52 protein-coding genes and 2 riboswitches (1 of these 54 running past the window's edge) are annotated in these 57,671 nt (G+C 46.5%); of the genes, 49 read left to right on the top strand and 3 right to left on the bottom strand.

Translation table 11 applies throughout. The annotated features are described in order from the left end of the window. The 29 genes from hypF to EAI83_RS02685 form a co-directional block, all read left to right on the top strand. Positions 1-564: the 3' end of a carbamoyltransferase HypF gene (hypF, locus tag EAI83_RS02825; RefSeq protein WP_129974582.1), read on the top strand. The gene continues 1,809 nt to the left of window position 1, outside the view; only the last 564 of its 2,373 coding nucleotides appear in the window; its start codon lies off the left edge, out of view; its stop codon occupies positions 562-564. Between the two features lie 90 nt (positions 565-654). Beyond that, positions 655-864 carry a HypC/HybG/HupF family hydrogenase formation chaperone gene (locus EAI83_RS02820; RefSeq protein ID WP_022426401.1) on the top strand — a complete coding sequence of 70 codons (210 nt, stop codon included), beginning with the start codon at positions 655-657 and terminating at the stop codon, positions 862-864. Further along, on the top strand, positions 864-1,907 hold the full coding sequence (gene hypD / locus EAI83_RS02815; protein WP_015525988.1) for a hydrogenase formation protein HypD: 1,044 nt from the start codon (positions 864-866) through the stop codon (positions 1,905-1,907). Before EAI83_RS02820 ends, hypD begins: the two co-directional genes overlap by 1 nt. A 130-nt stretch (positions 1,908-2,037) precedes the next feature. Beyond that, complete coding sequence (hypE, locus tag EAI83_RS02810) at positions 2,038-3,045, top strand: hydrogenase expression/formation protein HypE (protein ID WP_021651575.1); 1,008 nt, start codon at positions 2,038-2,040, stop codon at positions 3,043-3,045. A 27-nt stretch (positions 3,046-3,072) separates the two neighbouring features. After that, positions 3,073-3,342: a TM1266 family iron-only hydrogenase system putative regulator gene (locus EAI83_RS02805; protein ID WP_015525986.1), complete on the top strand. Its 270-nt coding sequence runs from the start codon at positions 3,073-3,075 to the stop codon at positions 3,340-3,342. After that, the gene (locus EAI83_RS02800; protein WP_059086799.1) at positions 3,339-4,106 is read left to right on the top strand and encodes a nitrogenase iron protein NifH; all 768 of its coding nucleotides are present in this window, start codon (positions 3,339-3,341) and stop codon (positions 4,104-4,106) included. The genes EAI83_RS02805 and EAI83_RS02800 overlap by 4 nt, the downstream gene beginning before the upstream one ends. Continuing rightward, positions 4,100-5,443, top strand: a complete 1,344-nt coding sequence (locus EAI83_RS02795; RefSeq protein ID WP_129974581.1) for a nitrogenase component 1 — start codon at positions 4,100-4,102, stop codon at positions 5,441-5,443. Before EAI83_RS02800 ends, EAI83_RS02795 begins: the two co-directional genes overlap by 7 nt. After that, the gene (locus tag EAI83_RS02790) at positions 5,440-6,756 is read left to right on the top strand and encodes a nitrogenase component 1 (protein WP_129974580.1); all 1,317 of its coding nucleotides are present in this window, start codon (positions 5,440-5,442) and stop codon (positions 6,754-6,756) included. Before EAI83_RS02795 ends, EAI83_RS02790 begins: the two co-directional genes overlap by 4 nt. Positions 6,757-6,936: 180 nt before the next feature. Beyond that, positions 6,937-7,368: a DMT family transporter gene (locus EAI83_RS02785; protein WP_129974579.1), complete on the top strand. Its 432-nt coding sequence runs from the start codon at positions 6,937-6,939 to the stop codon at positions 7,366-7,368. 110 nt (positions 7,369-7,478) lie between these two features. Further along, the gene (locus tag EAI83_RS02780) at positions 7,479-8,306 is read left to right on the top strand and encodes a ComEA family DNA-binding protein (protein ID WP_129974578.1); all 828 of its coding nucleotides are present in this window, start codon (positions 7,479-7,481) and stop codon (positions 8,304-8,306) included. 10 nt (positions 8,307-8,316) lie between these two features. After that, entirely contained in the window at positions 8,317-9,006 is a 690-nt protein-coding gene (locus EAI83_RS02775; RefSeq protein WP_015525979.1) for a response regulator transcription factor, read from the top strand. Between the two features lie 3 nt (positions 9,007-9,009). Continuing rightward, positions 9,010-10,440, top strand: coding sequence for a sensor histidine kinase (locus EAI83_RS02770; RefSeq protein ID WP_129974577.1), 1,431 nt, complete (start codon positions 9,010-9,012; stop codon positions 10,438-10,440). Between the two features lie 10 nt (positions 10,441-10,450). Continuing rightward, on the top strand, positions 10,451-11,398 hold the full coding sequence (locus EAI83_RS02765) for a GerMN domain-containing protein (RefSeq protein ID WP_129974576.1): 948 nt from the start codon (positions 10,451-10,453) through the stop codon (positions 11,396-11,398). 44 nt (positions 11,399-11,442) lie between these two features. After that, complete coding sequence (locus EAI83_RS02760) at positions 11,443-13,722, top strand: DNA internalization-related competence protein ComEC/Rec2 (RefSeq protein ID WP_129974575.1); 2,280 nt, start codon at positions 11,443-11,445, stop codon at positions 13,720-13,722. A 122-nt stretch (positions 13,723-13,844) separates the two neighbouring features. Beyond that, the gene (locus EAI83_RS02755; RefSeq protein WP_015525975.1) at positions 13,845-15,224 is read left to right on the top strand and encodes an NAD(P)/FAD-dependent oxidoreductase; all 1,380 of its coding nucleotides are present in this window, start codon (positions 13,845-13,847) and stop codon (positions 15,222-15,224) included. 388 nt (positions 15,225-15,612) lie between these two features. After that, a riboswitch (cobalamin riboswitch) is annotated at positions 15,613-15,787 on the top strand. Positions 15,788-15,949: 162 nt separating this feature from the next. Then, complete coding sequence (locus tag EAI83_RS02750; RefSeq protein WP_015525974.1) at positions 15,950-17,242, top strand: sirohydrochlorin cobaltochelatase; 1,293 nt, start codon at positions 15,950-15,952, stop codon at positions 17,240-17,242. A 121-nt stretch (positions 17,243-17,363) separates the two neighbouring features. Next, positions 17,364-18,263, top strand: coding sequence for a hypothetical protein (locus EAI83_RS02745; RefSeq protein ID WP_092070160.1), 900 nt, complete (start codon positions 17,364-17,366; stop codon positions 18,261-18,263). After that, complete coding sequence (locus EAI83_RS02740; RefSeq protein ID WP_129974574.1) at positions 18,260-19,405, top strand: ABC transporter substrate-binding protein; 1,146 nt, start codon at positions 18,260-18,262, stop codon at positions 19,403-19,405. Before EAI83_RS02745 ends, EAI83_RS02740 begins: the two co-directional genes overlap by 4 nt. 97 nt (positions 19,406-19,502) lie before the next feature. Next, positions 19,503-20,522 carry a FecCD family ABC transporter permease gene (locus EAI83_RS02735; protein WP_129974573.1) on the top strand — a complete coding sequence of 340 codons (1,020 nt, stop codon included), beginning with the start codon at positions 19,503-19,505 and terminating at the stop codon, positions 20,520-20,522. A gap of 3 nt (positions 20,523-20,525) precedes the next feature. Next, a complete protein-coding gene (locus EAI83_RS02730) occupies positions 20,526-21,629 on the top strand; it encodes an ABC transporter ATP-binding protein (RefSeq protein ID WP_021651559.1) in 1,104 nt (367 codons plus the stop codon). A 398-nt stretch (positions 21,630-22,027) separates the two neighbouring features. Next, positions 22,028-23,731 (top strand): DUF1002 domain-containing protein, encoded by a 1,704-nt coding sequence (locus EAI83_RS02725; RefSeq protein ID WP_129974572.1) that lies wholly within the window; start codon positions 22,028-22,030, stop codon positions 23,729-23,731. A gap of 232 nt (positions 23,732-23,963) precedes the next feature. After that, positions 23,964-25,166: a class I SAM-dependent rRNA methyltransferase gene (locus tag EAI83_RS02720; protein ID WP_059086808.1), complete on the top strand. Its 1,203-nt coding sequence runs from the start codon at positions 23,964-23,966 to the stop codon at positions 25,164-25,166. A 74-nt stretch (positions 25,167-25,240) separates the two neighbouring features. Further along, entirely contained in the window at positions 25,241-25,654 is a 414-nt protein-coding gene (locus tag EAI83_RS02715) for a hypothetical protein (protein ID WP_015525969.1), read from the top strand. A 1-nt stretch (position 25,655) separates the two neighbouring features. Beyond that, positions 25,656-26,504: a DUF5685 family protein gene (locus EAI83_RS02710; RefSeq protein WP_015525968.1), complete on the top strand. Its 849-nt coding sequence runs from the start codon at positions 25,656-25,658 to the stop codon at positions 26,502-26,504. After that, positions 26,498-27,145, top strand: coding sequence for a J domain-containing protein (locus EAI83_RS02705; protein WP_129974571.1), 648 nt, complete (start codon positions 26,498-26,500; stop codon positions 27,143-27,145). Before EAI83_RS02710 ends, EAI83_RS02705 begins: the two co-directional genes overlap by 7 nt. A 193-nt stretch (positions 27,146-27,338) precedes the next feature. Beyond that, positions 27,339-28,325 (top strand): diaminopimelate dehydrogenase, encoded by a 987-nt coding sequence (locus tag EAI83_RS02700; RefSeq protein WP_015525965.1) that lies wholly within the window; start codon positions 27,339-27,341, stop codon positions 28,323-28,325. A 284-nt stretch (positions 28,326-28,609) separates the two neighbouring features. Beyond that, complete coding sequence (locus EAI83_RS02695; RefSeq protein ID WP_243113436.1) at positions 28,610-30,100, top strand: N-acetylmuramoyl-L-alanine amidase family protein; 1,491 nt, start codon at positions 28,610-28,612, stop codon at positions 30,098-30,100. Positions 30,101-30,383: 283 nt separating this feature from the next. Further along, on the top strand, positions 30,384-31,844 hold the full coding sequence (locus EAI83_RS02690) for a C40 family peptidase (RefSeq protein WP_110104064.1): 1,461 nt from the start codon (positions 30,384-30,386) through the stop codon (positions 31,842-31,844). A gap of 231 nt (positions 31,845-32,075) precedes the next feature. After that, a riboswitch (cobalamin riboswitch) is annotated at positions 32,076-32,245 on the top strand. A 267-nt stretch (positions 32,246-32,512) separates the two neighbouring features. Next, on the top strand, positions 32,513-32,800 hold the full coding sequence (locus EAI83_RS02685; RefSeq protein ID WP_173723397.1) for a cysteine-rich small domain-containing protein: 288 nt from the start codon (positions 32,513-32,515) through the stop codon (positions 32,798-32,800). 107 nt (positions 32,801-32,907) lie between these two features. On the opposite strand, the gene EAI83_RS02680 is transcribed toward EAI83_RS02685, so the two are convergent. Continuing rightward, the gene (locus EAI83_RS02680) at positions 32,908-33,624 is read right to left on the bottom strand and encodes a phosphatase (RefSeq protein WP_118368609.1); all 717 of its coding nucleotides are present in this window, start codon (positions 33,622-33,624) and stop codon (positions 32,908-32,910) included. Positions 33,625-33,977: 353 nt separating this feature from the next. Here EAI83_RS02680 and EAI83_RS02675 point away from each other — a divergent pair, with 353 nt between their 5' ends. The 16 genes from EAI83_RS02675 (at position 33,978) to EAI83_RS02600 (ending at position 49,289) form a co-directional block, all read left to right on the top strand. Continuing rightward, positions 33,978-36,503 (top strand): glycyl radical protein, encoded by a 2,526-nt coding sequence (locus EAI83_RS02675; protein WP_092070145.1) that lies wholly within the window; start codon positions 33,978-33,980, stop codon positions 36,501-36,503. An 11-nt stretch (positions 36,504-36,514) separates the two neighbouring features. Continuing rightward, positions 36,515-37,306 (top strand): glycyl-radical enzyme activating protein, encoded by a 792-nt coding sequence (locus tag EAI83_RS02670; protein ID WP_021651548.1) that lies wholly within the window; start codon positions 36,515-36,517, stop codon positions 37,304-37,306. A gap of 186 nt (positions 37,307-37,492) precedes the next feature. After that, entirely contained in the window at positions 37,493-38,374 is an 882-nt protein-coding gene (locus EAI83_RS02665) for a class II aldolase/adducin family protein (protein WP_015525956.1), read from the top strand. Positions 38,375-38,406: 32 nt separating this feature from the next. Beyond that, complete coding sequence (locus EAI83_RS02660; protein WP_118070747.1) at positions 38,407-39,795, top strand: aldehyde dehydrogenase family protein; 1,389 nt, start codon at positions 38,407-38,409, stop codon at positions 39,793-39,795. Between the two features lie 18 nt (positions 39,796-39,813). Then, positions 39,814-41,046 (top strand): zinc-binding dehydrogenase, encoded by a 1,233-nt coding sequence (locus EAI83_RS02655; RefSeq protein ID WP_059086814.1) that lies wholly within the window; start codon positions 39,814-39,816, stop codon positions 41,044-41,046. A gap of 24 nt (positions 41,047-41,070) precedes the next feature. After that, complete coding sequence (locus EAI83_RS02650; protein WP_015525953.1) at positions 41,071-41,385, top strand: BMC domain-containing protein; 315 nt, start codon at positions 41,071-41,073, stop codon at positions 41,383-41,385. Between the two features lie 84 nt (positions 41,386-41,469). Beyond that, complete coding sequence (gene pduA / locus EAI83_RS02645) at positions 41,470-41,745, top strand: propanediol utilization microcompartment protein PduA (protein WP_015525952.1); 276 nt, start codon at positions 41,470-41,472, stop codon at positions 41,743-41,745. Positions 41,746-41,789: 44 nt separating this feature from the next. After that, the gene (locus EAI83_RS02640; protein ID WP_129974570.1) at positions 41,790-42,131 is read left to right on the top strand and encodes a BMC domain-containing protein; all 342 of its coding nucleotides are present in this window, start codon (positions 41,790-41,792) and stop codon (positions 42,129-42,131) included. A gap of 72 nt (positions 42,132-42,203) precedes the next feature. Continuing rightward, the gene (locus tag EAI83_RS02635) at positions 42,204-42,482 is read left to right on the top strand and encodes a BMC domain-containing protein (protein WP_005427721.1); all 279 of its coding nucleotides are present in this window, start codon (positions 42,204-42,206) and stop codon (positions 42,480-42,482) included. Between the two features lie 141 nt (positions 42,483-42,623). Then, positions 42,624-43,235 carry a phosphate propanoyltransferase gene (locus tag EAI83_RS02630; RefSeq protein ID WP_370816971.1) on the top strand — a complete coding sequence of 204 codons (612 nt, stop codon included), beginning with the start codon at positions 42,624-42,626 and terminating at the stop codon, positions 43,233-43,235. 69 nt (positions 43,236-43,304) lie between these two features. Then, entirely contained in the window at positions 43,305-43,571 is a 267-nt protein-coding gene (locus tag EAI83_RS02625; RefSeq protein WP_015525950.1) for a EutN/CcmL family microcompartment protein, read from the top strand. Between the two features lie 4 nt (positions 43,572-43,575). Continuing rightward, on the top strand, positions 43,576-44,904 hold the full coding sequence (locus EAI83_RS02620; protein WP_021977480.1) for a 4Fe-4S dicluster domain-containing protein: 1,329 nt from the start codon (positions 43,576-43,578) through the stop codon (positions 44,902-44,904). 16 nt (positions 44,905-44,920) lie between these two features. Further along, positions 44,921-45,469, top strand: a complete 549-nt coding sequence (locus EAI83_RS02615) for a BMC domain-containing protein (protein ID WP_015525948.1) — start codon at positions 44,921-44,923, stop codon at positions 45,467-45,469. A gap of 72 nt (positions 45,470-45,541) precedes the next feature. Then, a complete protein-coding gene (locus EAI83_RS02610) occupies positions 45,542-46,306 on the top strand; it encodes a DeoR/GlpR family DNA-binding transcription regulator (protein WP_129974569.1) in 765 nt (254 codons plus the stop codon). Between the two features lie 136 nt (positions 46,307-46,442). Further along, entirely contained in the window at positions 46,443-47,594 is a 1,152-nt protein-coding gene (locus tag EAI83_RS02605; protein ID WP_129974568.1) for a 1-propanol dehydrogenase PduQ, read from the top strand. Between the two features lie 468 nt (positions 47,595-48,062). After that, a complete protein-coding gene (locus EAI83_RS02600) occupies positions 48,063-49,289 on the top strand; it encodes a cob(I)yrinic acid a,c-diamide adenosyltransferase (RefSeq protein ID WP_114002788.1) in 1,227 nt (408 codons plus the stop codon). A 103-nt stretch (positions 49,290-49,392) separates the two neighbouring features. Here the strand turns inward: EAI83_RS02600 and EAI83_RS02595 are convergent, their stop codons facing one another. Beyond that, complete coding sequence (locus tag EAI83_RS02595; protein WP_129974567.1) at positions 49,393-50,703, bottom strand: hypothetical protein; 1,311 nt, start codon at positions 50,701-50,703, stop codon at positions 49,393-49,395. Between the two features lie 287 nt (positions 50,704-50,990). Here EAI83_RS02595 and recQ point away from each other — a divergent pair, with 287 nt between their 5' ends. After that, positions 50,991-52,820: a DNA helicase RecQ gene (gene recQ, locus EAI83_RS02590; RefSeq protein WP_129974566.1), complete on the top strand. Its 1,830-nt coding sequence runs from the start codon at positions 50,991-50,993 to the stop codon at positions 52,818-52,820. Between the two features lie 615 nt (positions 52,821-53,435). Here the strand turns inward: recQ and EAI83_RS02585 are convergent. Continuing rightward, positions 53,436-54,284: an AraC family transcriptional regulator gene (locus tag EAI83_RS02585; RefSeq protein WP_118368604.1), complete on the bottom strand. Its 849-nt coding sequence runs from the start codon at positions 54,282-54,284 to the stop codon at positions 53,436-53,438. A 206-nt stretch (positions 54,285-54,490) separates the two neighbouring features. Between EAI83_RS02585 and EAI83_RS02580 the strand changes: the two genes are divergently transcribed. The 3 genes from EAI83_RS02580 to EAI83_RS02570 all read left to right on the top strand — a co-directional run. After that, positions 54,491-56,287 carry an L-fucose isomerase gene (locus EAI83_RS02580; RefSeq protein WP_015525941.1) on the top strand — a complete coding sequence of 599 codons (1,797 nt, stop codon included), beginning with the start codon at positions 54,491-54,493 and terminating at the stop codon, positions 56,285-56,287. A gap of 161 nt (positions 56,288-56,448) precedes the next feature. Continuing rightward, the gene (locus tag EAI83_RS02575; RefSeq protein ID WP_129974565.1) at positions 56,449-57,483 is read left to right on the top strand and encodes an aldo/keto reductase; all 1,035 of its coding nucleotides are present in this window, start codon (positions 56,449-56,451) and stop codon (positions 57,481-57,483) included. Between the two features lie 81 nt (positions 57,484-57,564). Then, positions 57,565-57,671 (top strand): MerR family DNA-binding transcriptional regulator (locus EAI83_RS02570; RefSeq protein WP_129974604.1); only part of this gene is annotated, 107 nt, incomplete at its 3' end.

The following is a 57,671-nucleotide window of genomic DNA, read 5'->3' as shown; positions in this document are numbered from 1 at the left end:
TCCACCAGTGCAGGAAGACTTTTTGACGGAGTCAGTGCGATCCTGGGGATCCGGAGAGCGTCTACCTTTGAGGGAGAAGCGTCCACAGCACTGGAATTTGCTGCGGAGGCCTGGAGAAAGCAGCGGGAGATGCAGAAGAAAAATCCGGAAGAAAACCTGAAGATACGGATGTCAGAAAAGGAAGACATTCCGGAAAGCACAGGCATTTCAGAAGCGTCTGAAGATGAACGAAAATTTATTTTAAATACAGGTGAGATCGTTGCATATCTGGTCCGGGCAAGGCTTGCAGGAGAGGATCCCGGGAAGCTGGCTTATGGATTTCACCGGGCACTGGCAGATAAGATCCTTGCAGCCTGTGAGGAAGCAGAGCGGCAGACCGGAATCCGGAAAGTGGCATTAAGTGGCGGTGTCTTTCAGAACCGGCTGCTTCTGGAGCTGGTAGATGACGGTCTTACGGAAATGGGGTTTAAAGTTCTGAAGCACAGCCTGATCCCACCGAATGACGGAGGGATCGCACTGGGACAGGCGGTGTATGGGATGGCTTATGTGCAGCGATACAGATAAATATAGATGAGATCATGCAGATACGGATCAAAAATGTTTTATGATAATGCATGGAGCATACAGCAGAAATGCAGGATGGGAGGCACAGATATGTGTGTAGGATTATCAGCAAAAGTAGTAAAGATCAGTGACGGAACAGCAGTGGTGGATGCAGGCGGCGCAAAGAGAGAGGTTTCCGCCCAGCTCCTGGGAGACCTGGAGCCGGGGGATTATGTGATGGTGCATGCAGGTGTTGCCATTGCAAAGATCACCGATGATGACGAGGAAGAGACAGACCAGCTGATGGAGGAACTGCTGTGATGGAAGAGAGGAAAAAAACAGCAAGAGAGATCATAGAAGGATATCAGGGGCCGCCGGTGCGGATCATGGAGGTCTGCGGAACACATACCCACGAGATCTTCCGTCTGGGGATCCGCAAGCTTCTGCCGCCGCAGGTGGAGCTGATCTCAGGACCGGGATGTCCGGTCTGTGTAACACCGGTAGGGTTTATTGACGAGGCCGTTTATCTTGCTCTGGAAAAACAGGTGACGATCTGCACATTCGGTGATCTTGTCCGCGTACCGGGAACAAAGAAAAGCCTTGCAGATGCCAGGGCAGAAGGCGCCAGGATACGGATCGTCTATTCACCGGCAGATGCAGAAAAATATGCGAAAGAGCATCCAAAAGAGCAGGTGGTATTTCTTTCCGTTGGCTTTGAGACCACCACGCCTGCCGGCTGTCTTTCCGTGAAAAAGGCCGGAGAGGACGGACTTTCCAATTATTCGCTCCTTGTGGCAAACAAGACCATGCCCCAGGCTTATCAGGCATTAAAGGGCAGTGCGGATGTGTTCCTTTATCCGGGACATGTCAATGCGATCACAGGAACTGCGCTCTGTGAGCAGCTGGCAGAGGAAGGTATCAGTGGTGTGGTGGCAGGCTTTACAGCGAAGGAGCTGCTTACGGCACTGGCTGTTGCACTGGTACGTTTTCAGGAAGGAAAACCGTTCTTTGTGAACTGCTATCCCCGTGTGGTAAAAAGTGAGGGAAGCCCGGAGGCACAGAAGCTGATCGAAGAACTGATGGAGCCCTGTGATTCCGAATGGCGCGGTCTGGGTGTGATCCCGGGGTCCGGCCTGGTGCTCCGGAAGGAGTGGGAAGCCTTTGATGCCAGAAAAAAATATGCAGTGCCGCCGATCCAGGGCAGGCCAAATCCGGCCTGTCGCTGTGGGGATGTGCTTCAGGGAAAATGCAGGCCATCAGATTGTAAGGTATTCGGAAAGGTCTGTACCCCGCAGCATCCGGTAGGTGCCTGTATGGTATCCAATGAAGGAGCATGTTCCGCATATTTTATGTACGGAAACTGATGTCCGCTTTAATGGACTGCGAAATATGATACATTACATATAGTACAAACGAAGGATCGTATCCGGAAGATCTGACAGGATGAAACCGATATGAAATTCCTTTGACCCAGCATAGAAAGAAGATAATATTATGGAAAATAAAACAGTGACCATGGCACACGGTGCCGGAGGCCGTCAGACCTCAGAACTGATCGATGAAGTATTCAAAGCGCATTTTGCAAACCCGGATCTCACAGCCGATGATGCGGCCGTGCTGGTTCCGCCTGCAGGAAAAATGGCAGTATCCACCGATGGATTTATTGTTTCTCCGGCATTTTTTCCGGGGGGAAATATCGGCAAGCTTTCCATCTGCGGAACCGTTAATGACCTTGCCTGTATGGGAGCAAAACCGATGTATCTTACCTGCGCTTTTGTCATTGAGGAGGGTTTTCCCATGGAGAAGCTGGAGGAGATCGCCGCAGCTATGGAAAAAACAGCAAAAGAAGCCGGAGTGCGTATCGTTTCCGGAGATACTAAGGTGGCAGGAAAAGGTCAGGTTGACGGTGTGTTTATCACAACAACCGGAATGGGTGAGATCCAGGAGGGCGTTCAGGTAGGCGGTGAGCTGGCAAAACCGGGAGATGCCATTATTGTAACCGGTGATGTGGGAAGACATGGATGCACCATTCTTCTGGCAAGAGAGGATTTCGGCATTGACGCAGATGTGACAAGTGACTGCGCACCGCTGTGGGGAGCTGTAAAAGATGTACTGGATGCCACCCATAACATTCATGTGATCCGTGATGCCACAAGAGGTGGTGTCGGAACGGTTCTTTACGAGATCGCAGGACAGAGTAACGTAGGGATCCGCCTGGATGCAGCAGCTGTTCCGGTAGCTCCGGAGGTAAAGGGTGTCTGCGGCATGCTTGGCCTGGAGCCTCTTTATCTGGCATGTGAGGGACGAATGGTGATCATGGCACCAAAGGAAGAGGCAGGAAGGATCGTGGAAGCACTGCGTAAATGTCCTTATTCCAGGGACGCAGCCATTATCGGTGAAGTTACGGAAGACCAGCCAGGAAAGGTTGTCATGACTACGGAGATCGGAACGCAGGCACTTCTTCCGCAGCCGGGAGGAGAGCTTCTGCCGAGGATCTGCTGATAATATCGGAAAGGAGAGTCAGATCTTATGGAGACAAGAGTGGCATTGATCTCGATCATTGTGGAAAACAATGACGTGATCGATGATATCAACCGTTTTCTTCATGAAGCGGGAAAATATATTATCGGGAGAATGGGGATCCCTTACCGGGAAAAAGGCATCAATATCATCAGTATTGCCATTGATGCACCACAGGATGTGATCAGCTCCTTATCCGGAAAGATCGGACGCCTCAGTGGAGTTTCCGCCAAAACGGCATATTCCAATGTGATCACAAAAGCGGAGGACAGAAAATGATAAAAGTTGCGGTATACGGAAAGGGCGGCATCGGAAAATCTACTACGGTTTCCAATGTGGCAGTAGCCCTTGCGGAAAAAGGAATGAAAGTGATGCAGATCGGCTGTGATCCCAAGGCAGATTCCACGATCCTTCTCAGGCATGGAAAAAAAGTTCCCACTGTACTGGAGCTGTATAACGAAAAACGCCAGGAGCTGAAGCTTACGGATATGGTGCAGATCGGATATGGGGGTGTAGTCTGTGTGGAAGCCGGCGGTCCTGCACCGGGGCTTGGATGTGCGGGAAGAGGTATCATTACTGCTCTCGAGAAGCTTAAGGAAAACGGAGCCTATGAGACCTATAAACCGGACATTGTTTTTTATGACGTACTGGGAGATGTTGTCTGCGGTGGATTTTCCATGCCCATGCGAAAGGGGTATGCAGATAAGGTATTTATCATCACCTCCGGAGAAAACATGGCCATCCATGCAGGGGCAAATATTGCCATGGCAGTGGATAATTTCAGAAACAGAGGATATGCATCCCTTGGCGGCGTGATCCTGAACCGGCGGAACGTGCCGGGAGAGGAAGAAAAAGTCCGGGAGCTGGCAGAGGATTTTCATACGCGGGTAGTGGGAACGCTTTCCAGAAGTGAACTGGTCCTGGAAGCAGAGAATCGAGGAAAAACTCTTCTGGAAGCCTATCCGGATTGTGAGATGGCAGAGGAGTACCGGACACTGGCCGAGCAGATCCTGAGTGCATGCAGGGAGGAAGGCTCATGTTAAAAAGAGTTGGTAACAGAGAGCTTTTGGGAAAAACAGAAATATTTATAAAGGAAGCCTCTTTTCCGGTTCCCTTTCAGCCGGGACTGGAATTTAATTCACCGGTCCATGGAAACTGGAATATCGTACATACGGGAATGCTGGTTCCGGAAGCAAGGCAGATCTACGTCTGTGCGGATAACTGCATGCGTGGCGTTGTGCTGACTGCCGCAGAGATGAATGCGGCAGACCGTTTTTCCTTTGTGATCGTGGAGGAAAAGGATCTTCTGGGCGGAAATCTGGAGGATGTGACCATTGAAGGAGTGACGGACATTCTGAACCGGCTGGATGAGAAGCCAAAGGCAGTATTGCTTTTTACTGTGTGTCTTCATCATTTTCTGGGAAGTGATCTGGAACGCATCTACGGAGAACTGGAAGAAAGATTTCCGGAGATCTTTTTTATGCGGTGCTTTATGGATCCTATCATGCAGAAAACAGGCCCGACTCCGGATCAGAAGCTGCGCCGTGCCATGTATGATGCAGTACCGGAGAGGAAAGCTGATCCGGAATGTGTCACAGTCCTGGGCAGTGATTTTGTGTTGGATGAGAGTGCAGATATCTGCCGGATCCTGAAAAAGAACGGAATCCGTCTCCGTGAAGCACCGGCCTGTAAGAACTGGGAGGATTATCGGAGCCTGGGAGAGGGAAGCCTGATCCTTAACTGTTATCCGGCAGGAAAATTCGGAGTACAGCAGCAGGCGGAGAGACTTGGAAGGCCGTTTTTATACCTGCCCGGAAGCTTTGACTATGAGGAGATAGAGACGCAGGAAAAGTATTTGCTGGAGCTGCTGGATCAGCACAGCTGCGGTAAAAATGGCCTGGATATCAAAACGGAGATCCGAAAATGCGAGGAGGCTCTTTCCCATGCACACCAGATCATCGGTGACACTCCCATAGCTGTGGATTATCTTTTTCATCCAAGACCTCTGGGACTTGCAAAGCTTCTCCTTACGCATGGATTTCAGGTACAGTCCGTTTTTCTGGACAGTATCAGCCCGGAAGAAAAAGAAGTATTTTTCTGGCTGAAGGAGAATTACCCGGAACTCATGTTGATTTCGACTGTCCGTCCGGAGATGAGAGTGCGGCCACGGCAGCATTCCGGAAAAATCCTTGCCGTCGGACAAAAAGCAGCCTGGTTTACCGGAAGCCGGAATTTTGTCAATATGGTACAGGGTGGCGGGCTTTGGGGCTTTGACGGGATCAGACGTACTGCACAGTTGATGCTGGAGGCATTTAATGAGGAAAAAGCTCCGGAGGATCTGATCGTTCGAAAGGGATGGGGGTGCGAAAGCTGCATATGAGACAGGCATATCGGATCATACCAATCTACACGGCAGACGTGTCCGGCGTCTGCTCCGCGTTGTATGAGCTTGGAGGAATGACAGTGATGCATGATCCCTCCGGCTGTAATTCTACCTATAATACCCATGATGAGATTCGGTGGTACGACCAGGACAGTCTGATCTTTATCTCAGGTCTTACGGATATCGATGCCATTATGGGAAATGATGAGAAATTTCTTCAAGATATCGAAGAGGCGGCAAAGGAGCTGAAACCGAAATTTATTGCACTTGCAAGTTCACCGATTCCCTTTATGAACGGAACAGATTTTCAGGGACTGGCCTGTGCACTTACGGCAAGAACCGGAATCCCGGCATTTTCGGTTCCGACCAGCGGCATGCATGACTATGTATACGGAGCAGGGCTGGCGCTGGCAGAGATCGCAGGACATTTCACAGGAGCAGCAGAGAAAACAGGAAGGTGTTCAGAAGTACCGACGGGATCTGCGGAAAGATCTACAGAGAAGAGAAGCAGGAAATTAAATCTTCTTGGAGCAACACCCCTTGATCTTGGCCCGCAGTCTGCAGTAGATGCCATGAAAAAACGTCTGGAAAACTATGGCTGGGAGATACTTTCCACCTGGGCTATGGGGGATACGCTGGAAGCTTTGTCCTGTGCCGGTGAAGCAGCGGTAAACCTTGTGGTATCCTCTGTGGGGATCCCGGCGGCCAATGTGCTGAAAGAAAAATTCGGTACGCCATTTCTCGTGGGGACTCCTGTGGAAGGCTATGAGGGACAGATTTCAGATGCACTTGAGCGGATCGCGGATAGATCCTGTGGAGAGTGGGTAAATAAGAAGGATGACTCCGCAGAGGAAAGCGGAGGGCAGATCTTAGGGAAACAGGAGGAACTGTGGAAAGTAACTCCGGAGCAGGTAATCTATTTTCAGGGAAGAAACAGTCTGTCAGCAGTATCTGACCCTTCAGGAGAAAGCAGGGAAATGCCCGACAAAGAAGAGGTATTTTTTTCTGTACCGGACATTACCATCATCGGAGAACCGGTTACCATGGGCTCCCTGGCAGCAGTCATAGAGCAGAAATACGGAAAAAATGTTCAGCTGCTTTGTCCGCTGGAGATCACAGAGGGACTTTTGCGCAAGGGAGATGAAGCCATCTGTGGCGAGGAAGCCATGGAAGAAAAGCTGAAAACAGCCAGGATCATTGTGGCAGACCCACTCTATCGTCCGATCTGTCCGAAAACAGCCATTTTTTATGAGATGCCGCATATTGCGTTTTCCGGAAGGATATATCTCAGAAAATATTTTCCGGAATAAAGAGCGTTTCGTGATCATGTATATAAATATTATGCGGATGAGAAAACAGGGCAGCAGTGTGTATAATTGCAGGAAAATCACATAAACTAAATTATAAGAAACCGTAAAGGCGTTGCAGAAATATGCAGCGCCTTTTTCCGGCAGTAATATCGGAAATGGAGCATATATGGAGGGATTTTTATGTGGGGATTTTTGTCAGCACTGATCTCAGGTGCACTGATGAGTATTCAAGGGGTATTTAACACAAATGTAACAAAACAGACCAGTCTGTGGGTTTCAACCGGCTGGGTACAGTTTTCTGCATTTCTGATCTGTGTGGTAGCATGGTTTTTTACAGGCAGAGAAAGTATCGGCATGCTGTGGCAGGTAGAGGATAAATATAATTTACTCGGAGGAGTGATCGGTGCATTTATCACTATCACAGTGATCCGGAGTATGGGAAGTCTGGGGCCTGCGCGGGCGGTTATGCTTATTGTCATTTCTCAGCTTGCGGTGGCTTATCTTATAGAATTGTTGGGGATTTTCGGTGTGGAAAGAGCAGATTTTCAGTGGAGAAAGCTGTTGGGAATGCTGATCTGTATTGCAGGTGTGGTTATTTTCAAATGGAAATAGAAATAAAAGTATTGTAATATTTGTAATACTTCGTTAAAATAAGGTATGGTTTTGCATGAGTAACGGGGCACCTGCCGCCACATCGGCGGAAAGGAGTGAACCGCCTACCTATGAAAATAAGATCACATATCAGAAGTGTTCGGTTTGTTTTTTCCATATTTTTGTTACAGATCCTGGCAGGGCTGACAGGCTGTAAGGATGACGGAACAGAATTTCTGGAGAAAGAACTGGTGCAGGAAGAAAGTACGGAAGCATCCGAAATGGATGCAGAGCAGGAAGAACCGAAGGATACGGAAAGTGAAGTATCCGGGAAGGCATCCGCAGGGGCTGCGGCAGATATATCACAGAAGAAACAGAATGAGTCTGCGGAGGAACCGGCTTCGGAGGTTGAAAAACAGCTGCCGGAGATCTCAGACACCCCTCAGACCATTTATGTAGATATATGTGGAGCAGTGACCAGCCCGGGAGTCTATGAGCTTCCATATGGCAGCCGTGTTTTTCAGGCTATCGAGCAGGCCGGAGGATATCTTCCGGAAGCTGCGGCAAGCTATCTCAACCGTGCTAAGGGACTTTCCGATGGACAGCAGGTTTATGTGCCTACCCAGGCGGAGGTGGACAGCCAGCGGATCGCAGCTACCCAAGATGGATCGGAAGTCACAGCAGAAAACAGTACCGAAACGGCGAGCGGACAGAAATCCGCCGGAGAGGATTCCGGTGAAGCTGAGACTGCATCTTCCACAGAGCAGAAGATCGATCTGAACACCGCTGATGTATCCCAGCTTACTACTCTCACAGGTGTAGGGGAGTCCAAGGCCCTGGCGATCATCGCTTACAGGGAAGAGAACGGTCCCTTTACTTCAGCAGAGGATATCATGAATGTACCAGGCATCAAAGAAGGAACCTATGAGAAGATAAAGGATAAAATAGCAATAAAGTAAGGAGCGCTAAATGAGCAGGAAAGTATTGGTAGTAGATGATGAGAAACTGATTGTCAAGGGACTTCGCTTCAGTCTGGAGCAGGACGGAATGGAAGTGGACTGTGCCTATGACGGAGAGGAAGCACTGGAAAAAGCAAAAGCAGGAGAGTACGATATCATCCTTCTTGACCTGATGCTTCCAAAAATGGACGGTCTTGAGGTATGCCAGCAGATCCGTGAATTTTCCAATGTTCCGATCATCATGCTTACAGCAAAAGGAGAAGATATGGATAAGATCCTGGGTCTGGAATACGGAGCTGATGATTATGTCACCAAGCCTTTCAACATCCTGGAAGTCAAAGCCCGCATCAAGGCGATCATCCGCCGTGCAGGCAGCAAACAGGACAAGCAGGAGAAGGCCAAGACTGTGGAAGTCGGAGAACTGAAGCTGGACTGCGAAGGACGCCGCGTATTTATCTCCGGAAAAGAGATCAACCTCACAGCCAAGGAATTTGATGTGCTGGAACTGCTGGTATTCAATCCGAACAAGGTATACAGCAGAGAAAATCTTCTGAATATCGTATGGGGCTATGAATATCCGGGAGATGTCCGTACCGTAGATGTACATATCCGCCGCCTGAGAGAAAAGATCGAGGCCAATCCCAGTGAGCCGAAATATGTACACACCAAATGGGGTGTGGGCTACTATTTCCAGGCATAACCTGTGAAGTTCAAAAAGAACGGCAAATTTTTCAAAAGTCTCCGCTTTCGTATTCTGATCATCCTGATCATACTGGGAATCGTACCGAGTGTCATCGTAACGGAAATGGTTATTGCCAACTATGAAGATCGTGCCATTGCCAACCGTGTGCAGAGCATGGAGAACATCTGTGACATCATGTGCGACCTGTTGATCAAGGAGAATTATCTGAATGACACCAGCTCTCAGACGGTGAACAGCAAGCTGGAATTACTGTCCAACAGCTATGGTGGCAGGATTCTCATTGTAGACAGGGATTTCAGGATCATCAAGGATACCTATGGCGTGGATGAGGGCAGGACTCTGGTTTCCCAGAAAGTATTGAACTGTTTTAAAGGAGAAGATGCCTACCAATATGATTCTGACAGCCAGAAGCTGATCCTGGCAGTTCCGGTAAAAAGTCCGGATGTAAAACAGGTGCAGGGTGCCATGATGATCATGGCATCTTCCAGTGAGGTGACAGCAACCATCCATGAACTGGAGCAGAAAGGGATTCTGATCATCGGTATCATTGTAGTGCTGGCCATTTTTCTGGGTTATATTCTTTCCACGATCCTGGTGAAGCCATTTGCCAGGGTAACGAAAGCAATCGAGGACCTTACAGACGGATATCAGAATGAGGAGATCTCGGTACCGGATTATACAGAGACAGCTTTGATCACAGATGCATTTAACAAGATGCTTTCCAGAATGAAGACGTTGGATGAATCCAGACAGGAGTTTGTATCCAATGTGTCTCATGAGCTGAAGACACCTATGACTTCAATGAAGGTTCTGGCGGATTCGCTGGTAGGACAGCAGGGGGTTCCGGAGGAACTGTATCAGGAATTTCTTTCTGATATCACAGAAGAGATTGACAGAGAGAACAAGATCATCACCGATCTGCTCTCCCTGGTAAAAATGGACAAAAAAGCAGCAGATATGAATATCAGCAATATGAATATCAATGAGCTGCTGGAGAATATTCTGAAGCGTCTCCGTCCTATTGCAGATCAGAGAAGGATTGACCTGATCCTGGATTCGTTCCGACCGGTAACCGCAGATGTGGATGAGGTGAAATTTACCCTTGCCATCAGTAACCTGGTCGAAAATGGTATCAAATACAATGTAGATGAGGGATGGGTCCGCGTAACACTGGATGCGGATCATAAGGATTTCTATGTGACGGTTGCAGATTCCGGCCTGGGAATACCGGAAGATTCCATTGAACGGATCTTTGAGCGTTTTTATCGTGTGGATAAATCCCATTCCAGAGAGATCGGCGGAACCGGCCTTGGACTTGCTATTACAAGAAGTTCTATAGCCATGCATCATGGGGTCATCAAGGTATCCAGCAAAGAGGGCGAGGGAACCACATTTACCGTGAAGATCCCGCTGTCCTATATTCCGTCCTAGGAGGTACAGCATGAAAAAAACGATTTTGATCATCTGTGTGGCCGCTGCCTGCATCCTTCTTGGTCTGGTTGCTTTCATAGGTTTGTCGGGAAGAAATAAAAACGAAGAACAGCAGTATAGATTTTATTATATCAACAGCGATGAAACGAGACTGAAAGAAGAAAAATATACTCCGGAGAAGGAAACAACAGAAGTGATGCTGCGCAATTTTTCCGAGAGTCTGAATAACCGTGAGACCCGGGAAGACGGAATCTCACTTTTTCCGGATGGAGTAAAGATTTCTTCTTATTCCATACAGGATGGAGTCCTGAATGTAGAATTCAATGAGGCCTATGATAAAATGTCACGTACCAGAGAACTTCTGGTGCGAGCAGGTATAGTGAAGATTTTTTTACAGGTTCCAGGAGTGGATTCTGTGGAGATCTATGTGGGTAAAAAGCCGCTGACAGATACCAGGGGTGAAGAAGTGGGAGCCATGAACAACGACACCTTTGTGGAGTTTTCCGGGTCCGATGGGGATGTGTACAGCTATGACACCTTTACTTTGTATTTCACAAATAAAAACGGAGATAAACTGGTAGCGGAACAGAGAAGTGTCCGCTACAGACGAAATCTTCCGAAGGCTACGGTGGTTCTGGAGCAGCTTGCAAGAGGTCCGCTGGAAAAAGGACATTATCCTACAATACCGGAGAATTCAGAGGTACTTTCCCTGACGAGAGCAAACGGAATCTGCTATGTGGATTATAATTCCGTATTTCAGGATTATGCTCTGGATGTTTCGGAACAGATTGCCGTGTATTCGGTGGTAAATACGCTGATCGCGGCAACGGATGTGGACAAAGTTGAGATTTCCATCGAAGGAAACAAGGAAGTGACCTTTGGCCAGAATATGCAGCTTTATAAGTTCTATGAATGGAACGACAGCCTGCTGGCACACACAAAGGCTAAAAAAGAATAGAAAAAATAAAACATTTCAAAATATCAGAAAACGGGAGAACATTTATGGCGAAAAGGCCGATGTGTCTTTTGTGTTTTCTTATGGTGCTGAGTCTTGGCGCACTGGAGCTTATGGGGATTCCTCTGATCAGGGGGAATCCCCTTCCGTTAAATGTGCAGGAGCAGATCGAAGCGCACCCTGGTTCCATAATCTGCGGGGAGGTGGAACAGTATGAAAACACAGAATTTTCCCAGTCTGTTTATCTGAAAAAAACATATCTTATCCATCAGTCAAAAAAATTTCCAATTGAAAATGTAAGAATATTTCTCAAAAAAGAAGAAGATCTGAAACCGGGAATGCGGATCCTGGTCAAGGGAACGCTGAAAAGAGTGGAAGGTCCTGCGAATCCGGGGGGCTTTGACAGCCAACAGTATTACGCCTGTCGTCATATTTATTATTTTATGAAGAACGCTGTGCTCCAAAAGAAAACAGCAGTGTATTCCGGCTACAGGCAGCTCCTTTTGGAGATAAAAGAAAGCTGCAGACAGATCCTGAAGGAAGCTGCAGGAAAAGATGCACCTGTTTTTTGTGCCATGACGCTTGGAGACAAACAGGAACTGGATCCGGAAACACAGATGCGCTATCAGCTGGCCGGAATCATACATATCCTTGCCATCAGCGGACTTCATATCAGTATTCTGGGAATGGGGCTTTACAACCTTCTAAAGAAGATGGGACTGGGGATCTGGCCTGCCGGGATTTTTTCTCTGGGAGTGATGCTGCAGTATGGGATCATGACCGGAGGGAGTGTTTCCACCATGCGTGCAGTAACTATGTTTTTGATCGCCATGGGAGCCAGGATCACCGGACGGATCTATGATATGATGAGTGCTCTTTCCGTAACTGCCATGATGATCCTTGTGGAATCTCCGGCCTATCTCCTGGACAGTGGATTTCTTCTGTCCTTTGGCTGTGTTCTGGGAATGGGGCTCGCTGCGGAAAAGATCTGTGCCCTTGCAGAAGCGGAGGAGAAAAAATGGACAAAGGCACTGGTAAGTCCTATAGCTCTTCAGCTTGTGACTCTGCCGGTGATGCTGAAGTTTTTCGGAGAAGTCTCTATTGCCGGATTTATCCTGAATCTGTTGGTGCTTCCAAGTGTGGGGGTAGTGCTGACTGGAGGAATGGTGGCGCTGCTGCTGGGAATTCTCAGTATTCCTGCGGCAAAACTGGTAATCCTGCCGGCAAGGGTACTGCTGCTTTTTTATGAATATCTCTGCAGTCTGGCAGGAAGATCAGGATGGAGTACTTGGATCGGAGGGGAGCCGGAAATATGGCAGATTGTGGTATATTATGGCTTTTTGATAATAGTCCTGTTTATGGGACAGTATATAAAAGAACAGCTCCGGAAGAAAAAAGCAGTCAGTGAGGAAACGGAGTTATCAGAGGAGCGGGCGGAAGCAGGTTGTTGGAAGCTATATGCTATCCGGATAACAGCCGGTATTTTTCTGGCAGTCGGAATCCTGATACTGGGATATCATCCAGCAGGAAGTCTGAAGGTGATCTGCCTGGATGTAGGACAAGGTGACGGTATTCTTGTGGAGACCCCGGAGGATCACCATTTTCTGATTGACGGAGGAAGCAGCAGCCAGTCGGATCTTGGAAGATACTGCCTTTTGCCGGCATTGAAAAGTCAGGGGATTTCCTGGCTGGATGGGATTTTTATTTCCCATACAGATCAGGATCATATCAACGGTGTGAAGGAGCTTCTGGAATATATGGGAAAAGGTCTTACAACCATCCGGGCCGGATATCTGATCCTGCCTGCCTGGGCGGAAAGACCAGATGCGTGGAGGGAGCTTGCAGAGGCAGCAAAAACAGCCGGAGTTAAGGTCGTGACAGCAGTAAAAGGGGATGAATTGCCTTGCGGCAAAGTATCTTTTTCTGTTCTGTGGCCGGAGAAAAATGCCACAGGAAAAGATGTGAATGAGGAAGCTATGGTGATGGAGTTGTCTTTTGGAGATTTTCAGATGCTTTTTACCGGAGATATCGGTGCAGATACGGAGAAAAAGCTTCTGGCAGCCGGGGGGCTTGAGGATGTTGACTGTCTGAAGGTGGGACATCACGGTTCCCGTTATTCTACCACAGAAGCATTTCTTGAGAAAATAAAGCCGGAAGTGGCGATCATTTCCTGTTCGCTCACCAACACCTACGGACATCCGTCACCGGAAACCGTAGAGCGGCTTAAAGAGGCCGGAAGTCAGGTGGAATACACCATGAAAAACGGTGCTATTACCGTGGAAACAGATGGAAGAAAGCTTAAGATCGGAAGGTTCCGGAAGGATTGAGGATTTTTTTCCAAAACCGAAAAAAAACGGTGACTTTTGAACACGTTTATTGTAGAATAGACAGGGTTTGTGCAAAAACAAAGCACTGAAAATGTGCAATACAAGATAAGGAGTTTTTATTTATGAAATATGATGTACTGATCGTAGGAGCAGGTCCCGGTGGAATCTTTGCGGCCTATGAACTGATGAATAATGATCCGGAGAAAAAGATCGCGGTTTTTGAAGCTGGTCATCCTCTGGAAAAAAGAAAATGTCCCATCGACGGAAAGAAAGTAAAATCCTGTATCCACTGCAAAACCTGTGCGATCATGAAGGGATTTGGCGGTGCAGGCGCTTTCTCCGACGGAAAATACAATATCACCAATCAGTTTGGCGGAACTCTGTACCAGCATATCGGCAAGGATACAGCTACAGAGCTGATGGAATATGTAGATAAACTGAACCTGATGCATGGCGGTGAGGGAACCAAACTTTATTCTACCACAAACAGCGAGATCCGTAAGCTCTGCCTTCAGAACGGCCTGCATCTTCTGGATGCATCAGTCCGCCATCTGGGAACAGATATCAACTATGTGGTACTTCAGAACCTCTATGAAAAAATGAAAGACCATGTGGACTTCTATTTTGACGCATCTGTTGACAAAGTAGAAAAAACTGAAGACGGTTATGCAGTTTTTGTAGGAGATGAGCGTTACGAGGGAACTTACTGTATCATCTCCGCAGGACGAAGCGGAAGTAAATGGATGGAGACGGTATGTACAGAGCTTAAGATCCCGACTCTTTCCAACCGTGTGGACATCGGAGTCCGTGTGGAGCTTCCGGCAGAGGTTTTCAGCCGTCTGACAGATGAGCTTTATGAGAGCAAGATCGTTTACAGAACTGAGAAGTTTGAGGATATGGTCCGTACCTTCTGCATGAACCCGCGAGGTGTTGTCGTGAATGAAAATACCAACGGTATCATCACAGTAAACGGTCACAGCTACGAAGATCCGGCAAAGCATACCAACAATACAAACTTTGCCCTTCTGGTATCCAAGCATTTCTCAGAGCCGTTCCATGACAGCAACGGATACGGTGAGAGCATTGCAAGACTTTCCAATATGCTTGGCGGTGGTGTTATGGTACAGCGGTTTGGAGATCTGATCCGCGGAAGACGAAGCACAAAAGCCCGTATTGAGGAAAGTTTCGTAACACCTACACTTTCTGCGACACCGGGAGATTTAAGCCTTGTTATGCCGAAACGTATCCTAGATGGCATCATCGAGATGATCTATGCTCTGGATAAGATCGCACCGGGAACCGCAGATGATGATACTTTGCTTTATGGCGTTGAGGTTAAATTCTACAACATGGAGGTCGAGATCGACGAAAATCTGGAAACCTGCCACAAGGGTCTCTTTGTTATCGGAGACTGTAGCGGCGTGACCCATTCTCTGTCCCATGCATCTGCCAGCGGAGTCTACGTAGCCAGATACCTGGAGCAGGAGTATTTTAACAGATAAACTGCAGAGCAGTTTATCTGTTATGAGCAAGTAGCAAAGCGGATTGCGAATATCCGCTTGACTAGATAAACTGCAGAGCAGTTTATCTGTTATGAGCAAGTAGCGAAGCGGATTGCGAATATCCAGTGTAAGACAGTCCATTTCTGATATCAGGGTGATGACAGAAAGGGGCTGTTTTTTATGCAGGATATGCATGAATATTGGAGAAAGTATTCTGATAATAACTGACAGATACAGGGAGAAAACCGGTTACTGTTCACTGGTAATAATTCGCGAGGTATTTTTTGTGAGTGAAGATCACAGAAAATCGTGAATCGTCTGACATCAATCTTGACAAATTTATGAGTTTGTGGTAAAAGTTAGATAACCAGGTAAAAGAAAATATGTGCAAATGTTATAATGATAAGGTTGCATCCAGTCGGATGTGCAAAAGAGAATCCGGTGAGAATCCGGAACGATACCGTCACTGTGAAAGGGGAGCTGCTTTTATAACCACTGGGAGACCGGGAAGGGAAAGCAGCGTGGAACCAAGTCAGGAGAACTGCCTTATTGTGAGATTCAGGGATTCGCGGTTTACGAATCGGTATTCTCCATAACAATACAGAACTTCTTTTTATGTATTTGTATTGCGCAGAGAATCATGTGTGAGCAGGCGGCCGCAGAGAGCTGCTGCTTTTTTGTACATATCAGTATTCTGGAAATACATGAAAAGAGGACAATGAGAAATGAAAAGAAAAACAATGTTAGCTCTGATGCTCGCAGTTTCCATGACATGCTCTATGGGTGCGGCTACAACAGCAATGGCAGCAGAGGATTCTGCTACAGAAGAGAACGCTGAGGCAGCTGATACCACAGAGGCTTCTGATGCAGATCAGGAAGCAGCAGATAATGTAGCAGCTCTGATCGACAAGATCTATGTACAGGAAAGAAACGACACAACAGATGAGGACTGCAAGGCAGCCAAAGAAGCATGGGATGCTCTGACAGATGCTCAGAAAGAACTGGTAGAGGGTGAGAATGCAGATCCGGATTATTTCGGACGTGACACAGGAGATGCTTCCAAGGACGATCCGCGTAACCAGGATGAGATCGGTGAGAATGAACTTCTTGTTGTAAGCTTTGGTACTTCCTTCAATGACAGCCGTGCAGAGGATGTCAAGGGAATCGAGGATGCTCTTGCAGAAGCTTATCCGGACTGGTCTGTAAGAAGAGCATTTACAGCACAGATCATCATCAACCATGTAGAGGCAAGAGATGATGAAGTGATCGATAACATGCAGCAGGCTCTTGACCGTGCAGTAGAGAATGGTGTTAAGAATCTGGTTGTACAGCCTACCCATCTGATGCATGGTGCTGAGTACGATGAGATGACAGAAGCGATCAATGGCTATAAAGATAAATTCGAGTCTGTAGCTATCGCAGAGCCAATGCTCGGTGAGGTTGGAGACGATGCAACTGTGATCAATGATGACAAGAAAGCCGTTGCTCAGGCAATCACAGATACGGCTTGCAAAGAGGCCGGATTTGACAGCATGGATGCAGCAGCTGAGGCTGGCACAGCATTCGTATTCATGGGACATGGAACATCTCATACAGCTAACGTTACATACGATCAGATGCAGACACAGATGGAAAACCTTGGATTGAAGAACGCATTCATCGGTACTGTAGAGGGTAAGCCGGAAGATACAGCCTGCGACAAGGTTATCGAGAAGGTAAAAGAAGCAGGATACAAGAACGTTGTTCTTCGTCCGCTGATGGTTGTTGCCGGAGACCATGCAAATAACGATATGGCCGGTGATGAGGAGGATTCCTGGAAGAGCCAGTTTGTAGCATCCGGAAACTTCGATAAGGTTGACTGCCAGATCGAGGGTCTTGGAAGAATCGAAGCAGTTGAGAAGCTTTATGTAGAGCATACAAAGGCAGCCATCGATTCTCTGGGAAGCACTGAGGAGTCCGCAGATTCTGATGCAGCAGCAGATACAGAGGCTGATTCTGCTGAGGAGTCCGCAGAATAATAAATATAAAAATATCTGAGTGAGTTCAGATACCTATAAGAAATCAATGTAACTGCCCGGAAAGATCAGGAAGACTGTTTTCCGGGCAGATTGCTGTATCTATGGAAGGGAGAAGATTATCATGAAAAAACGCTATGTAAACTTAATTCTTGCAATGGCAAGTGCATCAGTCCTGGTGCTGGGCTCTGTGCCTGCGATGGCAAAAACAGATGAAACAAAAACAGAGTCCGGTGAGGAAGCAGAAGCTTCCGAAGAAAAGGATACAGATGCAGCCAAAGCAGATACCCTGGAAGATGGCGTTTATACAGCAGAGTTTGGTACAGACAGCAGCATGTTTCATGTAAATGAGGCCAATGACAAAAAAGGAGAGCTCACGGTCAAAGATGGTAAAATGACCATCCACGTAAGTCTGGTTTCCAAGAAGATCGTTAACCTGTTTGCGGGAACTGCCGAGGATGCCCAGAAGGACGGAGCAGAGATCATTGAGCCGACCACAGATACAGTGAAGTACAGCGATGGTTATACAGAGGAGGTTTACGGATTTGATATCCCGGTACCGGCCATTGGTGAGGAATTTAACGTGGCGATCCTGGGAGAAAAAGGCAAATGGTACGACCATAAAGTCAGCGTAAAGAATCCTGTAAAAACCTCTGACGACAAAAAATCCGAAGGGAAAAAACCGGAAGAGCTGAAGCTGGAGGACGGAACCTATGAGACGGATGTAACCCTTACAGGCGGAACAGGAAGAGCATCTGTAGAATCTCCAGCTAAAGTAGAGATCAAGGACAAAGAAGCTACGGCAACCATCATCTGGAGCAGTCCGAATTATGATTACATGATCGTGGACGGCGAAAAATATGAGCCGGTGAACAAAGACGGAAACTCCACATTTGAGATCCCGGTCACAGTCTTTGACGCAGAAATGGAAGTGACTGCAGATACTGTAGCCATGAGTACTCCTCACGAGATTGAGTATACCCTGAATTTTGATTCTTCGAGCATGAAAAAGGAAGAAAAATGAAAAAAATAATTTCATACATATTTCTGACGCTGACCCTGATCCTGGGGTGTGCTTTTGCAGTGCAGGCAGCAGAGACAGAACATAAGCCTGCGGATATTCCAGGCCTTACCTTTGATCACAGTATGGAGCTTTCCTACGCAAAGGAATTTAATGTGGATTACTACAACGATGGCTATGCGCTGCTCACCATTGATCAGGAAGGACAGTTTCTTGTAGTTCCCGAAGGCAAGAAAGCACCGGAGGGGCTGGATCCTGACATTGCGGTTCTGCAGCAGCCCATAAACAATATCTATCTGGTAGCAACCTCGGCCATGGATCTTTTCCGCGCTATCGACGGGATTGACAGCATCAAGCTTTCCGGAACCAAGGAAGACGGATGGTATATCCAGGAAGCAAAGGACGCTATGGAACAGAAAAAGATGATCTATGCCGGCAAGTACAGTGCTCCGGATTACGAGCTGATCCTGAACGAGGGCTGTGACCTTGCCATTGAATCCACCATGATCCATCACAATCCGGAGGTACAGGAGAAGCTGGAGCAGTTCGGGATCCCTGTAATGGTAGAGCGTTCCAGCTATGAGAGTCACCCTCTTGGAAGGACCGAATGGATGAAGCTTTACGCAGTTCTTCTGGGAAAAGAAGATGTGGCAGAAAAGGTTTTCAAAGAGCAGACGGACAAGCTGGATAAGGTTCTCACAGCAGATAAAACAGATAAGACCGTGGCGTTCTTTTATATCAACTCCGTAGGTGCGGTAAATATAAGAAAAAGCGGCGACTATGTTTCAGAAATGATCTCTCTCGCAGGAGGAAATTATGTTCCGGAGGATACGGGAGTAAATGACAATGCTCTTTCCACCATGAATATGCAGATGGAAGAGTTTTATGCCAAGGCGAAGGATGCAGACTATATCATCTATAACAGTACGATTGACGGGGAACTTAAGACCATTGATGAGCTTCTTTCCAAAAGTAAGCTTCTTGCAGATTTCAAGGCAGTGAAGAACGGAAATGTCTGGTGCACAGGCAAAAATCTCTTCCAGGAAACTACCGGACTTGGAACCATGATCGAGGATATCCACACCATGCTGACTACAGACGATGATTCTCTGGATGAGCTGACCTATATGCATAAACTGAAATAAATTCCAGTGTTCGCTTTAACTCCTTTGCCAGTTTCCACTTGTGAGCAGGAAACGAAAGGACAGGATAACAAAACAGAAGAGGAGTGTACCAGAAAAAATGAATGACAGAAAACGCGCAGTCCGATACGGGATCTCTTTTGTGATCCTTGCGGTACTTTTGATCTTTTTATTTATATGGAATGTAAATTCCGGAAGTATCCACCTCTCTGTGAAGGAGATCCTGAATATCATATTCCGGCATCAGGGAGATGAAACTTCTTATAATATCGTCTGGGAGATCCGTCTTCCCAGGATACTGGCAGTGATCATCCTTGGCGGAGCACTTTCTGTTTCCGGATTTTTGCTGCAGACCTTTTTTAACAATCCTATCGCGGGACCCTTTGTACTGGGAATCTCTTCCGGTGCCAAGCTGATCGTGGCGCTTCTGATGATCTTTTTTTTTAGCAGATCGGTGTCCATCGGTTCCGGTGCCATGATCCTGGCTGCTTTTGCAGGCTCAATGATTTCCATGGGCTTTGTGCTCCTTGTGGCAAAAAAAGTCCACAACATGTCCATGCTGGTCATCAGTGGTGTTATGATCGGCTATATCTGTTCGGCCATCACAGACTTTGTGGTGACCTTTGCAGATGATTCCAACATAGTCAATCTTCACAACTGGTCACTGGGAAGCTTTTCCGGTATGACCTGGGGGAATGTGCAGACTATGGCTGCTGTGGTACTTCTTACCATGGTGATCGTATTTTTTATGTCAAAACCGATCAGCGCCTATCAGCTGGGGGAGACTTACGCGCAGAATATGGGAGTTAATATCAAGGCTTTCCGGATACTTCTGATCCTGCTTTCCAGTATTCTTTCTGCCTGTGTGACCGCTTTTGCAGGGCCGATCTCCTTCGTGGGGATCGCTGTGCCTCATATTGCAAAAAGTCTCCTGAAGACTGCCAAACCGCTGCTTGTGATCCCGGCCTGTTTTCTGGGCGGTGCAGTGTTCTGCCTGTTCTGTGACCTGATCGCAAGAACTGTATTTGCACCGACGGAGCTGAGCATCAGTTCTGTGACAGCAGTTTTCGGAGCACCGGTAGTTATCTATATCATGATTCACAGACAGCAGAGGATATAAACGATGAAATCATATTTTTTTTATACAGATCAGCTGACCGTAGGCTATGATGGAAAACCGCTGATCAAAGAAATCAATATTCAGCTGAATAAAGGAGAAATCCTGACACTGATCGGTCCCAACGGTGCCGGAAAATCTACTATTTTGAAGAGTATCACAAGACAGCTTTCCCTGATCAGCGGAACGGTATATCTGGAACAGGAACAGATGAGCCGGATGACCAACAGGGAAGTGTCAAAAAAACTGGCTGTAGTACTTACCGAGCGCATGCGACCGGAGCTTATGACCTGTGAGGATGTGGTATCCACCGGACGATATCCCTATACCGGAACTCTCGGGATCCTTTCCGCAGAGGACAAGGAAAAAGTTAAAAGTGCCATGGAGATGGTTCACGCCTGGGATCTGAAGGATCGGGATTTTACAGCCATCAGTGACGGACAGAGACAGCGTATCCTTCTGGCACGCGCCATCTGCCAGGAACCGGAGATCATTATCCTGGATGAACCGACCTCCTTCCTGGATATCCGGCATAAGCTGGAGCTTCTTGCCATTTTGAAGAAGATGGTATTGGAAAAACAGATGACGGTGATCATGTCCCTTCATGAGCTGGATCTTGCCCAGAAGATTTCTGACCAGGTGATCTGTGTTCATGGAGATCACATTGAGAAATATGGTGCACCGGAGGAAATCTTTACTTCCGATTATATTCGGAAGCTTTATGGCATCACCCGTGGAAGCTATAATGCAGAATTCGGCTGCGTGGAAATGGAACCTCCGGCCGGAAAACCGGAGGTGTTTGTGATCGGAGGAAATGGAAGCGGGATTCCGGTATATCGGAAGCTGCAGCGACAGGGGATTCCTTTTGTGACCGGAGTTCTCCATACCAATGATGCAGATTATCAGGTGGCAAAAGAACTGGCTGCAAAAGTGATCACGGAGAAGCCTTTTGAATGCATTTCGGAGTCTGCCTTTGAAGAAGCACTGGAGTTCCTGGGAAAATGTGAAAAAGTGTACTGTCCGCTGAAGGATTTTGGTATCATGAATGAAAAAAACCGGGAATTGTTGAAAAAAGCAAAAGAAACCGGAAAATTAAACCAGATCAGATAAGTTCTCTGGGAAAATGAGAAAAACAATAAAATGCTGTCAGAAATGAGTGATATAATGTTACTGTTCACTGGTAATATTCCGCGAGGTGTTTTTTGTGAGCGAAGGTCACAGAAAACCCGAGACATACCGCGCGGATTTATGCGATTAGCATAAATCCTGTGCATCGCGAAGCGTGTTGCTGAGAACGGAGTGAACAGTAACGATATAATTTCCGGCAGCGTTTTTTATATAATATAAATTACAAATATTTCAGCAGCTGTGTTATAATATGACAAGAACGACAGATCGTGAAGCGCTCGCATTCGTGGAGATGTAAGTAACGAAGAGGAATGTCCGCTTTACACCGCAAAAGTTAAGCAGATACAATCGATCCGAAAAAATATATGGAGGGAAGATCAATGAAAAAAAGAAACATGATCGCAGCTCTGCTCTGTAGTGCATGCCTTGTGGCAGGAAGTGTAAATCCCGTATTTGCAGATGCATCGAAGGTAGTAACACTTGGAGCAGATCTTACGGATGCCCAGAAGCAGACAATGATGAAATATTTTAATGTAAGTTCCGATCAGGTGCAGGTGATGACCATTACAAATGAGGATGAGCATAAACACCTGGATAATATCGCACCACAGTCCCAGATCGGTTCCAGAACTTTGAGCTGTGCCTATGTGAAGCCTACACAGTCCGGCGGGATCAAGGTCCGCACAGCAAATCTGAACTGGGTGACAGGTAATATGATCGCAACGACACTTTCCACATCCGGTGTGAAGAACTGTGAAGTAGTTGCTGCCTGCCCGATGGAAGTATCCGGAACAGGTGCACTTACCGGTATCCAGATGGCATATGAGAAGGCCAGCGGAGAGAAGCTGGATGAGACCAAGACGAAGCTTGCCAACCAGGAGATCGTAACCACTGGTGAGCTTGCAGATAAGGTTGGTAAAAATGAGGCGACAACAGTTGTAAACCAGTCCAAGATGGATGTGATCCAGAACGGAGTACAGAATGCAGATGAGATTCAGAATATTGTAATCAATGTGGCTGAGCAGAACAATATTTCCGTAAGCCAGGACGATATTGACAGGATCGTGTCTCTTCTGAAGCAGATCTCACAGCAGGATTACAATTATGATGATGTGAAGGAAACACTGGAGCAGGTAGATGCCAATACCACAGGCCAGACCTCTTCCTCTGATGATACGCTGGATGGCGAGAGCAGTGATGAAACCGTAGATGTGGATGCAGATTCTTCTGATGATATCGTCAACAATGTAAATGACAGCATTCTTGGTGACGATGTGATCCAGAGCTCCACAGAGGATCCGGGTCTTGAGGAAGAAACAGGAGCAGATTCTCAGGATACAAGCAATGAGACCGGAATCCCGGATGCTACCGACGACGGAACCTATAGCAATGAGGAAAGCTCGGACGAAAGCAGTACAGATGAAAGTGCATCCGACGAGAGCAGTACAGACGAAAGTGCATCTGACGAGAACAGCACAGAGGATAGTGCATCTGACGAGAGCAGCACAGATGAAAGCACTTCTGACGAGGCTGCATCCGATGAGACCGGAATCCCGGAGGCAACAGAAGATACAGAATCTTCAGAAAGTACAGAGGGCTCAGACCAGGCAGACAGTGCAGAAAACGATACTTCCGTGCTCAGCGAAGAAGCAAAGAACAATTATGACAAATTTGTCCTCTTTGTAAAAGGCGAGTATGAGGGAGATGCAGATTCCCTTCTCGCTGCAACGGAGGATACAGAGGCAGTGGCAACGGTAACACTGGATGAGCAGACAGCGAAGAGTGTGGCAGAAACTGTTGAGAAGGATTATTATGATATCCTGAAGGATGGTACAGAATCCTATGAGGCAGATGGTACAGAAAAATATCAGAGTACAGAGCTGAATATGATGGATCAGAAGCTGAAGAAGCTGTTCAGTATTGACAGTTCCCAGGAGGACACAGAGGCCACAGACGTGACAGCAGCTATTCTTGCAGATGTTCCCCAGGAAGATAAGCAGACACTTTATAAAGAAACCATGAAATATCTGGCAGGTCTTTACGGCGAGAACACGGACTCTTCTGAGGAATCCGCAGCAGAATAAAAGATTTACAGAAAAAGAGATAAAAAATACCGCAGCAGAGAAAACAACCTCTGCTGCGGTATTTTTTGTCGTGCCGGAAAGATATCATGAAAATTTTGTGATTTACGACAAGGATTTGTGTAAGCACTGGAAAAATGGATTTTTCTGTGATAAAATTGACCGTAAATCGGTTTTGTGGACTCATACATCGCAAACCGTGATAGGGAAACGAGAAAGGGAAAAGGTAGAATTTATGAGCCTGGCAGTAGTAACATTAAAAAAAGGCGAAGGCAGATTCCTGAAATCAGGAGGCCTCTGGGTATATGACAATGAGATCGCAAGCATCATGGGAAGCTTTGTGAACGGAGATATCGTTCTGGTCCGGGACTTTGACGGATATCCAATGGGAAGAGGATTTATCAACACCAATTCCAAGATCACAGTCCGTATGCTTACCAGAGATGAGCGTACAGAGATCAGTCCGGAATTTTTGAAACAACGTGTCCGCGACGCATGGGAGTATCGTAAGAAGGTAGTAGATACCGGAAGCTGCCGTGTGATCTTCGGAGAAGCAGACTTTCTTCCGGGTCTTGTTGTGGATAAGTTTTCAGATGTGCTTGTTGTACAGTCTCTTGCACTGGGAATCGACCGTCTTAAAGAAACGATCCTAGATGCACTGAAGGAAGTCCTTGCTGAGGATGGGATCCGGATCCGTGGAGTCTATGAGCGAAGTGATGCAAAGGTACGCCGCCAGGAAGGAATGGAACTTACCAAGGGATTTATCGGAGAAGAATTTCCGACACTTGTTCAGATTGAAGAGAACGGTGTGAAATATGAAGTAGATATCAGGGACGGGCAGAAGACCGGATTTTTCCTGGATCAGAAATATAACCGTCTTGCTATCCAGAAGCTCTGCAAGGGGGCGAAGGTTCTGGACTGCTTTACACATACCGGCTCTTTTGCCCTGAATGCGGGAATTGCAGGGGCACAGAGTGTTCTTGGTGTGGATGCGTCGGAAACTGCAGTCCTGCAGGCAAGAAGAAACGCCAGTCTGAACGGCCTGGACGGAACAGTGAAATTCCTCTGTGAGGATGTTTTTGAACTTCTTCCCGAGCTTGAGGAGAAGGGAGAGAAATTTGATGTTGTGGTACTGGATCCTCCGGCATTTACGAAATCCAGAAGCTCTGTAAAAAATGCCATCAAGGGATACCGTGAGATCAATCTCCGTGCAATGCGTCTTGTAAAGGACGGCGGATTTCTCGCAACCTGTTCCTGCTCTCATTTTATGACGTATGAGCTGTTTACACAGACCATCGGTCAGGCAGCGAAGAATGTCCATAAGAGACTGCGCCAGGTAGAGTACCGTACACAGGCACCGGATCATCCGATCCTCTGGTCAGCAGATGAGTCCTATTATCTGAAATTCTACATTTTCCAGGTATGCAATGACCGTTAGGAACTGCCATCCGGATTTTTTTACGGAAATTTTTGGGCAGTGCCGTATGGCAGTGAAAAGGAGATGCAGATTATATGAGAGACAAATTTAATAAATTTATGCAGGGACGTTATGGAGTGGATGATCTTTCCAGGTTCACCATGGGAGTCGCACTGGTTCTGATCATTCTGGCAATGTTTGCCAATATATTCAGCAGAACTGTCGGCAGCACCCTTGACATTCTCGGGGTCGCAGCGATCGTATATGCATATATACGTATTTTTTCCAGAAATATCCAGCAGCGTTATGCCGAAAATCAGAAATTCCTTCAGATGACGTCAAAGTTCCGTTTTCGCTTTAATAAAGAAAAGGATCTGATGAAGCAGAGAAAGACCCATCACATCTACAGCTGTCCGGGCTGCGGACAGAAGATACGTATTCCAAAGGGAAAGGGCAAGATCGAGATCGAATGTCCGAAATGCCACACAAAATTCGTAAAAAGGAGCTGACATGTTCGGATATGTGACCGTTAATAAACCGGAAATAAAATTCAAGGATTTTGATGTGTACCGTTCTTTTTACTGCGGTCTTTGCAGAGAATTGCGGGAGAGATACGGGATACCGGGACAGATCTCACTGACTTATGATATGACATTTGTGGTCCTTCTTTTAAGCGCTCTTTATGAACCGCCAACGAAGAAGGGAACCTCCAGGTGTGTGGTCCATCCGCTGAAGCCCCAGCCGGTGCGCAAAAATACAGTAACTGAGTACTGTGCGGATATGAATGTGATCCTTACCTATTACAAATGTATGGATGACTGGCAGGATGAACACAAACCACTGCGCTATGCATATGCAGGAATTCTGAAGAATTGCGGAAATATGCATATGTCCGCTTATCCGGAGAAGATCCAAAGGATCCGAAACGCACTAGAGGAGCTTTCTTCCCTGGAAAAACAGGGGGAAACCGATGTGGACCGTGTAGCCGGATGTTCCGGACGTATCATGGAAGAGATTCTGGCCTTCCGTAAGGATGTCTGGGAATCGTCCCTGCGCCGTCTGGGATTTTATCTCGGAAAATTTATCTACATCCTGGATGCTTATGACGATGTGGAAAAAGATGCAGAAAACGGAAATTACAATCCTTTCCTTGAAAAATATAAGATAGAAGGGTTCGAGGAAGAGGTACGTCGGCTTCTTATGATGATGCTTGCAGAATGCTGCAGAGAATTTGAAAAGCTGCCGATCCTCCGATACGGAGATATCCTTCGAAATATTTTATATTCCGGCGTCTGGTGCCGCTTTGCGGCGATCGGACAGAAGCGCAGGGAAGAACGGGAGAAAGAGAAAAAATGTTAGATCCATACAGCGTGCTGGGAGTTCCCAGAAACGCATCTGATGATGAAATAAAAAAGGCATACCGGAAGCTGAGCCGAAAGTATCACCCGGATGCCAATATCAATAATCCGAATAAGGATCAGGCCGAAGAAAAATTCAAAGAAGTGCAGCAGGCTTACGAGCAGATCATGAAAGAGCGTGAGTACGGAAGTAGTTCCCAGAATGGCTATGGCGGCTACGGAAATTACGGTGGTTTTGGAAATTACGGAAATGCCGGTTCCAGTGCCTATCAGGATGAGGAAAGTATGCGCAGAAGGGCGGCCTCCAATTATGTGCAGAGCGGTCATTTTCAGGAAGCTATGAATGTACTGGATTCTCTTGGTCAGAAAAATGGGGAATGGTATTACCTGGCTGCTATGGCAAATATGGGAATGGGAAATAATGTAACAGCTCTGGATCAGATCCGTGAAGCAGTCCGTCAGGAACCGGATAATATGCAGTACCGTATGCTGCTCCAGAGAATGGAAGGCGGTGGCGGCTGGTATCAGCAGCGGCAGGATCCCTTTGGGGGAATGCCGACTGCAGAAGGGGATATGTGTGATGCCTGCTGCAGGACCATGGCCTGTTTCATGTGCTGGCCGGGCGGCTTTTTCTGCTGCTGATGCAGGAACAAAGCGGTCATCGATATCCCGGAATTGAGAATCGGAATATCCTGAGGCAGAATATCCATATGTTTGTAAGGCGGATCCTGCAGATCCGTTTTGCGATATAGATCGCAGAGGGATTTTTCTGACAGAAATTCACAATGCTGTCCGGAAAATGTCATACTGCAGAGAAAAAGAGGAGGAAATCGTTATGAGTATAAGAATTGGTATTTTAGGTTACGGAAACCTGGGACGCGGCGTGGAGTGCGCCATCAAGCATAATCCGGATACAGAGCTGGTTGCAGTATTTACCAGACGTGATCCAGAGACTGTAAAGATCCTTACAGAGACCGCAAAGGTTTATTCTGTAAAAGATGCGGAGAAGCTGAAGGATGAGATCGATGTCCTGATCATCTGTGGAGGAAGTGCTACAGATCTTCCTGTTCAGACACCGGAGTATGTAAAATATTTCAATGTTGTGGACAGCTTTGATACACATAAGAAAATCCCGGAGCATTTTGCAAATGTTGACAAGGCAGCAGCAGAGAGTGGACATGTAGGAATCATTTCCGTAGGCTGGGATCCAGGAATGTTTTCTCTGAACCGTATGTATGCAAATGCGATCCTTACAAATGGAAACGACTACACATTTTGGGGCAAGGGTGTCAGCCAGGGACATTCTGATGCAGTCCGCCGCATCAAAGGCGTAAAGGATGCAAAGCAGTACACCATTCCGGTAGAAGCTGCACTTGAGGCAGTAAGAAACGGAGAAAATCCGGAGCTTACCACACGCCAGAAACATACAAGAGAGTGCTTCGTAGTTGCTGAGGAAGGTGCTGATCTTGCACGCATCGAGGAAGAGATCAAGACCATGCCGAACTACTTTGACGAGTATGATACAACGGTACATTTCATTTCCCAGGAAGAGCTGGACCGTGACCACAGCGGTATCCCGCACGGCGGTTTTGTGATCCGCAGCGGAAAAACAGGCTGGAACAATGAGAACAGCCATGTGATCGAGTACAGCCTGAAGTTGGATTCCAATCCTGAGTTTACATCTTCTGTGATCGTTGCCTATGCAAGAGCTGCATACCGCATGAACCAGGAAGGACAGAAGGGCTGCAAGACTGTATTTGATGTTGCACCTGCATATTTAAGTGCCCTTGACGGAGCAGAGCTTCGCAAAAAATTCCTGTAAGGATCTGTAACAGATCTGTAACAGACAGGAGCAAAACTGCATAAAAGATCATATCCCCGGAGCATCAGTGAATATTTCTGATGTTTCGGGGCTTTTTTCTGCATAAAATCAACATTGGTAATACCTGGATGATGATTTTTCTGAAAGAAAAGGAAAGAGTTGACGGACCGTAAAGAATGTTATATAATATGGACGTAAAATTGTAACAAAATTGTAACGTTTACGATCAGTCGGACTTAAGAAATAGTAAATATCAATGATCTATCTATCAAAGGAAGGTATGTATGCGAAAATTAAGCAGAAAATGGAAACTCTGGGGACTTTTTTTTGTTCTGATGTTCTTTGCAGCCGGAGCAACTGTACATACAACGGCAACAGATGTACAGGCTGCGACCAAAAACGGCTTTAAAACAGAAAAAGGAAAGTCCTATTATTATCAGAATGGACAGAAGGTAAAAGGCTGGCTTACACTGAACGGGAAGAAATATTTTTTTAATAAATCCACAGGCGTGCAGATGAAGCGTTGGGCTAAGGATTCCAAGGGCAAACGATATTTTTATAATGTCAACGGTGCCAAGGGCTATATGGCAACAGGCTGGCTTACAGACAGTAAGAACAATACCCGCTATTTTAATCCCACCAGCGGATATATGACAACGAAATGGGCCACGATCAGCAATAAGAAATATTATTTCTACAGCGGCAGTGGTGCTGCAGCCAGAAGCGTATTCCTTACAGACAAGCAGAATGTGACCAGATATTTTACCAGCAAATGCTTTATGGCAAAGGGCTGGGCAACGAATAAGAAACAGCAGAAGCGTTATTTTGATCCAAACACGGGAGCTATGTATAAGGGCTTCAAGAAGATCGGCAGCGATACCTATTATTTTTACAGCAAGAGCGGCGTGATGGCTACCGGTTGGGTCACAAATTCCAAAAAAGGATATAAATATTATTTCGATCCGTCAACCGGTGTCATGGCTACGGGAACGAAGACGATCGATGGCAAGAAGTATACATTTGGCAGCAATGGTGTCCTGGATACCAACCCAAGCACTACTACAGCTACAAGCTCCAGGACCATCAAGAATTTCCTTGCTAATGCACTGCTTCCGGTAGGAAAGACTCTTTACGTATGGGGCGGCGGCCACAACTGGTCAGATGCGACCAGAAAGGGCATCAGTCCAAAATGGAAACAGTGGTATGACAGCAATTCCAGCTCCTATAATTACAGATATTATATGGATCTCAGTGAAGCTACAGAACAGAAGGGCCTTGACTGCTCCGGCTTTGTAGGATGGTCTGTATATCAGATCATGCAGAGCAGATCCGGTGGACCTATGTACACGGATGTTTCCGGAAATCTTGGATCTTTGTATTCCGGCAAGGGAATGGGTACCGTTGTTTCCCAGTCTCAGCTGGCAAGCTCAAACTGGAAGCTTTATCCGGGAGATATCGGATACAACAGCGGACATACTTGGATCGTTCTCGGACAGTGTTCCGATAAGAGTGTTGTGATCCTCCACTGTACACCGAATGCCGGCGTACAGATTTCCGGAACACCGACACCAAGCGGAACTTACGGAAGCCAGGCGATCAAACTGGCAGAAACTTATATGTCTAGGTATCCTGGAGCCAGCAAATATGACTATCATGAATCCAGTGGTAACTATATCCGAAACGGTGCTTACTTCAGATGGAACAGAAGCACTCTTTCCGATCCCAACGGATATCTGAATAAGACAGCCAATCAGATCCTTGCAGATCTGTTCTGATCAGGATGTGCTGAAAGAAATTTGTATGTAACAAATAGAAATAAGAAACGTGAGAGGAGAACCTGAGATAACCCGGGTTCTCCTTTTTTAATGTCAAAATCATTAATAAATGTTACAAAGTTTTAAACTAATTAATAGAAAATCCTTGCAATCCAAATAACACTGTGTTAATATATAAAAAGATTGAAACAAGATATTGCAAAAGTATTACAAAGAAAACCAACGAAGCGGATGGTCAGATCCGCTGTATTAAATTAGAATCAGATTGCGAGGGTGAACAGTCATGAAGAAAAGGATATTATGTCTGACACTGGCGCTCATCATCAGCGGAGCACAGGTAGTCAGCGTAAGCGCAACAAGAGAAGATGAGGCAGCACTTCAGCAGGAGATGGATGCGACCAACGAACAGCTGAATGCGACTTATTCCAGATTGGATGAGCTTTCCTCACAGAAGTCACAGATTGAAGGCGAGATTTCAACTCTTGATGCCAATCTTGTAAACGTGATGGTTTCGATCCAGACACTGGAGGGAGATATCTCCAATAAGGAAGCCGACATTGCATCTACACAGACCAACCTTGAGAAGGCCAAAAATGCCAAGCAGAAACAGTATGAGGCAATGAAGAAACGTATCCAGTATCTCTATGAGAAGGGTGGAGACGATGCATGGTTCCAGATGATGCTGAATGCAGAGAACCTGTCTGACCTTCTTACAAGAGCAGAGTACACACAGAAGACTTATGAGCAGGACCGTAAGAGTCTTGAAAAATATTCCAATACGATCCAGCAGGTGGCAAACCTGGAGGCACAGTACACACAGGAGAAGGCAGAGCTGGAGGGAATGAAGCAGGAATATGAGGCAGAGTCCCAGAACCTGCAGGCACAGCTGGATGAGAAGCGTGCCACATCCGCAGATTATGATAATGAGATCGCCTACGCACAGCAGCAGGCTACAGATTATGCCAACCTTCTTGCAGAGCAGACTGCAGAGCTTCAGAGATTAGAGGCTGAGCGTATTGCAGCAGAGGAAGAGGCAAGACGTCAGGCCGAGGCTGAAGCAGCAGCGAGAGCACAGGCTGAGGCAGAAGAGGAAGCAAGACGCCAGGCAGAGCAGGAAGCACAGCAGGATGAGGCGGACGAGAGCGAAGACGGACAGTACGATGAGGACGGCGACGTGATCGAGAATGCAGATGAGGATACTGCAGAAGATGACACCGAGGATGTGGATGAAGATGCAGACAATGGTGAGAATGATGATGCGTCCGAGGATACTGAGAATACAGAGGATAATGCAGACGCAGATTACGATAACAGCACAGACGCATCTGAAGAAAGTGCAGAGGACACATCTAATGCAGAGGATACATCTTCAGACAGTGACAGTTCTTCTTACAGCAGTGGTTCCGGATCTTCTGTTGTGAATTATGCTACACAGTTTGTGGGAAATCCTTACGTATGGGGCGGAACAAGCCTTACCAATGGTGCAGACTGCTCCGGATTTGTACAGAGTGTCTATGCGAACTTCGGAGTCAGCCTTCCGAGAACCTCCTATGAGCAGCAGAATGCAGGTACAGAAGTATCCTACGCAGATGCACAGCCGGGAGATCTGATCTGCTATGGCGGACACGTGGCTATTTACATGGGTAATGGCCAGATCGTTCATGCATCGAACTCTCAGGATGGGATCAAGATCAGCAATGATGCTACATACAGAACAATTGTATCTGTAAGACGTCTTGTATAATAAGAACGTACAATAGAAAATAAAAATACAGCAGCCCGACAGCAGTTTGTCGGGCTGTTTTTGACGTCGGAAAAAATATTGAAAACCCATGGAACGGAGTGAACAGCAATAAAATATGCTCAAAAATGTATAAATATTGAAAACAGTATTGACATATAATTAACAGGATGTTATTATAATGTCAGTATAATTCCATATTGAACATAGCAAGTGCTGAGGATAGCTGACAGTTATATATTGATTATCAGAAGTCCACAGAAAAGGGAATCAGGTGTGAAACCTGAGCGATCCGGTCACTGTAACGGAGGAGCGAATCTCATAGTCCATTGTACGTATGTATGAGAAGGAGAGAGGAGCCATGATCCCGGAGCCAGGAAACCTGCTTGTTATGGCGAGGTTAAACTTCCGTGTAAAGTGTAACAACCATTTCAGGGACTCCGCACCCCTGGGACGTTGTCTACTTTTTTACGAGAGTAGGCATTTTTTTATGGAATGCGCCTGTTCATATGAATTATACATGATTAAATGGCAGGCGATACTACTCCGGATACATTCGTTCCCTCCGCGCACTCATGAACGGATTATATTTCTACCCCGGGGTGGCATCGCTACCTCTTTTTTATAGGAAAAAGTTATGTGTGGTTATGTCAGGAGAGGAGAAAAGAGCCATGGAGAAACCATACTGGGAAGGCAAAGAATACTCTTACTTCAGCCACAAAAATTGTGAGTATTTTCCGTGCCATAAAGGAGCAGATCCGGAGAACTTCAATTGTCTGTTCTGCTATTGTCCTTTATATGCACTGGGAGATAAATGTGGTGGTAATTTCCGCTTTACGGAAAGCGGGATTAAAGACTGCACCGAGTGCAAGCTTCCTCACAGAAGAGAAAATTTTGGATATGTTACAGGTAAATATAGCGAGCTTGCGGAAATTGTACGGAAGCAGCGGGAAAAATAAAAAACAGGCCAGTTCAGATACAGGAAAATGTATATTCCTGTGTTTGAACTGGCCTGTTTTGTTTGGAGTGGACAATATCTGTTATCTGTCGGAAAAGATACAGAAGATCATTCTCTGGTTTGGAGAAAAACCCTGAGTCTGGGAATCTGGTTGTTGAGGATCAGCTGTTCCGGAAACATGGCCTGATGAACAAACTCAGCAGCACAGGTAAAATCTCCGATATGCTCCGGGCCATGGCTGTCACTGGAAAGAAGCAGCGGCAGATCATATTTGCGGCAGCATCGAAGGATCTCGAAACAGTTTTCTCTTGTGTCGCCACGATAGCCATAAGGTGCAAGAGAAGCTTCGTTGATCTCAAAGATCGTGCCGGTTTCTCTGGCAGCCCTTGCAAGCGCATCATAATTAACCGGGTAATGAGTGTTATCACTATGTCCGAGGATCTTTACACAGGGGTTTTTCATTACATTGATAAAAGCTTCTGTGTTTTCGGCTCTGGTACCGCAGCGGTAATTCCAGGCATGCATGCTGGCAATGGCGTAATCAAGTTTACATAATAATTCCTGATCTAAATCTACCGTTCCGTTGCGGTCAAGGATATTCAGTTCAATTCCGTAGAGTAATTCTACACCGAAATGTTTTTTGGGAGAATAGGTAAGGCTGCGGAAATAGGAGGAAGTTCCGGCTGCCAGAGTGCCGGGACCGTGATCAGTGATCCCGAGAAGCCGGAGACCTTTCTCGGCAGCTGCGCGTGCCATGTTTGTGATGGTACATTCCGTGCCGTGACCACTGGCGATGGAGTGGGTATGCATATCAGAAAGATACATAAAAATACACCTCTTTTACTGTTTGAGAACATGTGACAGAGCGGAATACGAATGTCCGCTTTGCATAAATTTTTCTGAAAAACAAAGGAATTCCTATATAAATTCAAGTATGGCAGAGCAGAAAAACAAAGTCAATAGAGAAAAACATAAAAATACAAAAAACAAATAAAATCAACAGGGCACAACCGATAAAACCCACAAAAACAGCTAGAAACACATGTTGGATTTCGTTGACATCGCAGTAGGGGTAAGGTATAATAAAACTACATGAGCACATAGCCGGACAGGAGCGGTTCTGGAAGCGTAGAGGCAGACAGATCACCAGAAACAACCGGTTATGAGAAAGGAGAATCATGGAGAAATTTCATATAGCAGATGTTCCGAAAACAGACAGGATCACACATCTTGTAGATAATCTTTATGCAAAGATGCCGGTGATCGAATCTGCCAGAGCAAAACTGATCACAGAGTCTTACAAAGCAACAGAAGACGAGCCGATCATCACCCGCAGAGCCAAGGCATTTGCCCACATCCTGCACAACATTCCGATCATCATCCGTGATGAGGAGCTGATCGTCGGAAGCAGCACTTTGGCGCCGAGAGGATGTCAGACGTTTCCGGAGTATTCTTTCCAGTGGCTGGAAGATGAGCTGGATACAGTGGCTACCAGAACAGCCGATCCATTTTATATTGCGGAGGAAACCAAGGCGGAGCTCCGTGAGGTACATAAATACTGGAAAGGCAAGACTACCAGTGAGCTTGCAACCTCCTATATGGCACCGGAAGCGATTCTTGCCATTGACCACAATATTTTTACACCCGGAAACTATTTCTACAATGGTGTAGGACACGTAACCGTTAAATATGAAGAAGTTCTGGCGATCGGCTATGAAGGGATCATTGCCAAAGCTCAGAAGGAACTGGATGAGTGTAATGTAGGAGATGGTGATTACGCAAAGAAATCCCGTTTCCTGGAAGCAGTTATCATGAGCTGTCAGGCAGTTATCGACTATGCACATCGCTATGCCGAGCTCGCAGAGCAGATGGCATATCAGTGTCAGGATCCGACCAGAAAACAGGAACTCCTTCAGATCGCATCCAATTGTACACGCGTACCGGCGAAGGGCGCCCGTAACTTCTATGAGGCGTGCCAGTCCTTCTGGTTTGTACAGCAGCTGATCCAGATGGAAAGCAGCGGACATTCTATTTCTCCGGGACGTTTTGACCAGTATATGTATCCGTATTACAAGAGTGATATGGAAGCAGGCAATCTTACCAGAGAATTTGCCCAGGAACTGATGGACTGCATATGGGTAAAATTAAACGACCTGAATAAATGCCGTGATGCTGCATCTGCAGAAGGCTTTGCAGGCTACAGCCTTTTCCAGAACCTGATCGCAGGTGGTCAGAACAAGGATGGCGAGGATGTGACCAATGATCTCTCCTTTATGTGCATCCAGGCGTCTATGCATGTGCACCTTCCGGCACCGTCTCTTTCTGTAAGAGTATGGAACGGATCACCACATGAATTCCTGATCAAGGCTGCAGAGCTTACAAGAACAGGAATCGGACTTCCGGCTTATTACAATGATGAGGTTATCATTCCTGCACTGCAGAACCGCGGCCTTTCTCTTGCAGATGCCAGAGAATATAACATCATCGGCTGTGTAGAACCGCAGAAGGCAGGTAAGACAGAGGGCTGGCATGACGCTGCATTCTTTAACATGTGCCGTCCGCTGGAGATGGTTTTCTCTAATGGTATGGACAAAGGGGTACAGATCAGTGTCCAGACCGGCGATGTTACAGAGATGAAGAGCTTCGATGAGTTCTATGATGCATATAAGAAACAGATGGAATATTTCATTTCCCTGCTTGTAAATGCTGATAATGCCATTGATGTGGCACATGCGGAGAGATGTCCGCTTCCATTCCTTTCCTGTATGGTGGATGACTGCCTGAAACGAGGCAAATCCGTTCAGGAAGGCGGAGCTGTTTATAACTTTACAGGTCCTCAGGGATTTGGTATTGCAAACATGGCAGATTCTCTGTATGCGATCCGCAAACTTGTATATGAAGAAAAGAAGATGACCATGGAAGAGCTGAAGGAGGCTCTGGCATGGAACTACGGCAAGGGTATCGATGCACAGTCTGCAGCAGATATCACCACCATTGTTATGCAGAAGCTTCAGGAGAATGGCATCCGCGTAAATGAGCAGACCGCAACAGCTGTTATGACAGCAGCTCTCGGAACAGAGCCATCTCCGGAGAAGAAAGCAAGATTCGAAGAGATCCACAAGATGATCGAGGAGGTTCCGAAGTTTGGAAACGATATCCCGGATGTGGATTATTTTGCAAGAGATGTGGCTTATACTTACACCAAGCCGCTTCAGAAATATATGAACCCGAGAGGCGGACATTATCAGGCAGGACTTTATCCTGTATCTGCAAACGTTCCTCTTGGCGGACAGACCGGTGCAACACCGGATGGCCGTTACGCACATACTCCGGTAGCAGATGGTGTTTCCCCGTCAGCCGGCAAGGATGTGAAGGGACCGACAGCTGCGGCAACTTCTGTATCCCGCCTGGATCATTTTATCGTATCCAACGGAACGCTGTTCAATCAGAAATTCCATCCGTCAGCACTTGCAGGAAGAGAAGGACTGGAGAAATTCGTAGCACTGATCCGCGGATACTTTGATCAGAAGGGTATGCATATGCAGTTTAACGTTGTTGACAGAGAAACACTTCTGGATGCACAGAAGCATCCGGAGAAGTACAAACATCTGGTTGTACGTGTTGCAGGCTACAGCGCATTGTTCACTACACTTTCCAGATCTCTGCAGGACGATATCATCAGACGTACTGAGCAGGGCTTCTAAAGGAGTAACGAATGGACTATTTGGATACAAAGGGCAGGATCTTTGATATTCAGAAATATTCAGTACACGATGGACCGGGTATCCGTACCATCGTGTTCCTGAAGGGCTGCGTTCTTCGCTGCCGCTGGTGCTGTAATCCGGAATCACAGGAATACCGGATTCAGAACATGAAGGTTCTGGGAGAAGATAAAGTGATCGGCCGCGACGTGACAGTTCGTGAGATGATCGAAGAGGTGGAAAAAGACCGTGCCTATTATTATCGTTCCGGAGGCGGGATCACCCTTTCTGGAGGGGAATGTATGTGTCAGGCGGACTTTTCCAGAGATCTTCTTCGCGCGGCAAAGGAGAGAGGAATCAACACAGCGGTAGAAAGTATGGCCTGTGCCCCATGGGAAAAGATTGAACAGGTACTTCCCTATCTGGATGTATATCTGATGGATATCAAGCATATGGATCAGGAAAAACATAAAGAATTTACAGGACGGGCCAACGGACTGATGCTGGAGAATGCAAGAAGGGTTGCGCTCTACGGAAAAACCAGACTGGTGATCCGCGTTCCGGTGATCCCCACATTTAATGATTCTGTGGAAGAGATCCAGGCGATCGCAAGATTTGCAGCATCCCTTCCGGGCGTAAACAAGATCCATCTTCTTCCGTACCACAGACTGGGGCAGGATAAATATGAAGGACTTGGCAGACCCTATTTAATGGAAGGAATCCTTCCGCCTACAGCAGAACATATGCAGATGTTAAAGAATGCAGTGCATGCGGTATGCAGCCTGGACTGCCAGATCGGCGGCTGAGAGATACAGGATTACAGAAAAAAGATCCTTTACAAACAGAAAATATAAAAAACAATAAAAACAACACAAAATACAACAAGAAACCAACATAAAACAACGGATTGTCCTTGACTTATTTTGTGGTATGGGGTAAAATGTTCTCAGAAACAAAATAGTGCAATCCAATGCTCAAGGAGGAAATTAAGCATGGTAAACGAGTTTGAAATCAAAAAACAGCTTTGTGACATCGGTAAGAGAATCTACAACCGTAACATGGTTGCAGCTAACGACGGAAACTTTTCTGTTAAGATAGCTGAGAATGAATATCTTTGCACACCAACTGGTGTATCCAAAGGATTCATGACACCAGAGTTCATCTGTAAAGTAGATGGCAAGGGTAATGTGATCCAGGCTAACCCGGGATTCAAACCATCATCTGAGATCAAGATGCATATGAGAGTATATGAGAAGAGACCGGACGTAGGATCTGTTGTACATGCTCATCCAATCTATGCTACATCTTTCGCGATCGCAGGTATCCCGCTTACACAGCCAATTATGCCTGAGGCAGTTATCGCTCTTGGATGTGTTCCGATCGCTGAGTACGGCACACCTTCCACAATGGAGATTCCGGACAACCTTGAGAAATACCTTCCATACTTCGATGCAGTACTTCTTGAGAACCACGGAGCACTTACATGGAGCACAGACCTTAACGCTGCATATATGAAGATGGAGTCTGTAGAGTTCTATGCACAGCTTCTGTATCAGACCAAGCTCCTTGGCGGACCGAAGGAATTCGACAAAGAGAACATCGAGAAGCTCTATGCGATCCGTCGTAAATTCGGTATGCCTGGAAAACATCCGGCAAGCCTCTGCCTGAACAAAGACGGCAAGAACTGCCACAACTGCGGCGGTGCATGCCACAGCGAGGACTACAAACAGTTCCCAGGATATCAGTATGATTTCGTTGGAAAAGACTGTGATTGTGATAAAGATGCAGCTCCTGCAGCAGATACAGCAAAGAATGACGCAGAGCTTGTTGCTCAGATCACAAAACAGGTTATGGCTCAGCTTGGCCTGAAATAATTTTTTGACGGAATATTAAGGAGGACAATCTCATGCCAATAAGTGAGAATATGGTACAGGAAATTGTACAGGAAGTTATGGCAAAGATGCAGATTGCAGATGCTCCGGCCGGAAAACATGGCGTTTTCAAGGATATGAATGATGCTATCGAGGCAGCCAAAAAGGCTCAGCAGGTAGTTAAGACAATGTCTATGGACCAGAGAGAGAAGATCATCACCTGCATCCGCAAGAAGATCAAAGAGAATGCGGAAGTACTGGCACGTATGGGTGTTGAGGAAACTGGTATGGGTAATGTAGGAGATAAGATCCTCAAACATCACCTGGTAGCAGATAAGACTCCTGGTACCGAAGACATTACAACAACTGCATGGTCCGGAGACAGAGGACTGACTCTGATCGAGATGGGACCGTTTGGCGTGATCGGTGCGATCACACCATGTACAAACCCGAGTGAAACAGTTCTCTGTAACACAATGGGCATGCTGGCAGGTGGAAATACAGTCGTATTCAACCCGCATCCGGCAGCAGTTAAAACTTCTATTTACGCAATCAATCTTTTAAATGAGGCTTCCCTGGAATCAGGCGGCCCGGATAATATCGCTGTCACAGTTGAGAAACCAACTCTTGAGACCAGCAATATTATGATGAAACATAAAGATATCCATCTGATCGCAGCAACAGGCGGCCCTGGTGTTGTAACAGCAGTTCTTTCCTCCGGTAAGAGAGGAATCGGTGCAGGAGCAGGTAACCCGCCGGCACTGGTTGATGATACTGCTGATATCCGTAAGGCAGCAAGGGATATCGTAAACGGGTGTACATTCGATAATAACCTTCCATGTATCGCAGAGAAGGAAGTTGTTGCAGTATCTTCCGTAGTTGATGAGTTAATGCACTACATGCTTACAGAGAATGACTGCTACCTTGCATCCAAGGAAGAGCAGGACAAACTTGTTGAGACTGTACTTGCAGGCGGCAAGCTGAACCGTAAATGTGTAGGACGTGATGCGAAGACCCTTCTTTCCATGATCGGAGTTCAGGCACCGGCCAATACCCGCTGCATCATCTTCGAGGGACCGAAGGAACATCCGCTTATTACAACAGAGCTTATGATGCCAATCCTCGGAATCGTAAGAGCAAAGGATTTCGACGATGCTGTAGAGCAGGCTGTATGGCTTGAGCATGGCAACCGTCATTCCGCACATATTCATTCCAAGAATATCGATAACATTACAAAATATGCGAAAGCAATCGATACCGCGATCCTTGTAAAGAACGGCCCGTCCTATTCCGCACTTGGATTCGGAGGAGAAGGTTTCTGTACATTTACCATCGCAAGCCGTACAGGTGAGGGACTTACAAGCGCAAGCACATTCACAAAGAGAAGACGCTGCGTAATGACAGACAGCCTTTGCATTCGTTGATCAGGAGGAACATAAATCATGGATATGAACAATGTAAATATCGAAGAAATCGTTAAACAGGTTCTCTCCGGCATGACAGGAAACGCTCCGGCAGCAGCTGCTGCACCAAGCGCTCCGGCTGCTCCGGCAGGAAACACAATTCCGAAAAAAGCAAGAGTAGCAATGATGACAGAGAAGAAACATTTTGAGCTTCAGGAGTATGATCTTCCGGAAGTTGGCGACGACGACATCCTTGTTAAAGTTGAGGGATGCGGTGTCTGTGGAACAGATGCTCATGAGTACAAAAATGACCCGTTCGGTCTTATCCCGGTAGTTCTCGGACATGAGGGAACCGGTGAGATCGTAAAAATGGGTAAAAACGTTAAAGTTGATACAGCTGGTAAACCGGTTAAAGTCGGCGACAAGATCGTTACCTGTATGATCTTCAAAGATGATCCGGAAATCACAATGTTCGACCTTAACAAGAAGAACGTAGGCGGCGCTGATGTATACGGACTTCTTCCAGATGACGATGTAAAATTCAACGGATGGTTCGCTGATTACATCTTCATCAGAGGCGGAAAATTCGGTTCCACATTCTTTAATGTAAGTGACCTGGATCTTGATTCCCGTATCCTCATCGAGCCATGTGCAGTACTTGTACATGCTGTAGAGAGAGCAAAAACAACAGGAATCCTGAAATTCAACAGCAGAGTTGTTGTTCAGGGTTGCGGACCGATCGGTCTTATCTGCATCGCAGTTCTCCATACAATGGGCGTTCATAATATCTGTGCAGTAGACGGAAATGAGAAACGTCTTGAGTTTGCCAAGAGAATGGGAGCAAACACAACCGTTAACTTCATGAACTTCAAGGGCATTGAGGCACTTACTGAGGCTGTTAAAGAGGCTCAGGGCGGACATCTTGCAGATTTCGCTTTCCAGTGTACTGGAAATCCTCATGCACACTCCAACATCTACAAATTTATCCGCAACGGCGGCGGTCTTTGCGAGCTTGGTTTCTTCATCAACGGTGGAGACGCTACCATCAACCCGCACTTCGACCTCTGCTCCAAAGAGATCAACCTTGTTGGTTCCTGGGTATACAACCTCAGAGACTATGCAACAACATTTGATTTCCTTAAGAGAGCAAAAGCAATCGGACTTCCAATGTCTGAGCTGATCACACACAAGTTCCCGCTTGAGGAGATCAACGAGGCACTTGAGACAAACCTGGCAATGACAGGTCTTAAGATCGCGATTGTTAATAAATAACCTTAACGGGAAAGGAGAAGCAACATGGCAGAAGCTGTAGGAATTCTTGAGGTCTTCGGACTTGCAACAGCCTTTGTGGCAGCTGACGCCGGGTGCAAGGCTGCAAATGTCCACCTGGAGGTATTCGATAAGAATAAACCGGCGAATGCGGACAGCCTGCCAGTACCGCTTCTTGTCTGCATCAAGTACCGCGGAAGCGTGTCAGATGTCACGGCAGCGGTAGAAGCCGGCATGAAAGTTGCAGAGAGCATGACAGGCGTGGTACAGCATTACATAATCCCCAACCCGGAACCAGGTACACAGAAAATGCTGAAAATCAGCGCCTTGGATAAAGATTAAGAGGATTCCGAAGTTCACTTTACAAAAGTGGCGGAATCATATATGATAAAATGTAACGAAGATAAGATTCAGGAGGATAGAATCATGGCACAGGAAGCATTAGGAATGGTTGAGACAAGAGGCCTCACAGCTGCAATCGAGGCAGCAGATGCAATGACAAAAGCAGCAGAGGTTGCACTTGTAGGAACAGAGAAGATCGGTTCCGGTCTTGTAACTGTTATGGTTCGTGGAGACGTAGGCGCTGTAAAAGCAGCAGTAGAGAGCGGAAGCGCAGCAGCATCCAGACTTGGAGAGCTCGTAGCTACACACGTAATCCCGAGACCTCATACAGACGTAGAGAAAATCCTTCCAAAGCTCTGATTTCAGGCTTTGAGAGGAACGGAAATTAATTAAGGAGTTCGCTCATGGGAAAATCATATGGATTTATAGAAATCACTGGTGTTGTAGCGGCGATCAATGCCCTGGACATCATGTGCAAAACGGCAGACGTTGAGCTGGCGTCATGGGAGCGTAAGCTGGGCGGACGACTGGTGACCCTGATCGTACAAGGCGATGTATCAGCAGTTACAGCAGCTGTCAATGCAGCAGTGGAGCTGGCAATCAAAAAACCTGCCAGCTATGCGGTAATTGCCAATCCTCACGAGGAAATCGTCAAACTGGTTGAGCTGAGTGCAAGCCGGTGGAAAAAGAGACAGCAAGAAAATCCGGAAGAAGCACTGGAAAGCAAAAACAGCAGCAAAAAATAAGCTGCTGCACCAAAATAGTCAGAAGTAAACAGAACAAATAAAGCATTTATAATCCACAAGGAGGATATGATCATGACACAGGAAGCATTAGGAATGGTTGAGACAAGAGGACTTACAGCAGCTATCGAGGCAGCTGACCAGATGTGTAAAGCAGCTAACGTTGCTCTGGTAGGAACAGAGAAGATCGGTTCCGGTCTTGTAACAGTTATGGTTCGTGGAGATGTAGGAGCAGTTAAATCTGCAGTAGAGAGCGGAAGCGCAGCAGCATCCAGACTCGGAGAGCTTGTAGCTACACACGTAATTCCGAGACCTCATACAGACGTAGAGAAAATCCTTCCGGTTCTTAAATAATCTAACTGATCAGTTCCAAGACGCACCGGCCTGAGGGCCATTAAGGCTTCCGGCCGGTGTGTTTTGAGTTAAGTTCAGTCATGAAACCGAAAGAAAGCAGGTGTACTCTTGGAAACGAATAATATTGAAATGATCACAAAAATGGTGATCGATGCGATCAACAAAAACGAAGACAAGGGCAATGGTTTCGTTGTTCCTATCGGAGTTTCCGCAAGACATATTCACCTGACACAGGAGCATGTGGAGGCGCTGTTTGGAGAAGGCTATCAGCTCACAAAGAAAAAGGATCTGATGGGCGGACAGTTTGCATCCAATGAAACAGTTACCATCGTAGGACTGAAGCTCCGTGCGATCGAGAATGTAAGAATCCTCGGACCTGTCCGCAGCAAATCTCAGGTTGAGGTTTCCGCAACAGATGCGATCAAGCTGGGAATGAAGGTTCCGGTACGTATGTCCGGTGACCTTGCCGGAAGCGCGCCGATCGCCATTGTCGGACCGAAAGGTGCTATTTATCTGAAAGAGGGATGTATTGTGGCCATGCGTCACATTCATATGGCTCCGAAGGATGCCCAGGCTGCGGGTGTACATGATGGTGATATTGTTTCTGTTAAAGCGGACAATGAGCGCGGAACAATCTTTAATCAGGTTAAGATCCGTGTAGATGACAGCTTTACACTGGAAATGCATATTGATACAGATGAAGCAAATGCAGCAAGAATTGCCACAGGCAATACAGTTACCATAATCAAATAATATTCCTCCTTTGGGGATGCCACTTTCTGGCATCCCTAACAGAGGATATGGAGAAAAACGGAGGCTCATATGATCGTAGGCAAAGTAGTTGGAAGCATTGTTTCCACACGAAAAAGTGAAAAACTGATAGGAAATAAATTCATGATTGTAGAGCCGGTGCATCATATGAAAGCCGAGCACAGCCAGATTGTTGCCATCGATATCATCGGTGCGGGAATCGGCGAGTATGTATTGGTGGCACAAGGAAGCGCAGCAAGAATAGGCTGCGGCGTAGAAACAGCACCGGTAGATGCCGCAATCGTCGGAATCGTAGATGACGGTGCAGGATTGGAGTAACGCCATGGATATCAAAGAATTACAGAAAATTATGCAGGAGAATGGTGTTGTCGGAGCAGGTGGTGCAGGTTTCCCTACATACATGAAACTGACAGACAAAGCGGATACCATTCTTATGAACTGTGCAGAGTGCGAACCATTACTGAAACTTCACAGACAGTTGTTGGAAAAGCACGCATATGAGATCATGAAAACATTCGATATGGTTGCGGAGACGGTAGGAGCTTCCCAGGCCATTATCGGAATCAAAAAGTCTTATGTACAGACGATCAATGCTTTAAATCAGCATATTGAAGAATTCCCGAGGGTTAAGATCCATCTTCTGGATGAGGTTTATCCGATGGGTGATGAGGTTGTTCTTATTTATGAGGCAACCGGACGTGTGGTACGGCCAGGAGGACTGCCAATCGAGCAGGGAGTAGCCGTATTCAATGTAGAGACACTCTACAATGTATACCGCGCGGTAGAAGAACACAAACCGGTTACAAGCAAATATGTTTCCGTTGTTGCAGAAGTTGAGAATCCTGTTACAGTGAAAGTTCCACTGGGATGCACACTGGAAGAGGTTGTTGCCCAGGCAGGCGGAACAACTGTGAAAGATCCTGTATATTTCGTAGGCGGCCCGATGATGGGACGTATCGGAAACGGTTCTGATCCGGTTACAAAAACAACGAACGCAATCCTGGTTCTTCCAAAGGACCATGTTATTGTCATGAAGAAGCAGCGGACTTCTTCTATAGATCTGAAGAGAGCAGCATCCATCTGCTGCCACTGCCATACATGTACAGATCTTTGCCCGAGACACAATCTGGGACACCCGATCGATCCGGCAATGTTCATGATGGCAGCATCCAATCAGGATTTCAGAAATGTGAATCCTTATATCAATTCTGCATTCTGCAGCTCCTGTGGCGTCTGCGAGATGTATGCGTGTCCGCAGAGCCTGGCTCCGAGAACACTGCTTGCAGATATGAAGGGCGGACTTCGTAAGGCCGGAATCAGACCACCTCAGGGTGTTCAGCCGAAGCCGGTTCAGGAGTCCAGAGAATACCGCAAGGTTCCTGAGGAGCGTCTGATGGCACGTCTGGGACTTACCAGATATGACAAGGATGCACCGCTTCAGGAAGAACTTGTAAACGTATCGAAGGTAAAGGTTCTCTTAAGCCAGCATATCGGTGCACCGGCACAGGCAATCGTAAATGTAGGCGATATGGTAACAGAAGGCCAGATGATCGCACAGCCTGCACAAGGATTAAGTGTCGGAATCCATGCAACCATCAGCGGTAAGGTTACAGAAGTGACAGACCGCCATGTTGTAATTGCAAGAAATTAGAAAGGACGTGCACAAAATGAGTAGAGCAATCGGAATGATTGAGTTTAAAACCACACCAGCTGGTATCACTGCAGCAGATGCCATGGTTAAGACATCTGAAGTAGAGATCGTGGAGGCGCAGACAGTATGTCCGGGAAAATATATTGCAATTATCACCGGAGATTTAAGCGCAGTAAAAGCTGCTGTAGACACAGCTGTAACAACATACGAGGACAAATGTATTGACAGTTTTGTACTGGGCAATCCACATGAGTCCATTTTCCCGGCAATCTACGGAACCACACAGGTCGAGGAGATCAGTGCCCTGGGAATTCTTGAGACCTATGATGCAGCATCTATCATCGAGGCAGCAGATCAGGCAGCTAAGACAGCTATCGTTGATCTGATCGAGCTTCGTATCGCCAAGGGTATGTGCGGTAAATCTTACATGCTCCTTACCGGCGAGGTTTCTGCAGTAGAGGCTTCTATCGAAAGAGCAAAAGAGCTGGTAGCTGAAAAAGGAATGTACATGGATTCTTCAGTGATCGCTCATCCGGACAAGAGAATGATCGATACGATCCTTTAATATTGTCTTTATATCTGAGGGATATCCTTTTGAAGGGTATCCCTGCAATGACATCTGAAAAGGAGGCATCTTATGCTAGCATTAGAGAGAAGAAATCTGATTCTCGAGAAATTACAGGAAGAGAAAAGGGTTGTTGTAAGTGAACTAAGCCAGCTTTACAGTGTCTCAGAAGAAACCATCCGCCGTGATCTGGACAAGCTGGAAAAAGAGGGACTTGCCACAAAGAGTTATGGCGGTGCGGTGATCAACGAAGATGTCGGTATTGATTTACCATTTAATATTCGTAAAAACCAGAATGTACAGGGAAAGCAGAAAATGGCGGAGATTGCTGCTTCCATGGTGAATGACGGAGATCACATTTTTCTGGATGCCAGCACAACGGCAGTTTTTGTGGCCAAGGCTCTGAAAGAAAAGGAACGTCTTACCGTTGTTACCAATTCTATGGAGATCCTTTTGGAACTCTCTGATGTATCCGGCTGGAATATTATTTCCACCGGTGGAGTGATGAAGGAAGGGTATCTTGCATTCCTGGGTGCCAGAACCGAGGAAGTGATCCGCTCTTATTATGTGGACAAGGTTATTTTTTCCTGTAAAGCATTAAATGAGGATCTGGGAATCATGGAATCCAAAGAAGCCTTTGGAACAACAAAAAAAGCCATGATCAATTCCGGAAAAATGCGTATTCTGGTGGTAGACAGCACGAAATTTGATCAGACTGCTTTTTCCGTGGCAGGACAGCTGCGGGATATCGAGACGGTCATCACAGACAAAAAGCCGTCTGAAAAGTGGTTGAAGCATTTCAGCGCGCATAAGATCGAATGCATCTACCCGAAATAGGTTGGACATATATCGGAAAACGATTGTGTTCATGAGCATGCAGTGTATGCGGAATGCGGAGATCCGCTTTACTTTATCCGGCCACAGGCAGACAAAAGAGACCTGTGTTTCGGTATGACGAGAGGGAGCAGTTTCTATGAATACATTTGAAATGAAAACAGCCATCCATTTTGGAGCTGATGCCCTGGGAAGACTGAAAGAAATTCCATACAAAAGAGTCCTTGTTATCACAGACCCGTTTGTTGTAAAAAGCGGAATGATCGATATGATCACAAAACCGCTTCAGGCAGGTGGAAAAGAATTTGATATTTTCTGTGATGTTGTTCCGGATGCACCGGTTGGAAAAATTGCCGAAGGAGTTAAGAAATTCCTTCAGTATCAGCCGGAAGCTATTGTTGCAGTAGGTGGTGGTTCTGCCATCGACTCCTCCAAGGCAATCCGTGAGTTTGCCCTGAAGATCAATAATTACGGAAAAGTCGGACTGGTTGCCATTCCTACAACAAGTGGTACCGGTTCCGAGGTTACTTCTTTTGCAGTTGTAAATGATACAGAAGCACATGTGAAGTATCCGCTGATCTCAGAAAGCCTGACCGCTGATGAGGCAATTCTGGATGCGGAGCTTGTACGTAGTGTTCCGCCTGCGATTACAGCAGATACAGGTATGGATGTTCTGACTCATGCAATTGAGTCTTATGTCAGCATCAACCATAATGAGTTTACATCTGCACTTGCAGAGAAAGCAATCGAGATCTGTGGCGTATATCTTTATCGTGCATATGTTGACGGTAATGATATGCATGCAAGACAGAAGATGCATGTAGCGTCCTGTCTGGCAGGACTTTCCTTCAATGCAGCAGGTCTTGGAATTACTCACAGTATGGCTCATCAGCTGGGTGCTATTTTCCATATTCCTCACGGAAGAGCTAATGCGATGCTGTTGCCGCATATTGTTGAATATAATGCAAATATCAACAAACGCAGCAGAAGCCAGAAAGAATATCTTCCGGCAGTAAAGAGATATTCCAATATTGCACATCTTCTTGGACTGAGCAATTATAACGAAGTTATGAGCGTAAGATCTCTTGTAAACTGGATTCAGTTTATGCAGAAAGAGATGAATATCCCGCTTACCATCGAAGAGATGAAGACGATCACACCGGATGCTTATTTTGCGGCGGTTGATAAGATGGCGGATATGGCACTTGCGGATGCCTGCACAGCGGCAAATCCGCGTGTACCGAAGAAAGAGGATATTATTAAGATTTATACTAAACTTTGGTCTTTTTAAAAAGACAGTAAAACCGCAAAGGGGCCGCAAAGCCGCGGCCCCTCTGCACACCCCTCGGGCTTTTTTTAGAGTGCTTGACTGTGACGGGCGGAAGGGTATTGACTTGTGCCTGTATGCTGCGGTTGTTCCGGGTTGAACGTTGTGCCGATGGGGCGCCGTGGGCGCCTTGAATGTGTGACGTTTTGGCGGAGGCTGGCGCGTTTGTGAACGCCGCGCCTAGTTTGCTGGGATGGTTGTGGTGTGTGTTACGTTTGCGTGGAATACGTGGGCGCGTTTGTGAACGCCGCGCTTGGTTTGCTGGGATGGTTGTGGTGTGTGTTACGTTTGCGTGGAATACGTGGGCGCGTTTGTGGACGCCGCGCCTGGTTTGCCGGGATGATTGTGGTATGCGTAGCATTTCGAGGATTGTAAAATTGGTCTGATATGGGTGGGATTATTTATCAGGAGTTGCTGGGAGGTTGAGCTGGGATGGAGGTTTATACCGGGTATGGTGATAAGGGGATGACGGATCTTTCCCATACGAAGAATGTTTCAAAGTCGGATGATCGGATTTGTCTGATGGGGTCAGTTGAGGAGCTGATGAGTCATATTGGGCTTGTGCGGGTTCTGGTTGATGATGTGGATGTTGTCCGGATGCTGGAGAAGATCTCGGAGACTTTGAAGAAGATCATAGATGGGGTTTCTGATCCTTATAATCGGGAGTTTAAGGTCAGTGAAGACCGGACGGAGCTTCTGGAGGAGGAGATTGGCCGGATGAAAGAGATTTTTTCCGGAGAGAGGCTTCCGATTCTTCCGGGGGATTCCCGAGTTGCGGCTGAGATCGATGTGACAAGAGCTGTGGCGCGGAGGGCTGAGAGAGAGCTTGCGCTGGTCAGTGTGAAGTTTGGATCGGATACCGGAGCCAAGAAATATATGAACCGTCTGTCAGATTATTTTTATGTGCTGGCAAGGTATGTGGATGTTGCGAAGATCGAAGAGAAGAAGACAGATATTTCTGGAAGTGTTCAGAAATCTGTGAAAGCAGAAACTGCTGGGATTGAAGCTAATGTTGGGGTAGAGGCTGTAGGAACTGTTGGAAGTAGTGCGGATGTTGCAGCGGGTACATCGGCGGTGGATGTAAGAGCACAGGATTCGCAGATGGTGCAGAAAAGGGATGTACAGGCTTTTGATGTGCAGAATGGGACTGTGACGACAGCAGTGGGAGGAAATACGGCGATGGCACAGAATGACAGTATAGCAGCAAACACGGCGATGATCCAGGAAGTGCTGAAGCGTATGGGTATCCAGGGTCGTATCACATTGGATTCTGCCAAGAGGCTTATTGAGAAGATCGAGCAGGAAGCTTTGAGAAGAAACAAGCCTTCTGTAATTGCGGTATGCAGCCCGGATGGAAATCCGGTTGCGGTTCATGTGATGGATGGATCTTTTCTTGTAAGCTTTGATATGGCCGTAAAAAAGGCATATACATCTGTGGCAGTGAAGATGTCCACCATGGAGCTTTCCAGACTGACACAGCCGGGCCAGACATTTTATGGTCTTGGAAAAATGAGTGACAATATTGTGATATTCGGAGGCGGTGTACCCCTGAAGGTTGGAGACACCATCATCGGCGGTCTCGGTATCAGCGGTGGTACCGGCGAAGAGGATAACAGCCTTGCAGAGTATGGACTGCAGGTACTGAATGAGGTACTGTAGGATAAAAACAAAACGTATAGACAGCTCAGAGAGAATAAATAAAAGGGACGTGTTGCAGTGATGATTTTTAAATCAATACTGCGGCACGTCCCTTTTGAATTATTTACTTCCAGCTAATCTTCAGACATTTAACGGAAATATCACTTTTTTCCGGCACCTGGACCATGTTCTGGATGAAATAGGTTTTTTTCATGGTTTTTCCGGGCTTCAGGTTCAGTGTCAGATTTTTGGTCCAGTACATCTGGTCATAGATACCGGAACCGGTGGTGATCTTTACTTTTGCGGTGGTGATGGTTTTCGCAGAAGTATTGGTGAACTTTAAGGTATAATAGGTCTTCATGTCATTGGGGCCATACTTGATACCGGCAACACGGATCTTCAGATTTTTGACGGTAGGTTTGGCGGCCGGTGCAGATACAGTAATAGTGATCTTACGATTGACACCGTTTAAGTTTGCGGTAACCGTGGCTGACCCTTTTTTCTTTGGGACAAGATAGTTTCCGGAAATGGCAAGTACGGAAGGCTTGCTGGATTTTGCATTTTTGATGGTCAGACTGGTACCGCCCTTCAGATTGATAAGGGAACGCATGCTGACCTTGGAGCCAACCTTGAGTGTAGTTTTGGAAGCACGGAAGGTTGCTACGGTTTTTGAAGGAGAGGATACTTTTCCGGTCAGCTTACAGGCTGTGGCCTTTGGGTAGGATAAAGTGATCTTTGCGGATCCGGCTTTCATGCCCTTCAGGGTAACTGTGAAACGGCTGTGTTTTTTGGAATCCTGAGTGATGCTTTGTACCTTGAGAACAGAGCTGTTGGAAGAAGTAACCTTGAATTTTGATTTGCTGATGGTTTTTACGTAGGGATCAGAAATCTCAATTCCGATGGAAGCGGTTTTTCCGGTTCGGATGCTCTGGTTCAGATAATTGTTGTTGGTGATAAAAATTTCAGGCACTGCCTGTTTGATGGTAACCTCATAGTCACAGTCTACCGGTACCGGACATTTTTTATTGCCGAAATCGAACTCCAGGTAGCCATCCTCTATGTTGTCATCGTAGGTGAAAAAGGTTTCCTTGTATGCCAGTGGTGTATAATTTGAAGTGCTCAGCTTAACCACATTGATCCCATCGATGGAAAATGTGGTGCTCTTTGGGATGACTCCCTTGGGTGAATAAAAGCTTACACGAACTGTCACGGCATAGATCCGTTTTTGGCAGTTTGCATTTTTGATGTTGATCGGGAAATTAATGTCTGAAGACTCATCTTCGATCACACCGTCGGTATCACGGATAGTGGAAGTGGTTCCTTTGGTCACGACCCGGATTCTGGCGTGGGCATCCTGGGGAAGCAGGAGCACAATAACGGAAAAAAGAAACAGGAAAAAAATTGCTTCGATGGTTTTTATTTTTCTTTTACACATAACAAACCTCCTTTTTTTATGAGCATACCGGCTGTTACTGAACAGAGGCTCGGGTACTCCATGAATTCATGGTCCTCTGCTGCGGAACAGTATAAACAGACTCTTTCTCTTATATCATTATAACAGGAAACCAGGGAGGAAGTGCTTTGTGATTTTTTTGTATCAATTGGCAATTTATCTGTAAATATGTTAAAATAAAATATTCGGAAAACAGCAGCGATTCGACAATGAAAAAGAGAAGCGTTACAGTTCCGGTGGGAACGTAACAGAAAGGATCATGTCGATTTATGACGAAACAGGAACTTTTAAATACCCATTTCGGGTATGATACATTCAGAGAAGGGCAGGAAGCGGTGATCGACGCGCTTCTTGCAGGAAAAGATGTTCTGGCAGTGATGCCAACCGGCGCAGGAAAATCCATCTGCTATCAGGTACCGGCACTGATGATGAAGGGGATCACACTGGTAATATCACCGTTGATCTCCCTTATGAAGGATCAGGTGAGAAGCCTGAACCAGGTCGGTATCTCAGCAGCATACCTCAACAGCTCTCTGACGCAGGGGCAGTATTTCACAGCCTTGCGCTATGCAAAGGCAGGGCGATATCCGATCATTTATGTAGCACCGGAGAGGCTTACCACAGAGGCGTTTCTGGATTTTGCGCTGAGCGCGGATATTTCCATGATCGCAGTGGATGAGTCACACTGTGTATCACAGTGGGGACAGGATTTTCGGCCAAGCTATCTGAAGATCGCAGAGTTTGTGGCACAGCTTCCAAAAAGACCGGTGATCGGTGCATTTACAGCTACAGCCACGAAGGAGGTCAGGGAGGATATTGCAAGACTTCTGGGGCTTCAGGATCCCTTTTGCACAACCACAGGATTTGACCGGGAAAACCTTTATTTTGCAGTGAAAACACCGAAAGATAAATATAAGGAAGTACACGATTACATACTGGAGCATCCGGACGACAGTGGGATCATCTACTGTCTCACCAGAAAGCTGGTGGAGGAGGTCTGCGGAAAGCTGATCCGTGACGGCATCACGGCCACCAGATATCATGCAGGACTTTCCGATGAGGAACGCCGGAACAATCAGGATGATTTTATTTATGACCGCTGTCGTGTGATGGTAGCCACCAATGCATTTGGAATGGGAATCGACAAATCCGATGTGCGTTATGTCATTCATTATAATATGCCGAAGAACATGGAAGGCTATTATCAGGAAGCAGGCCGTGCGGGCCGTGACGGCGATCCTGCGGAATGTATCCTGCTTTACAGCGGGAAGGATGTGGTTACCAATCAGTATCTTATCGAGAGAGGACAGGATAACCAGGAAATGGAAGCGGCAGCCTGGCGCCTTGTCCGGGAGCGTGATCAGGAGAGGCTGAAGCAGATGACCTTTTACTGCTTTACCCATGATTGTCTGCGTGAGTACATCCTGAAATATTTTGGGGAATACGGAAAAAGCTACTGCGGAAACTGCCTGAACTGCCAGACCGAGTTTGAAGAGCAGGATGTGAGCCAGGAGGCCAGGGCAATGATCCGGTGCGTGGAAAGCAGTGGTCAGAGATACGGGGTGAACGTGATCCTGGATACTTTGCGCGGTGCATCTACGGCGAAGATCCGGCAGTATGAGATGGATGGAAATCCGGAATATGGAGTCTGTGCAAAGATTCCGGCACACCGGCTGCGGCAGATCTTTAATTATCTGGTACTGAAGGAATATCTTCATCTGACGGATGACGGATATACGATTGTGAAGCTGACCGCCGCTTCCAGGTCACTTCTGGAGGAGGCGCATATCCTCACAATGAAAATGTCAAAAGAGCTGGAGACGAAGAAAAAAGAGAAACGGAGCAGACTTCCGAAATCTGCAGTCGGGGAGCTGGGAGAACAGGATGAGCCTCTTTTTCAGAAGCTCCGTGCTCTTCGCCTGGAGATCGCCAGAGAGGAAAAAATCCCCCCTTATATGGTATTTTCCGACAAAACCCTTATCCATATGTGCATTCTGAAGCCCGGAAACGAGGAGGAAATGCTGAATGTGACAGGAGTCGGCAGGCACAAGTACGAAAAATACGGAAAAAGGTTTATAGACGCGGTGAAAAATCTGTAGGAAATAGACTTTTGCCGTCGGAAAATGAAGAGCGAAATGTTCTGAAATTTCTTGCATTTTAAAGAGGCATTTGTTAGAATAAGACAAGCAGGAAACATCCGGCGGCTATAATGCGGCCGGATCGTTTTTAACTGTATCATATTTCTGCTGCATGTTCCGGTGCAGCGTACAGGCATTTCGCAAGCAGAGTTCTATGCAGCAGTGGAATCCCTTCGAGTAGATGGACCGACTGTGTGAGATATCCGTTGGTCAGAAGCAAGCAGTGAGGTGGATGATCGTATCCGCTTTCAATTAAGACATAATCTGGTGCTGGTCACTGCGTGAACAGAGATCAGGCTCCTTCACGATCTGCGTCGGCTTTTTCATGCAGAAAATCTGCCCTGCCGGCTTTTTTTCTCATACAGAAGAGTAGCATGTATTCATAAAGACATGAACATAGCCCGTCTGCAAAACGGGAATCCGTTCCGGCATGACTGTTCTCCGCCAGGCCGAAAAAGCTGTATTTACATAAAACAGCCCAATTCCTCAAAAAGCAGGATATCCGCAATATGTGCGAGATCCTGCTTTTTGTCATGTAATACACTGATATGTGCCATTAAGATGTGGAAAAATATTTCAGCGTCTTTTATATTTGCCGGGGGTGATCCCCTTGTACTTTTTGAAGGTACGGATAAAATAGCTCAGATCATTAAAGCCATTCCGGTAGGCGATCTCCGTGATGGAATCATCGGTGGTAGCCAGCTGGCAGCAGGCCTGCTCGATCCGCTGGCGGTTGAGGTAATCCATTGGTGTCTGATGCGTCATCTCGGAAAAGAACCGGCAGAAATATTTGGGAGACATGGAAACCGAAGCGGAAAGCTCCTGTAGGGTAATGGGGCTGGCATAGTTCTTTTCAATAAATTCCACGACCTGCTTCAGCTGGACAATGCGCTTGTAATCTCGTCTGGTTTTCCGCAGGCTTTCCAGGTAGTAATGATTACCAAAAACCAATCCGAAAAAGTGGTAAAATTGTCCAAACACAACCAGCTCATATCCTGGCTTTCTCTGCCAGAAAGAATCAAAAAGAGAGTTCACTGCTCTCTGGATATCAGGTTGCTTTTCAGTGAAATGGTGATAGATCAGAAGCTCCTGGTGGCTGATCTTCTGCATATATTCTGTGCAGATGGAATTAAATTTCAGAAACATGTTCATATCAAAAACAATGCACTGATAGATACAATCCTGAGGAATTCCGGAATGCAGAACTCCACTATTGACAAAAATCACATCTCCGGCTTTTGCTGTAAAACTTTTTTCGTCTAAAGTGACGGTGAGAGTGCCCTGTAATACACGCATGATTTCACATTCTACATGCCAGTGGTAGGACATGACATAGCGTGGATGGCTGCTGTCAATGTGGTGGAATTCAAAAGGAAATTCATAGGTACCTCGAAGTCTGTCCTCATTTCTTCCAAGATCGTGCAAAATACAACCCTTCTTTCTTAAATTTTTATAGTTTTTTTGGGAACTCATATGAAAAAGTGAATATTGTACTGTTTTTTGCTATTATAACACAAGTAATTTAAAAGATGCAATCGTATAATAAAAGCATAGTTCGGACAGGAGTTGTTGGAACGTAAAAAAACTGTAAGTTATAATAGTGAATATAAATTTAGGAGGTAATTGTTACTATGGCAAAGAGCAGATTAGTAGGCAGCTATCCGGTTATCGGTATCAGACCAACCATCGACGGACGTAGAGGAGCCCTCGATGTAAGAGGATCTCTGGAAGATCAGACTATGAACATGGCCAAATCCGCAGCAAAGCTTTTCGAGGAGAACCTGAAATATTCAAATGGTGAGCCTGTAAAAGTTGTTATTGCTGATACCACCATCGGACGTGTTGGTGAGAGCGCCGCATGTGCGGATAAATTCCGTAAAGAGGGTGTAGATATCACTCTTACAGTTACACCATGCTGGTGCTACGGAGCTGAGACCATGGATATGGATCCACAGACCATCAAGGCTGTATGGGGATTCAACGGAACAGAGAGACCTGGTGCTGTATATCTGGCATCCGTTCTTGCTACACATGCACAGAAGGGCCTTCCGGCATTCGGTATCTACGGACATGACGTTCAGGAAGCTGACGACACATCCATTCCAGAAGACGTTAAAGAGAAACTGTTAAGATTCGGCCGTGCAGCAGTTGCAGCTGCATCCATGAGAGGTAAATCCTACCTGCAGATCGGTTCTGTAACAATGGGTATCGGCGGATCTATCATCGATTCTGATTTCATCGAGTCCTATCTCGGAATGAGAGTTGAGTCTGTTGATGAGGTAGAGATCATCCGTCGTATGACAGAGGGTATCTACGATCATGAAGAGTTTGAGAAAGCTCTCAAATGGGCAAAAGAGACCTGCAAGATCGGCTGGGACAAGAACCCGGAAGAGCTTCAGTTCTCACCAGAGAAGAAAGAGGAGCAGTTCGAGTTTGTTGTTAAGATGGCAGTTATCATCAAAGAGCTGATGAACGGCTGTGATAATCTTGCTCCGGAATTCTCCGAGGAAGCAATCGGACACAATGCTCTTGCAGCTGGATTCCAGGGCCAGAGACAGTGGACAGACTTCTATCCGAACGGTGACTTCGCAGAGGCTATGCTGAACACATCCTTCGACTGGAATGGCGCTCGTGAGCCGTACATCCTTGCTACAGAGAACGACGTTCTCAACGGACTTGGAATGCTGTTCATGAAACTTCTTACAGGACGTGCTCAGATCTTCGCTGATGTTCGTACATACTGGAGCCCGGAGGCAGTTAAGAAAGCTACAGGATATGACCTTGAGGGTGTTGCCAAAGAAGCTGGCGGATTCCTTCATCTGATCAACTCCGGTGCTGCTTGTCTGGATGCTAACGGACAGGCTAAAGAGGCTGACGGAACACCAGTTATGAAACAGTGGTGGGATGTTACAGAGGCAGACCAGAAAGCAATCATGGACAATACAGAGTGGTGTATGGCCGACAACGGATACTTCCGTGGAGGCGGATACTCCAGCCGTTATGAGACACGTGCTCAGATGCCTGCAACTATGATCCGTCTGAACCTTGTAAAAGGACTTGGACCGGTTCTTCAGATCGCAGAGGGATGGACAGTAGCCCTTCCGGAAGAGGTATCTGACAAGCTCTGGAAACGTACAGATTACACATGGCCATGTACATGGTTCGCTCCAAGATGCGATGGCAAAGAGGGACCGTTCAAAACAGCTTACGATGTAATGAACAACTGGGGTGCTAACCACGGTGCGATCTCCTACGGACACATCGGTGCAGACCTGATCACAATGTGCTCTATGCTGAGAATCCCGGTATCCATGCACAACGTTCCTGAGAAGGATATCTATCGTCCGGCAGCTTGGAACGCATTCGGTATGGAAAAAGAGGGTGCAGACTTCCGCGCTTGCAAGAACTATGGACCACTTTACAAATAAATCATATTGTTAAGATAACGGAATATCAAATCCTCCGGCATGCATGTGCCGGAGGATTTTTTTGTGCCATAGTATATGGATAGTTGGGAAATATACTGTTCGGATCTACGGAAAAAAGTTATAATAGAAAAAGATATATATGAATACGGGAGGTTACGTAGATGAAATATATACAGCTGAACAATACAGAGCTGAACATCAGTCCTATCTGCCTCGGAACAGCAGGATTTGGAGATAAATCAGACCTGGAAAAAAGCTTTGAGATTCTGAATGCCTTTGTATGGGCAGGCGGAAATTTTATTGATACGGCAAATGTCTATTGCAAATGGCTAAAAGGACATGGAAACTGCAGTGAGCAGATCATAGGAAAATGGCTGAAAGAGAGTGGCATGCAGGGAAAAGTTATTGTGGCAACGAAGGGCGCGCACTATTCCTTTGAGGATCCGGGCCGCAGCAGAGTGAACAAAGAAGATATCCGCATGGACCTGGATGAGAGCTGCCGCACACTGGGAAAAGATGAGATGGATTTTTACTGGCTTCACAGAGATGATCCGGAGAAACCGGCGGAGGAAATCGTGGATATTCTGGAAGAATTGAAAAAAGAAGGCCGGATCCGTTATTATGGATTTTCCAATTACCGCACAGAGAGGCTGAAAGAAATTGCTCAGTGTCTGAGAGAACGAAATCTTTCAGGGATCACAGCAGTATCCAATCAGTGGAGTCTTGCAGGAATCAATCCCGGAGGAAATACAAATCCGGATCCTACACTTGTGGAGTTTTCCAGGGAAGAATATCAGTGGCACTGTGAGACAGGCGCTGCTGCCGTTCCGTTTTCTTCCACTGCAATGGGATTTTTTTCAAAACTTCAGAAAATGGGGCTTTCCTTTACAGATGCAGAGGTGGATGCATCCTGGATGCGGGAGAAGGAAACACAGATCACAGGTCTTTCAGAAAGTATGAAAAGATCCTACTGGAACGAGACAAACTTTCGTACCTATCAGAAGCTGTTAAAGCTGCAGAAAGAAACCGGCCACAGCCTGCAGGCCCTGTCTTTGGCATACTTTTTCCATCAGCCATTCCAGACTGTGCCTGTAACCGGTGTCAGCAATCCTTCACAGCTAAAAGATGTACTGGATGCCTGTGAGATCGACCTTGCACCGGAACTGTTCGGAGGCTGGGTGAGTGCAGGAGGATGATATAAGTAACTAAATATATTGTAAAAAGATATTAAATGTGTTTAAATGTACTTATGGAGGTATATTATGAATACATCAAATATCACAAATTATAAACCAAAAGATTTTGCTGAATTATTAGGTGTTTCTGTAAAAACGCTTCAGAGATGGGACAGAGAGGGAATCTTAAAAGCAAACCGAACTCCAAC

The sequence above is a fragment of the Blautia sp. aa_0143 genome (assembly GCF_004167315.1).
Lineage (GTDB): Bacteria > Bacillota > Clostridia > Lachnospirales > Lachnospiraceae > Blautia_A > Blautia_A fusiformis.
This window is presented reverse-complemented; position numbering and strand designations above follow the sequence as displayed.

Coding starts and splice junctions, on each gene's coding strand:
- hypE (WP_021651575.1), top strand. CDS start 2,038: ATGGAAAATAAAACAGTGACCATGGCACACGGTGCCGGAGGCCGTCAG.
- EAI83_RS02745 (WP_092070160.1), top strand. CDS start 17,364: ATGAAAAAACGCTATGTAAACTTAATTCTTGCAATGGCAAGTGCATCA.
- EAI83_RS02755 (WP_015525975.1), top strand. CDS start 13,845: ATGAAATATGATGTACTGATCGTAGGAGCAGGTCCCGGTGGAATCTTT.
- EAI83_RS02800 (WP_059086799.1), top strand. CDS start 3,339: ATGATAAAAGTTGCGGTATACGGAAAGGGCGGCATCGGAAAATCTACT.
- EAI83_RS02795 (WP_129974581.1), top strand. CDS start 4,100: ATGTTAAAAAGAGTTGGTAACAGAGAGCTTTTGGGAAAAACAGAAATA.
- EAI83_RS02580 (WP_015525941.1), top strand. CDS start 54,491: ATGGCAAAGAGCAGATTAGTAGGCAGCTATCCGGTTATCGGTATCAGA.
- EAI83_RS02720 (WP_059086808.1), top strand. CDS start 23,964: ATGAGCCTGGCAGTAGTAACATTAAAAAAAGGCGAAGGCAGATTCCTG.
- EAI83_RS02730 (WP_021651559.1), top strand. CDS start 20,526: ATGAAATCATATTTTTTTTATACAGATCAGCTGACCGTAGGCTATGAT.
- EAI83_RS02595 (WP_129974567.1), bottom strand. CDS start 50,703: ATGTGTAAAAGAAAAATAAAAACCATCGAAGCAATTTTTTTCCTGTTT.
- EAI83_RS02740 (WP_129974574.1), top strand. CDS start 18,260: ATGAAAAAAATAATTTCATACATATTTCTGACGCTGACCCTGATCCTG.
- EAI83_RS02710 (WP_015525968.1), top strand. CDS start 25,656: ATGTTCGGATATGTGACCGTTAATAAACCGGAAATAAAATTCAAGGAT.
- EAI83_RS02765 (WP_129974576.1), top strand. CDS start 10,451: ATGAAAAAAACGATTTTGATCATCTGTGTGGCCGCTGCCTGCATCCTT.
- EAI83_RS02725 (WP_129974572.1), top strand. CDS start 22,028: ATGAAAAAAAGAAACATGATCGCAGCTCTGCTCTGTAGTGCATGCCTT.
- EAI83_RS02715 (WP_015525969.1), top strand. CDS start 25,241: ATGAGAGACAAATTTAATAAATTTATGCAGGGACGTTATGGAGTGGAT.
- EAI83_RS02690 (WP_110104064.1), top strand. CDS start 30,384: ATGAAGAAAAGGATATTATGTCTGACACTGGCGCTCATCATCAGCGGA.
- EAI83_RS02705 (WP_129974571.1), top strand. CDS start 26,498: ATGTTAGATCCATACAGCGTGCTGGGAGTTCCCAGAAACGCATCTGAT.
- EAI83_RS02685 (WP_173723397.1), top strand. CDS start 32,513: ATGGAGAAACCATACTGGGAAGGCAAAGAATACTCTTACTTCAGCCAC.
- EAI83_RS02635 (WP_005427721.1), top strand. CDS start 42,204: ATGACACAGGAAGCATTAGGAATGGTTGAGACAAGAGGACTTACAGCA.
- EAI83_RS02600 (WP_114002788.1), top strand. CDS start 48,063: ATGGAGGTTTATACCGGGTATGGTGATAAGGGGATGACGGATCTTTCC.
- EAI83_RS02630 (WP_370816971.1), top strand. CDS start 42,624: ATGGTGATCGATGCGATCAACAAAAACGAAGACAAGGGCAATGGTTTC.
- EAI83_RS02625 (WP_015525950.1), top strand. CDS start 43,305: ATGATCGTAGGCAAAGTAGTTGGAAGCATTGTTTCCACACGAAAAAGT.
- EAI83_RS02615 (WP_015525948.1), top strand. CDS start 44,921: ATGAGTAGAGCAATCGGAATGATTGAGTTTAAAACCACACCAGCTGGT.
- EAI83_RS02655 (WP_059086814.1), top strand. CDS start 39,814: ATGGATATGAACAATGTAAATATCGAAGAAATCGTTAAACAGGTTCTC.
- pduA (WP_015525952.1), top strand. CDS start 41,470: ATGGCACAGGAAGCATTAGGAATGGTTGAGACAAGAGGCCTCACAGCT.
- EAI83_RS02780 (WP_129974578.1), top strand. CDS start 7,479: ATGAAAATAAGATCACATATCAGAAGTGTTCGGTTTGTTTTTTCCATA.
- EAI83_RS02695 (WP_243113436.1), top strand. CDS start 28,610: ATGCGAAAATTAAGCAGAAAATGGAAACTCTGGGGACTTTTTTTTGTT.
- EAI83_RS02700 (WP_015525965.1), top strand. CDS start 27,339: ATGAGTATAAGAATTGGTATTTTAGGTTACGGAAACCTGGGACGCGGC.
- EAI83_RS02610 (WP_129974569.1), top strand. CDS start 45,542: ATGCTAGCATTAGAGAGAAGAAATCTGATTCTCGAGAAATTACAGGAA.
- EAI83_RS02620 (WP_021977480.1), top strand. CDS start 43,576: ATGGATATCAAAGAATTACAGAAAATTATGCAGGAGAATGGTGTTGTC.
- EAI83_RS02750 (WP_015525974.1), top strand. CDS start 15,950: ATGAAAAGAAAAACAATGTTAGCTCTGATGCTCGCAGTTTCCATGACA.
- EAI83_RS02575 (WP_129974565.1), top strand. CDS start 56,449: ATGAAATATATACAGCTGAACAATACAGAGCTGAACATCAGTCCTATC.
- EAI83_RS02760 (WP_129974575.1), top strand. CDS start 11,443: ATGGCGAAAAGGCCGATGTGTCTTTTGTGTTTTCTTATGGTGCTGAGT.
- EAI83_RS02640 (WP_129974570.1), top strand. CDS start 41,790: ATGGGAAAATCATATGGATTTATAGAAATCACTGGTGTTGTAGCGGCG.
- EAI83_RS02785 (WP_129974579.1), top strand. CDS start 6,937: ATGTGGGGATTTTTGTCAGCACTGATCTCAGGTGCACTGATGAGTATT.
- EAI83_RS02660 (WP_118070747.1), top strand. CDS start 38,407: ATGCCAATAAGTGAGAATATGGTACAGGAAATTGTACAGGAAGTTATG.
- EAI83_RS02735 (WP_129974573.1), top strand. CDS start 19,503: ATGAATGACAGAAAACGCGCAGTCCGATACGGGATCTCTTTTGTGATC.
- EAI83_RS02820 (WP_022426401.1), top strand. CDS start 655: ATGTGTGTAGGATTATCAGCAAAAGTAGTAAAGATCAGTGACGGAACA.
- EAI83_RS02775 (WP_015525979.1), top strand. CDS start 8,317: ATGAGCAGGAAAGTATTGGTAGTAGATGATGAGAAACTGATTGTCAAG.
- EAI83_RS02805 (WP_015525986.1), top strand. CDS start 3,073: ATGGAGACAAGAGTGGCATTGATCTCGATCATTGTGGAAAACAATGAC.
- EAI83_RS02680 (WP_118368609.1), bottom strand. CDS start 33,624: ATGTATCTTTCTGATATGCATACCCACTCCATCGCCAGTGGTCACGGC.
- hypD (WP_015525988.1), top strand. CDS start 864: ATGGAAGAGAGGAAAAAAACAGCAAGAGAGATCATAGAAGGATATCAG.
- EAI83_RS02650 (WP_015525953.1), top strand. CDS start 41,071: ATGGCAGAAGCTGTAGGAATTCTTGAGGTCTTCGGACTTGCAACAGCC.
- EAI83_RS02605 (WP_129974568.1), top strand. CDS start 46,443: ATGAATACATTTGAAATGAAAACAGCCATCCATTTTGGAGCTGATGCC.
- EAI83_RS02675 (WP_092070145.1), top strand. CDS start 33,978: ATGGAGAAATTTCATATAGCAGATGTTCCGAAAACAGACAGGATCACA.
- EAI83_RS02670 (WP_021651548.1), top strand. CDS start 36,515: ATGGACTATTTGGATACAAAGGGCAGGATCTTTGATATTCAGAAATAT.
- EAI83_RS02790 (WP_129974580.1), top strand. CDS start 5,440: ATGAGACAGGCATATCGGATCATACCAATCTACACGGCAGACGTGTCC.
- recQ (WP_129974566.1), top strand. CDS start 50,991: ATGACGAAACAGGAACTTTTAAATACCCATTTCGGGTATGATACATTC.
- EAI83_RS02665 (WP_015525956.1), top strand. CDS start 37,493: ATGGTAAACGAGTTTGAAATCAAAAAACAGCTTTGTGACATCGGTAAG.